The organism is Plantactinospora siamensis (assembly GCF_042434095.1).
Lineage (GTDB): Bacteria > Actinomycetota > Actinomycetes > Mycobacteriales > Micromonosporaceae > KBS50.
In genome coordinates this window covers 172,416-229,148 of the sequence record NZ_JBHLUE010000001.1, presented here as the reverse complement: position 1 = coordinate 229,148, position 56,733 = coordinate 172,416, and the positions used below count along the sequence as shown (strand labels likewise).

The following is a 56,733-nucleotide window of genomic DNA, read 5'->3' as shown; positions in this document are numbered from 1 at the left end:
TGCGCCGCCGGACGATCTCGGCGACCAGGTCCCGCCCGCGGTCGGTGAGGTGCAGCCAGGAGACCCGCCGGTCGTCGGACAGCCGGCGGCGGGCCAGCAGCCCGCGCCGGACCAGCCGGTCGCCGGTCCGGCTCGCGGTCGACGGGTGTACGCCGAGGTCGCCCGCCAGATCCACGGTGCGCCGGGGTCCGGTGGTGGCCAGCAGCACGATCATGCGGTGCTGGGTGAGTGTCAGCTCGACATCCAGCGCCCCCACCGCGACCGCGGTGATGCCGACGACCAGCCGGCTCAGCGCGGAAAGTCCCGCCGTGAGGCGGTCCAGGTCGCCGTCCGGCACGTCCCGGGTCATCGCCGCATCGTCGCATGGCGGCGTCTGTACGGGTGCGGGCGCGGGCCTTGCCAAGAAGTCTTTGCAAGCTTATCTTTGCAAACATGTCTTGGGAAATCGTTCGCCCGGATGCCACCTCGCTGCGCGGGCTGGCGCATCCGTTGCGGGTCAAGATGCTGACGGCGCTCCGTGAGCACGGTCCGGCCACGGCCACCCTGCTGGCCCAGCGGCTCGGCCAGTCCTCTGGAGTGACGAGCTACCACCTGCGACAGCTCGCGCAGCACGGTTTCGTGGTCGAGGATCCCGACCGGGGCGCCGGCCGGGAGCGGTGGTGGAAGGCCGCCCACCGGGGCACCTCGCTGGGCTACGAGGTGAGCCGGGAGGCGCCCGGCGACGTGGAGACCTACCTGCGCGCGGTCGCCGCGCTCTACATCGACCGGATCGACCACTGGCTCAGCGAGTGGCCCGCGTTGCAGGGTGACTGGGACGGCGACTGGGAGGGCACCGGAACACTGAGCGACCAGCGGCTCCGGCTGACCCCGGCCGAGTCGCGTGAGCTCAAGGAGGAGATCCTCGCCCTGGTCGAGCGGTACCGCAAGGACGACCCGGACTCCCCGGCGCCACCCGGCACCGAGCCGGTCATCCTGCAGTGGCAGGTCATGCCGTTCATCCGGGCCGCCGGGCCCGAGGGCGGCGAGCGGGCGGAGGACCGGTCGTGAACCGCCGGGCCGGACTGATCGGGCTGTTCGCGGCCGAGACGGTGTCCCGGATCGGCAGCCGGATGTCGATGGTGGCGCTGCCCTGGTTCGTGCTGGTGCTCACGGGCAGCCCGGCCAAGGCCGGTGTGATGGCCTTCGCCGAGATGCTGCCGTACGTCCTGGGCTGCGCTCTCGGTGGACCGCTGCTGGATCGGGTGGGCGTCCGCCGGGCCAGCATCGCGGCCGACGCCGTCAGCGCGGTGGCGGTGGCCGGCATCCCGCTGCTCTACCGCTCCGGCCACCTGGGCTTCGGCGCCCTGCTGGCGGCCGTGGCGGTGGCCGGGCTGCTGCGGGCCCTCGGCGACACGTCCAAGCAGGCGATCTTCGGTCAGATCGTCCCCGACTCGGGAATGGACCTCACCCGCGCCACCGGGCTGCAGGACGGGCTCAGCCGCCTGTCCGGGATGCTCGGCGCGCCGCTGGCCGGCCTGCTGATCGCGGCCCTGGACGCGCCGACCGTGCTGCTCATCGACGCGGCCACCTTCGCCTTCGGTGCCCTGGTCGTGCTGCTGGCCGTGCCGGCGCGCCGGTCCACATCCGCTCCGGTTGCCGCGCAGGCGTCGGTGGATGGACCGGCGTCGGTGGATGAATCGGCGGCGGCGGGCGGGTCGGCGGGCGCGCCGGCGGAGTCGTACCTCGAGTCGCTGCGGACCGGCTGGCGGTTCATCCGCCGGGAGCGGATCGTGCTGGCCATCAGCATCATGGTGGTGCTGACCAACCTCTTCGACCAGGCTTACTCGGCGGTGCTGGCGCCGGTCTGGGCCCGCGACGTGGTGGGCTCCGCGGCGGCCCTCGGCCTGCTGTTCGGGCTCACCGGCCTGGGCGCCGTGCTCGGCAACCTCGTCTTCGTGGCGATCGCGCCCCGGGTGCCGCGGTGGAGCGTCTTCGCGTTCGGCTTCCTGATCGGCGGGTCGCCGCGGATGTTCGCCACGGCGTTCGCCACCGAGCCCTGGCTCGTCTATCTGGTCACCTTCGCCGGGGGGATCGCCCTGGCCGGGCTCAATCCGATCCTCGGCGCGGTGCTGTACGAGCGGGTGCCGGCGGCGCTGCGGACCCGGGTGCTCGGGATGTCCCAGGCGATGTCCTGGGCCGGCATCCCGCTCGGCGGCCTGCTCGGCGGGGCCCTGGTCACCGCGATCGGACTCCGGGTGAGTCTTGTGGTCTTCGCCGCGGCGTACCTGTTGACCACGCTGTTGCCGTTCGTGGACCGGACCTGGCGCCAGCTCGACGACCGGCCGGCGGCCGGCGGCCTCGGCTCGGCGGAGGGTGATCGGCCGGCGGAGGGCAACCGGCTCGCGGAGGGCGAACCGGCCCACGTTCGATGACCGGGCCTGGGCTGGTGACGGGTCCGCGGAGGCCGACCGGTCCGCGGAGGCCGACCGGTCGGCGAAGGCCGACCGGTCCGCGGAGGGCGACCGGCCGGCGGACGGCCACCGGTCGGCGGACGGCCACCGGTCGGCGGACGGCCACCGGTCGGCGGACGGCCACCGGTCGGCGGACGGCCACCGGCCGGCGCTGCCGGCCGGGAGCGCCCCGCGGGGATGTCCGGGCGTTCCGGTTGACGTATGACTGAGTCACACATAGGTTGAGGGCATGGCCAAGCTGGATACCAAGCTCAAGATCGAGTCCTGGGACGAGCAGCCCTACCGGGAGCTGCCGGACGGCAGCCGGTTCACCCGGGCCGAGGTGACGCTGAGCGGCACCGACGACGCGGTCACGGCGGCCACCTTCGAGGGGCTGATGTTCTATCGGCCGGACGGCACGAGCAGCTACGCGACGCTGATGCGGATCGAGGCCACCCTCGACGGCCGCGCCGGGACGTTCGTGTTGCGCGGCACGGGGACGTACGACGGCACCACGGCCCGCGGCGACTCCGAGGTCGTGCCCGGGTCGGCGACCGGCGACCTGGCCGGGCTCACCGGCGCCGCGACCAGCGCGTCCACCCAGGCCGACTACCCGCACATGCCGCTGACCCTGGAGTACGAGCCGGCGTGACCGAGTTCCCCGACACGCCCGCGGCGGCCGGGGTGGGGAACGTGTTGGGCGCTCTCGCGCTGGTCCTCACCGACCGGACCGCGGCGGCGGCCGCCGAGGCCAGCGACCAGTCGGCCTCGGCGGCCGCGGCGCTCTCCGCGCTGCACCGGTTCCTCGACGGGCCGACCCTGGACCAGCTGCGCCGGGTGCTCGGCCTCACCCCGTCCGGAGCCGTACGGCTGGTCGACCGGCTTGCCGCGGCCGGGCTGGTGACCCGGGGCGCCGGCGGGGACGGGCGGTCCCGGTCGGTCGCGTTGACCGCCGCGGGTCGCGACGCCGCCGAGCGGATCGGGGCGGCCCGCGCCGAGGTGCTGAACGAGGCGCTGGACGGGTTCTCGGCCGCGGATCGGGACCATCTGGGCGCGCTGCTGGGCCGGGTCATGGCCAACGTCGTACGGGCCAAGGACGGCGGGGCGTGGATCTGCCGGCTGTGCGACCTCGCGGCCTGCGGACGGCCCACCGGAGACTGCCCGGCCGCGAACGCGGCGGCCGCCAAGTACGGCCCCCCACCCCGCACGCCCGGATAGCCCGGCCGCTCAGGCGGACAGCGGGGCGGTGGTGGCGTCGGTGAGCCGGATCAGGTCGGCCGGGGCGAGCCGCAGTTGCAGACCCCGCCGGCCGGCCGAGACGTACATCTCCGGCAGGGCCTCGGCGGACGAGTCCAGCACGGTGGGTAGCCGGCGGCGCTGGCCCAGCGGGCTGATGCCGCCGCGGACGTACCCGGTGGTCCGCTCGGCGAGCGCCCGGTCCGCGAGGGCGGCCCGCTTACCGCCGAGGGCGGCCGCCAGCGCCTTGAGGTCCAGTTCGCCGGTCACCGGCACGACCGCGACCGCGAGCGCGCCGTCCACCTCCACCACCAGCGACTTGAAGACCCTGTCCGGCGGTACGCCGAGCGCGGCTGCCACCTCGGCGCCGTAGTGCGGCGTGTCGGCCGGCACGTCGTACGGGTGCACGGTGTGCGGTACGCGTTGCCGGGCCAGCAGCGCGGTCGCCGGCGTTCCCTGTCCCGCCATGGCCACCGACCCTACCGGCCACCGACCCTGCCGGCGCTCGACCCTGCCGGCAGCCCGCCCGGCGCGGGCCGGGCCGGGCGCGACGCCACAGCGGCCCGGCCCGAGCCGCGACGGCGGTGCGACGCGGCAGCGGCCGGGCGCGGCCCGCGACGACGTGGCGCGGATCCGGTTCGACAACGCGCCGGCGCGACGCCACAGCGGCCGGGCGCGGCCCGCGACGACGTGGCGCGGATCCGGTTCGACAACGCGCCGGGGCGACGCCACAGCGGCCCGGCGTGGATCGGTCCGGGCAGCGGGGAGGAACCCGCGCCCGCGCGTGGACGGGCCCGGTCGATCAGGGGCGCGGGTTCACGGGCTGGCCGATCAGCACCGTGGGCGCGCCGGCGACCCGGGTGAGCACCAGGCTGGCGCCCGCCGGCCCGGCCAGCCGCAGGTCCCGGCGGAGCCGCTCGGGGACCAGGGCCGAGCCCCGCTTGAGGATCTCGACCCGGCCGATCCCGCGTTCCCGCAGCAGGGCGCGGAGCCGTTTGAGCGAGAACGGGAGCGTGTCGGTGATCTCCAGGCAGCGGGCGAACGGGGTCGATACGGCGCGGTCGGCGTACACATAGGCGATCTCCGGATCGGCGAGGTTGCCGCCCACGGCCGCCGCGAACTCGGCGACCAGGTGCGCCCGCAGCACCGCGCCGTCGGGGTCGTAAAGGAAGCGGCGGACCGGCCCCACCGGCGCCTCGGCGCCGCCGTCGCCGGTGAGCTGGTAACAGGGGACCCCTGCTATACCGGAGGCGATAACAGGGGGCCCTTCCTTTCCGAGCAGGGTGGCTCGGCGGGGGACCTCGGCGAGCGGGCCGCACCAGAGCGCCGCCTCCACCAGGTCGCCCGCCACGCTCACCCATTCCGCCTCGGCCCCGGTCGGGATCAGCCCGTGGTCGACCCCCGGTGCGACCTTGACCACGGTGCGCGGGATCCGGGCGATCAGGTCGGTGACGAACGTCCACGGCGGCGAGTACGCGTCCGGGTCGAAGATGCGGCCGCCGGTCGAGCGCCGCCGGGCCGGATCGCAGAACGCCGCGTCGAAGCCGGACACGTCGTACCGGAGGGCGTCGCCGTGCTGCACGGTGAACCTGTCGGCCAGCCCGAGCGCGACGGCGTTGGCCGAGGCCACCGCCGCGGTGAGCGGATCGGCCTCCACCCCGTACACCCGGATGCCGTGCCGGGCCGCGGCCAGGCCGTCGGCCCCCAGCCCGCAGCCCAGGTCGACCAGCGTGCGCACCCCGGCCGCGCGCAGCCGGCGGGCGCGCCGGTCCGCCACGACGGCCCGGGTGGCCTGCTCCAACCCGGGCCGGGTGAAGAACATCCGGGCCGCGTCCGGGCCGAACTTGCCGACCGCGCGCCGCCGCAGTTCGGCCTGGGTGAGCGCGGCGGCCGCCAGCCCGGCGGGCACGCCGGCCGAGCGGAGCGCGGCGGCCGCGGCCAGCGGGTCGCCGCCGGCCACCGCGGCCGCCGCCCCGAGCGCCGCCTCCCCCTCGGGAGTACGCAACACCTCGAACTGTTCGTTGTTCACGATCGCATTCTGCTCAGCCACCCCACCGCATCCGAGCGGACCCAGGGGTGCGGGGCGGCCCGCCCACGTCGGGATCAAGCCTGACCGCCCAGAGTGGGCGGGCCGCCCCGCACCCCGCACCCGCCGGATTGGCACTCTCCTTGACGGAGTGCTAGCGGCGGAATAACCTGCGATTAGCACTCTCGCATCGAGGGTGCCAGCTCGCGGGTTCGCCCGCGGGCAACAACGCCAGGCGGACCGGCACCCGCGACGACGGTTCCGCCCGGTGGACATGTGGCAGAGATTGACGCTGGCCGGCTTCCGGTCAGCACAGGAACCTGATACCCCAGGAGGGTATGCCCGTGACTACCGCGACCAAGGTTGCGATCAAGCCGCTCGAGGACCGCATCGTGGTCCAGGCGAACGAGGCTGAGACGACCACGGCGTCGGGCATTGTGATCCCCGACACCGCCAAGGAGAAGCCGCAGGAGGGCACGGTGCTGGCCGTCGGCCCGGGCCGGGTCGACGACCACGGCAACCGGGTGCCGATCGACGTCAAGGTCGGCGACACCGTTCTCTACTCGAAGTACGGCGGCACCGAGGTCAAGTACGCCGGCGAGGAGTACCTGGTGCTCTCCGCCCGCGACGTCCTCGCGGTCATCGAGAAGTAAGCAACCTCATCCAAGTGACCAGCCCCGGACCGGCTCGCCGGGCCGGGGCTGCGTCGCCTTGAAGGGACATCAATGGCGAAGATCCTGAGCTTCTCGGATGACGCCCGGCACCTGCTGGAGCACGGTGTCAACGCTCTCGCTGACACGGTCAAGGTCACCCTCGGCCCGCGGGGGCGCAACGTCGTCCTGGACAAGAAATTCGGTGCGCCCACGATCACCAACGACGGCGTGACCATCGCCAAGGAGATCGAGCTCACCAACCCGTACGAGAACCTGGGCGCGCAGCTGGTCAAGGAGGTGGCGACCAAGACCAACGACGTCGCCGGCGACGGGACCACCACCGCCACCGTGCTGGCCCAGGCCATGGTCCGGGAGGGCCTGCGCAACGTGGCCGCCGGCGCCAACCCGACCGGCCTGAAGCGGGGCATCGACGCGGCGGCCAACAAGGTCTCCGAGGCGCTGCTCGGCAAGGCCGTCGAGGTGGGCGGCAAGGAGTCGGTCGCGCACGTGGCGACGATCTCCGCCCAGGACGCCACCATCGGCGAGATGATCGCCGAGGCCATGGAGAAGGTCGGCCGGGACGGCGTCATCACCGTCGAGGAGGGCTCCACGCTCGCCACCGAGCTGGAGGTCACCGAGGGTCTGCAGTTCGACAAGGGCTTCATCTCGCCGAACTTCGTGACCGACTCCGAGGGTCAGGAGGCGGTGCTCGACGACCCGTACATCCTCATCACCACCCAGAAGATCTCGGCGATCGAGGAGCTGCTGCCGCTGCTGGAGAAGATCCTCTCCGACAGCAAGCCGCTGCTGATCGTCGCCGAGGACGTCGAGGGGCAGGCGCTCGCCACCCTGGTGGTGAACGCGATCCGCAAGACCATCAAGGTCTGCGCGGTGAAGGCGCCCGGCTTCGGTGACCGCCGCAAGGCGATGCTGCAGGACATGGCGATCCTCACCGGCGCCGAGCTGGTGGCGCCCGAGCTGGGCTACAAGCTCGACCAGGTGGGTCTCGAGGTGCTCGGTGGCGCTCGCCGGGTGGTGGTGGACAAGGAAAACACCACCGTCATCGACGGCAAGGGTCAGCGCAGCGAGGTCGCCGACCGGGTCTCGCAGATCCGCAAGGAGATCGAGGCCTCCGACTCCGACTGGGACCGGGAGAAGCTGGCCGAGCGGCTGGCGAAGCTCTCCGGTGGCATCGCGGTCATCAAGGCCGGCGCCGCCACCGAGGTGGAGATGAAGGAGCGCAAGCACCGCATCGAGGACGCCATCTCGGCGACCAAGGCCGCGGTGGAGGAGGGTACGGTGCCCGGCGGTGGCGCCGCGCTCGCGCAGACCGCCACGGTGCTCGACGACGGCCTGGGGCTGACCGGTGACGAGAAGACCGGCGTCTCGATCGTGCGCAAGGCGCTGCTCGAGCCGCTGCGGTGGATCGCGCAGAACGCCGGCCAGGACGGTTACGTCGTGGTGAACAAGGTCGTCGGCGGTGACTGGGGCCACGGCCTCGACGCCGCCAAGGGCGAGTACGTCGACCTGGCGGCCAGCGGCATCATCGACCCGGTCAAGGTCACCCGCAACGCGGTGCTGAACGCGGCCTCGATCGCCGGCCTGCTGCTCACCACCGAGAGCCTGGTCGTGGACAAGCCGGAGGAGCCGGAGGCCGCCGGCGCCGGCGGTCACGGCCACTCGCACGGCCACGGCCACCAGCACGGCCCGGGCTTCTGACCCGGTAGCACACCACCGTTGGGGCGGGGCACCGCCGAGCTGCGCTCGGCAAGTGCCCCGCCCCAACCCATTCCTCCCCCCGGCCACCCGGATGGGTGGGGGAGGGGAGTGGGTGGGTTCTTACCGGGTGGTGACGTGGGTGTCGGGCGGGGCGGGGGTCGGGGAGACTGGGCGGGTGCGTACCCGATCAAGTCTGTCCGCGGCGCTGGCCGGGGTGGCCGCCGCGGCGGTGGCCCTGGGGGTCGCGGAGCTGGTGGCCGTGGCCACCGGGGCCCGCTCGGCGCCGCTGGTCGCGGTGGGTGGCGTGGTGGTGGACACCGTGCCGGCGCCGGTCAAGCAGTTCGCCATCGACGTCTTCGGCGTACATGACAAGCAGGCCCTGCTGGTCGGGACGGGGATCCTGCTGGCGGCGCTCGCGGCGCTCATCGGGCTGGCGGCCCGGCGCCGCTTCCGGTACGGCCTCGCCGGCATCGCGGCGTTCGCCCTGATCGGTGTGGCGGCCGCGGTGACCCGGCCGGGCGCCGGTCCCGCGGCGGCGCTGCCCACGCTGGTCGGCGTGGGCGTCGGAGCGGCCCTGCTCTGGCTCCTGCTCGTCGGCCCGCTGGAGATCCCCGCGCCACCCGCGGACCCGGAATCCGCTCATGACGTGGACGAGTTCCGGGCCGGCCGGCGCCGGTTCCTCACCGGCGCGGGCGTGGCCATCGGCGCGGCGGTGCTCACCGGGTACGCCGGTCGGTGGCTGGCCGCCCGGCGCAGCGTCACCGAGGCGCGCGCGGCGATCCGGCTGCCCGCGCCGGCCAGCCCCGCCCCGCCGCTGCCGGCCGGCGCGGAGCTGTCGCTGCCCGAGCTCAGCCGGTTCACCACCCCGAACTTCGCGTTCTACCGGATCGACACGGCGCTGGCGGTGCCGCAGGTCGATCCGGCGCAGTGGCGGCTGCGGATCACCGGCCGGGTGCGCAACCCCATCACGCTGACCTGGGCGGAGCTGCTGGCCCGGCCGATGATCGAGCGGGACGTCACGCTGGCCTGCGTCTCCAACGAGGTGGGTGGGGACCTGATCGGCAACGCCCGCTGGCTGGGCGTCCGCATCGCGGACCTGCTGGCCGAGGCCGAGCCGCTGGACGGCGCCGACCAGGTGGTCGGGCGGTCGGTGGACGGCTGGACCTGCGGCACGCCGACGGCCGTGCTGCGGGACGGCCGAGACGCGCTGCTCGCGGTCGGCATGAACGGTGAGCCGTTGCCGGTGGAGCATGGGTTCCCGGTCCGGATGGTGGTTCCCGGGCTGTACGGCTACGTCTCGGCCTGCAAGTGGGTCACCGAACTCGAGCTGACCTCGTTCGCGGACTTCGACGCGTACTGGGTGCCGCGGGGCTGGTCGGCGCAGGGGCCGATCAAGACCGAGTCCCGGATCGACACGCCGCGGAAGGGCCGGCTGACCGCCGGCACGATCCCGGTGGCCGGTGTGGCGTGGGCGCAGCACCGCGGCATCCGGGCGGTCGAGGTACGGGTGGACGGCGGCGCCTGGCAGCGGGCCACCCTTGCCGCGGTGCCCTCGGCGGACACCTGGGTGCAGTGGCGGTGGCAGTGGCCGGCCACCCCGGGCGAGCACACCCTCCAGGTGCGGGCCACCGACGCCACCGGCGAGGTGCAGACGGCCGACGAGGCGCCGGTGGCGCCCAACGGCGCCACCGGCTGGCATTCGGTGAAGGTCACCGTGCACTGACCGCGCGTCGGAACCGGACGCGCGTCGGGCCCGGACGCGCGCGTCGGGCGCGACCCCGGGAGCGAGGGTCACGCCCGACGGGCGTTGAAGCGAGGGTCGCTCAGGCGGCGGGCGCCTGGCGCTGCGCGGGGATGGCGGTCTTGTGCGGACGACCGAGGCGCGCCTCCAGCCGGGCCACGTCCACCCGGGCGCGGCGCCGGTCGGCGAGGTCCTCCCAGCCGACCGCGAGCAGGCGGAGCCGCTCCGATTCGCTGAACCCGCCCCACACGCCGTACGGCTCGCGTACGGCAAGGGCGTGCGCCGCGCACTCGGCCCGGACCGGGCAGGTGGCGCAGACGGCCTTGGCGTTCAGCTCACGCCGGTTGCGGGACGACCCGCGTTCCCCGTCCGGATGGAAGAACTGGGCGCTGTCACGGCCGCGGCAGGCACCGAGCCGCTGCCATTCCCACAGGTCGACGATGGGTCCGGGCAATCTGCGTACGTTCGACATCAGCCCCCTCCTCCCGCGCGGCACCGCGTGACCATCCAGCTACGGGTCCGGATCCGGGCGGCGGGCCGCGCAGGCGCTCCGTTTCCGACCTGTGCATCGCGTTACCCGCTGCACGGACGGCTCACACGTCTCTGATCGAAAACCACGTCCCTCGTGTCCCGTCGGTCGCAGGATCGATCCCACGAACCGGACAGAACGAACGGTACGGATCGGCCGATCGGACGGATCCGGGAAGAAACTTCGCCGGTTCTCCCACCGAAACTCGTCATGATCACCCTTTGTCGTGTTCTCCTCACTGAGGAAGGAGGGCTCTCGTGCGTACCGTCCTCGTATGTGTCCGGACCCCGATGGCCGCGCAGAACGTGGCCGCGGCCGCGGCCCGGCTCGGCCTGACCGCCGCGGTCCGGACCGCCGTGTCGGATCCGGAGGTGATGCTGCGGCTCACCGAGCGGCCGGCCGACGTGGTGCTCGCGGACACCGCCCTGACCCGGCCCGACAGCGTGGGCTTCACCCGCCGGGTGCTGGCCCGGTCGCCGGGCGCCGCGGTGGTGCTGTTCGGGACGGAGGAGCCGGGGGTGGCGGCCGCCGCCATCGCCGCCGGCGCGCGCGGGCTGGTCTCCGCCGCGGACCACGACCTGGTCGGGGCCGTGGCCCGGGCCATGCTGCTGCTCAGTGCCCCGGGCCGGCCCGCGCGTCCGGGCGCCGACTCGACGGGCGCCGGCCGGGCCACCCGGGACGCCGGCGGACTGCCCGGCATCGGCCGGCCGGGCCGGGACGAAGCGCCGGAGACGCCGCCCGCGATGCGACCCGGCCCGCCCCCGCCACCCGGCGACGGCCGCCCGGCGGGCGCCGGCTCGCCGGGGGTGGCCCGGCCCGGTGATCCGGTACGGCGGCGCCCGGCCGCGCCCCCGGCGGCGCCGCCAAGCGGCGGGTCCGATCCCACCGGCCCGGCCATGGTCCCGGTCCAGCGGGCCGAGGACGGCGGGGAGGCGCGCGGACCGGACGGCGACGCAGCGGCCGACCCGCGCGGCAACCTGGCGCCGGAGACCCGCTTCGGCGGCAGCCGCCGGGCCGAGACCAACGCCAGCCACTCCCGCGGTACGCCGGCCCGCCGGGTGAGCCTCACCGAGCGGGAGATGCAGGTGCTGCTGGGAATGGCCGACGGCAAGAGCAACGCCGAGATCGGCCGGGAGTTGTTCGTCTCGGAGGACACCGTCAAGACGCACGCCCGGCGGTTGTTCCGCAAGCTCGGCGCGCGGGACCGGGCCCACGCCGTGGCTGCCGGCTTCCGGGCCGGACTGGTCGCCTGACCGCCCGGCCTAGTCCTCCTCGGAGTCGCTGAGCGTGTCGTGCACGCCGTCCGCGTAGCCCCGCGCGTACTCCCAGGTGACGTAGTGGTCCGGATCCGGGTCGTAGGCCGGCTCGTGCACCCGCGGCCGGCCCGAGTCGAGCAGGTGCCGCAGGTTGCCGCGCAGCAGGGCCCAGTCGAAGTAGTGCGGCTCGCGGCAGTCCTCGCACTCGATGACCAACCCGCGTACCCCGTTGGGGGCCAGCAGCGCCTGATAGACCTCGAGATCGGCCAGGTCCTCCAGCACGTCCTGCCGCTCGACCTCGGTCAACGGGCCGAGGTCGCCGTCCTCGACCGGGTCGTCCAGGCCCGCCGAGGGGTCGGCCGGGTCTCCGGTGAAGGGGTCGATGGGCTCGTCGTGCACCCCTCCACCGTAGTCGCATTCACGGCCGCCGCGCTCACCCCATGTCGGCCGGGCAGCCGGGCCTCCTCGTCTGGGTACGATGAGTCAGCGCGACCGGCCGTTTGCCGCGATCCCGTGGTGACCGCCCGGTCGCCAGCCATTCGCGCCCGCGAGTCGGCGACGCGTCCGCGCCGCCGGACGTCTCCGGCGCGGCGGCCCCGCACACCGTCGACCAGCTTCAGGGGACTACTCGTGGACAACTCACCACAGGGCGACGACCACCAGCAGATCGGTGGACAGGTGCCCGAGCTTCCGGCCGGCTCCGCCCGCGTGGTGCCGCTGGGTCTGACGTTCGACGACGTGCTGCTGCAGCCCGGTGAGTCGGACGTGGTGCCGAGCCGGGTCAACACGGTCACCCGGCTCAGCCGCAACGTCGAGCTCACCATCCCGCTGGTGTCCAGCCCCATGGACACCGTCACCGAGGCCCGGATGGCGATCGCCATGGCCCGGCAGGGCGGGATCGGCGTGCTGCACCGGAACCTGTCGGTGGAGGACCAGGCGATCCAGGTGGATCTGGTCAAGCGCTCCGAGTCCGGGATGATCACCAACCCGGTCACCGCGAGCCCGGACGACACGCTGCGCCAGGTCGACGAGCTGTGCGGGAAATACCGCATCTCCGGCGTGCCGGTGGTGGACGGCTCGGGCTCGCTCGTCGGCATCGTGACCAACCGGGACATGCGCTTCGTCAACGACCCGGGCACCCCGGTGCGGGACATCATGACCCGGATGCCGCTGGTCACGGCGGCCGTGGGCGTCGACAAGGACGCAGCGCTGGAGTTGCTGCGCCGGCACAAGGTGGAGAAGCTGCCGATCGTCGACGACGCGGGCCGGCTGCGCGGCCTGATCACCGTGAAGGACTTCACCAAGAGCGAGCAGTACCCGCTTGCCACCAAGGACGGGGCGGGCCGGCTGCGGGTGGCCGCCGCGGTGGGCGTCGGCGACGAGTCGTACAAGCGGGCCCGCGCCCTGGTCGATGCCGGGGTGGACGTGTTGATCGTGGACACCGCGCACGGGCACCAGCGGGCCGTGCTGGACATGGTCCGGGCGCTCAAGCGGGACACCGCGGTCGACGTCATCGGCGGCAACGTGGCCACGTACGCCGGGGCAAAGGCGCTGGTCGACGCGGGCGCCGACGGTGTCAAGGTCGGGGTCGGGCCGGGCGCCATCTGCACCACCCGGGTGGTGGCCGGGGTGGGCGTTCCGCAGATCACCGCGATCATGGAGGCGTCCCGGGCGTGCCGGCCGGCCGGCGTGCCGGTGATCGGCGACGGCGGCATCCAATACTCCGGCGACATCGCCAAGGCCATGGTGGCCGGCGCCGACACGGTGATGCTCGGCAGCCTGCTGGCCGGCTCCGAGGAGAGCCCGGGCGAGCTGATGTTCATCAACGGCAAGCAGTTCAAGGCGTACCGCGGGATGGGCTCGCTGGGTGCCATGCAGTCCCGCGGCCAGGTGAAGTCCTACTCCAAGGACCGCTACTTCCAACAGGACGTGACGAGTGAGGAGAAGCTGGTCCCGGAGGGCGTGGAGGGGCAGGTGCCCTACCGCGGCCCGCTGTCCCGGGTGGCCCACCAGCTCGTCGGCGGCCTGCGGCTGGCCATGGGGTACGCGGGCGCCGAGACCGTGGCCGAGCTGCACTCCCGGGGCCAGCTGATCCGGATCACGGCCGCCGGTCTGAAGGAGAGCCACCCGCACGACATCCAGATGACCGTCGAGGCGCCCAACTACCACAGCCGCTAGCCCCCTGGCCGGGGCTCGACCGGGCGCCCCGGCCCACCCCTTCGATGAGTGGAGTTCCCATGCGTGACGTGGTCGAGATCGGGCTGGGCAAGACCGCGCAGCGCGGCTATCACCTGGACGACATCGCCATCGTGCCGAGCCGGCGTACGCGTGACGTCGACGATGTGAGCACCGCCTGGCAGCTCGACGCGTACGAGTTCGCCATCCCGTGCATCGGCCACCCCTCCGACGCCACCATGAGCCCGTCCTCGGCCGCCGCGCTGAGCCGGCTCGGCGGGCTGGGCGTGCTCAACGTCGAGGGGCTGTGGACCCGGTACGAGGACCCGGCCAAGCTCTTCGAGGAGCTGGGCACGATGGGCGAGGACGCCCGGACCACCCGGCGGCTCCAGGAGATCTACGCCGAGCCCATCCGGCCCGAGCTGATCACCGAGCGGGTACGTGAGCTGCGCGCCGGCGGTGGCACGGTGGCCGTACGCGTCTCCCCGCAGCACACCCTCGCGCTGGCGCCGGTGATCCTGGACGCCGGGGTGGACATCCTGGTCATCCAGGGCACGCTGGTCTCCGCCGAGCACGTCTCCACCACCGACGAGCCGCTGAACCTCAAGGAGTTCATCGCCGACCTGGACCTGCCGGTGGTGGCCGGCGGATGCACCGACTACAAGACCGCCCTGCACCTCATGCGCACCGGCGCGGCCGGGGTGATCGTCGGGGTGGGCGGGGACGAGTGGTCCACCACCGAGTCGGTGCTGGGGATCCGGGTGCCGATGGCCACCGCGATCGCCGACGCCGCGGCCGCCCGGCGCGACTACCTGGACGAGACCGGGGGCCGGTACGTCCACCTGATCGCCGACGGGGACCTGCGCACCTCCGGCGACGTGGCCAAGGCGCTGGGCTGCGGCGCCGACGCGGTCATGCTGGGCGAGCCGCTGTCGCTGGCCGCCGAGGCGCCGGCCGGCGGCGCCTGGTGGCACTCGGCGGCCAGCCACCCGTCGCTGCCGCGGGGCGCCTTCGGCGTCGCCCACGAGCCGGTGGGGGACATGGAGAAGTTGCTCTTCGGCCCGGCCGACCAGCCCGACGGCCGGCTCAACCTGTTCGGCGGACTGCGCCGGGCGATGGCCAAGTGCGGCTACCGCGATCTGAAGGAGTTCCAGCGGGTCGGGCTGGTGCTGGACCGGTGACCTCCGGCGGGCGTACGGGGCGCCGGCCATCGCTCGCCGGACCGGGGCGGCGCCTGACGTCGGTCACGGTGGCGGTCGCCCTGGTGTTGACCGGCTGCACCCACGGGCCGCGGCGGGCCGAGCCCGGCTCGACGCGGCCGGCCGCGGGCTCGGCGTTCCAGCCCGGCGCGGAGGGGATCGGTGATCCCTACTTCCCCTCCTACGGCAACGGCGGATACGACGTGGCCGGCTACGGGCTCAAGGTGCGGTACGACCCGTCCGCCAAGCGGCTGACCGGGGTGGCCACGATCACGGCCACGGCCACCGCGGCGCTGTCCCGGTTCGACCTCGACCTGTCCGGGCTGACCGTCGAGTCGGTGACCGTGAACGGCGCGCCGGCCACCAGCGCCCGGAACGACGACGAGCTGGTGATCACCCCGGCTACCGGGCTGGCCAAGGGCGCGCGGTTCAGCACCGAGGTCCACTACTCCGGGGTGCCGAGGCCGATCAGCAGCCCGGAGCTGGGGGACAACGGCTTCCTCGCCACTCCCGACGGCGCCATCGCGCTCGGCGAGCCGGAGTCGGCCAGCACCTGGTTCCCGGTCAACGACCATCCGCTGGACAAGGCCACGTACGACATCGAGGCCACCGTGCCGAGCGGCCTGGTGGCGCTCAGCAACGGCGTGCCCCGCGGGACCATCCCGGCCGGCGCGGGCTGGACCACCTGGCGGTGGTCGGAGCGCTCGCCGATGGCCAGCTACCTGAGCACCCTGGTGATCGGCAAATACCGGGTCGACCAGGCCACGCACGCCGGCAAGCCGATGATCACGGCCGTGCCGGACAGCCTGCCGGCCGACGGTCCGGCCGCGCGCTCGGTGGCCGCCACGGGCACGGTCATCGACTATCTGGCCACGCAGTTCGGCCCGTACCCGTTCGACTCGTACGGCGGGATAGTGGTCTCCGACGACCGGATCCGGTACGCCCTGGAGACCCAGTCCCGGCCGGTGTACGGCAACACGTTCTTCGCCAACGGCGTCAACGAGGGCGTGGTGGCGCACGAGCTGGCGCACCAGTGGTTCGGCGACAGCGTCTCGCTGGCCCGGTGGGCCGACATCTGGCTCAACGAGGGCTTCGCGAGCTATGCCGAGTGGCTGTGGACGGAGCACACCGGCGGGCAGACCGTGCGGCAGCGCTTCACCGCCGAGTACGCGAAGGCGAAGTGGACCCAGCCGCTGCTCGATCCGGGCAAGGAGGGGATCTTCTCGCCCTACGTCTACCAGCGCGGACCGCTGGCCGTGCAGGCGCTGCGGATGACGGTGGGGGACGAGAAGTTCTTCGCCATCCTGCGCGCCTGGACGGGCGAGCGGCGGAACGGCAACGGCACCACCGCCGACTTCCAGGGCCTCGCCGAGCGGATTTCCGGGCAGCGGCTGGGGAAGTTCTTCACCGACTGGCTCAGCGGCAGCCTGCCCCCGCCGATCCCGCGCTGAGCTGGACCGCCGGGTCCGGCCGGGGTCCGCGGGGCCCCGGCCGGCGGAGCGCCGGAGGTCGCGGCCCGGACGTTTTCGTCGGTGCCGGCCGCTAGGTTGGCCGCCATGACCGACTTCGCCCACGCGGATCTTCGCGGCGCCACGTTCGATTACACCGACCTCACCGGCGCCCGCTTCCGCGAGGCGAACCTGACCGGGGTGGTGATGCGCGGCGTCGAGCTGGTGGACGTCGACATCGACGGTTATCTCGAGAACCTGGTGGTCAACGGGGTCGACGTCGTTCCGCTGGTGAACGCCGAGCTGGACCGGCGCTACCCGGACCGGGCCCGGATGCGCCCCACCGACCCGGCCGGCTTCCGCGAGGCGTGGGACATCGTCGAACGGTTGTGGGACGGGACCGTCGAACGCGCCCGTCGCCTGCCGGCCGAGCGGTTGCACGAGTCGGTCGACGGGGAGTGGTCGTTCATCGAAACCCTGCGGCATCTGGTGAACGCCACCGACTGCTGGGTTCGCCGGGCGGTCGAGGGCGACCCGGCGCCCTGGCACCCGCTGGGCCTGCCCTGGGACGGGATGCCGGACACGCCGGGGATGCCGCGGGACCGGGCCGCCCGACCGTCGCTCGACACGGTGCTCGACATCCGCCGCGACCGGATGGGCACGGTCCGCCGGATCATTGAGGGGCTGACGGACGAGTCGTTGGACCGGCTCACGGAGCCGGTCGAGGGGCCCGGCTGGCCGCCGGCCGACAGCTATCCGGTGCGGAAGTGCCTGTCCGTCGTGCTCAACGAGGAGTGGGAGCACCGGCTGTTCGCCGAGCGGGACCTGGCGGTCCTGGAGTCCCGCTAGGCGGCGCGGCTGGGGTCTGGAAGGGCGAACGGCCCCCCTGCGGTAACAGAGAGGCCGTTCTTGTCCGAGGCACGCACCGACGAAGAACATCCGCGCTTCCTCAGTACGACCAACCAGGAGCGTCGCCAATACGATGCGGGGAGTCGCACAAACGGTGCGATGTAAATAAAAAGTCGGTCGTTGCAGACGGCACCTCACAACCGTCGGGCAGTGGTGCTCGTTGACCTATTGAAACCCATGTCCAGCGTCCCTTTTGGCGGTAACCAGACCGGACGTTTCTGCTGGGCATGGGTTCTGGTTTGTCCGAGCCGCACGAGACCACATGACACATGGTCGACGGAGAACGAGAGGAACACGGGCATGTCAAGACGCCCTATCACGCCGCCCCCCGGCGGAGATGAACCCGAGCCGGATCAGCTCATGTCGCTCCGGGGACTGGTCATCATTGCGATCGCGCTGCCGGTCGGCCTATTGGCTGCAGCGGTGAGCTATGCCAGCACGGCCCCCGGCACCGGTGGCAGTGTTGGTGTTGCAGCAGGTCTCGTCGCAATGACCGTAACGAGTCTAGGCGTGGCCGGATACCTGCACCGGTTGTTGCCCTCAGGCTGGTAGCAGGGAGGGCATGGCCGGGGGTCGCCGATGCGGCGACCCCCGGCCGTTCTCTCATCTCCAGCATGAATTGCTGATCATCCCGGGCCCGCCCTGGAAGTCCATCAGATGCGTCAGCGGCGGCTCACCAGGCTCGGATGGGCGGCCAGGAAGGACTCGACCCGGCCGGCCCGCAGCGCGGCCAGGAACTGTCCGCCCACCGGTTCCAGCGCCTCGCCCCGGTAGCCGGCGCCGCTGCCGACGCCGTGCCCGGGCAGGTCCACCAGCGTGATGGCGCCGGTCGGGAGCCGGCTGAGCGCACCGGCGAAGTCGACGATCCGCCGGCCGCCGTCCACGTACGTGAGGGTCTTGCCGAGCGCCCGCACGACCTGGTCCAGCCGGTCGGGGTCCCGGGCCAGCCCGCCGTCCAGCACCTTTGTGATGATCGCCCGGATGAGCTGCTGCTGGTGCCGCTGCCGGGTGTAGTCCCCGCCGGCCGTGTAGCGCTGCCGCGCGTAGTCCAGCGCCTGCCAGCCCACCAGGTGCCGGCGACCGGGCTGGTAGACCATCTGCGGCCCCACGTACGTCGAGCCGACCCGGGTGCGCATCGTGCCGTCGGGGCGGCGGTGGATGGAGACCACCTTCTGGTCGATGGTGAGGTCGATGCCGCCCAGGGCGTCCACCAGCCGCGTCATCCCGGTGAACGTCAGCACGGCGCCGGCGTCGAACCGCGGGATCCCGGTGTACCGCGACACCGCCTTGGACAGCAGGTCGTAACCCTGGCGGACGTTCGGCGACTTCGGCTTGCCCGGCACCCGGCTGCCATAGCTCATGGCGTGGGTCAGCTTGGTGTGCTGCCCGGCAAAGTCGGCCGGCGCGAACGCCGGGATGTCCACCACCAGGTCGCGGGGGAGCGAGAAGAGGTACGCGTGGTCGAGGCCGCGGGGCAGCCACATGATGAGTACGGCGTCGGAGTGTGGCTGCCACCCCGGCACGCTCACCCGGGTGTCCACCCCGGCCAGCAGGACCGTGAGCGGACCGGTGATGTCGGCGCCCAGCGGCGCGGCCGGGGAACCCGTCGGCCCGGGGGCCGTACTGGGGCTCACCGGCGCCCCGGTCGACGGGCTTGCCGCCGGTCCGCCGTGGTGGCTGCACCCGGTGAGGACCGGCCCGACCAGCGTGATCGCGGCGAGCGTCGCGGTCAGGGTCCGGGTGGACAGCCCGGGACGTGCCTGAGTCAACCGGGTGAGCCGTCGTCTGAATGCCATGCCGACCATCCTCAACGTCGTTCTCGATGTCAGACGCCCCAGCCCCCCGAACGGTTGCCCGCCCCTGTCCGATGGACCCAACCCGACGGAGGGAGCGATCCGGCCGTAGCCAGGAAGCTACTTGTCGGTAATGATGGCTGTCATGCGGTACGACGTGGTCGTCGTGGGGTCGGGCTTCGGGGGCAGCGTGACCGCGCTGCGGCTGGCCGAGAAGGGCTACTCGGTGGCGGTGCTGGAGGCCGGACGCCGGTTCGCCGACGACGAGTTCCCGCGTACCTCCTGGGACACCCGCCGGTTCCTCTGGGCGCCCGCGCTCGGCTGCTTCGGCATCCAGCGGATCACCCTGCTCCGCTCCGCCGGCCGCCGGGGCGGGGCCGGGGTGTTGGTGCTCTCCGGCGCGGGCGTCGGCGGTGGCTCCCTGGTGTACGCGAACACGCTCTACGAGCCGCTGGACGAGTTCTACGCCGATCCGCAGTGGCGGGACATCACCGACTGGCGGTCCGAGCTGGCGCCGCACTACGACCAGGCGAAACGGATGCTCGGGGTGACGACGTACCCGATCATGACGAGCGCGGACCGGGCCATGCGCTCGGTGGCCGACCGGATGGGGGTGGGCGGCACGTTCCACCCGACCCCCGTGGGGGTGCACATCGGGCGGCCCGGCGAGGTGGTGCCGGACCCGTACTTCGGCGGCGCGGGACCGGCCCGGACCGGCTGCCTGCACTGCGGCGCCTGCATGACCGGCTGCCGGCACGGCGCCAAGAACACGCTGGTCAAGAACTACCTGTGGCTGGCCGAACGGCTGGGCGTGCAGGTCCACCCGCGCACCACGGTCACCGCCGTGCGGCCGGCGCCCGACGGCGCGGGCTACGTGGTCCGGACCGTCCGCACGGGGGCCTGGCCGCGCCGGCGGCCCGGCACGATCCACGCGGACCAGGTGGTGTTCGCGGCCGGCGCGCTCGGCACCCAACGGCTGCTGCACGAGATGCGGGCGACCGGCGCGCTGCCCCGGCTGTCGCCGCAGGTAGGAGCGCTGACCCGGACCAACTCGGAGGCCATCCTGGGCGCGGCCGTCCCCCGGCCGGACGCCCGGCGGCGCGGGCTGGACTTCACCGAGGGCGTGGCCATCACCAGCAGCTTCCACCCCGACCCGCACACGCACGTCGAGCCGGTCCGGTATGGCCACGGCTCCAACTTCATGGGCCTGCTCCAGTCGCTGCTGGTGGACGGCGGGCCGCACCGGCTGCGCCGGTGGGTCGGTGAGCTGATCGGCCGGCCCGGGGTGGCGCTGCGGATGCTCTCGGTCCGGGACTGGTCCCGGCGTACGGTGATCGCCCTGGTGATGCAGTCGCTGGACAACTCGCTCACCACGCACTACCAGCGGGGCTGGCTGGGTCGGCGGCGGCTGGCCGCGAGCGGGGGCCACGGGGCGCCCAACCCGACCTGGATCCCGGACGGGCACCGGGCGGTCCGGCTGCTTGCCGACGAGATCGGGGGGATCCCCGGCGGGGCCGTGACCGAGCCGTTCAACATTCCGATGACGGCGCACATCCTGGGTGGCGCGGCCATCGGCGCCGGCCCGGAGACCGGCGTGATCGACCCGTACCACCGGGTGTTCGGGCATCCCGGGCTGCACGTCGTGGACGGCGCCGCGGTGACGGCCAACCTCGGCGTCAATCCGTCGTTGACCATCACCGCGCAGGCCGAGCGGGCCATGTCGTTCTGGCCCAACCGGGGCGAGCCCGACCCGCGGCCGGCGCCCGGCGAACCGTACCGCCGGCTGGACCCGGTCCCGCCGCGCCGCCCGGCCGTCCCGGCGGACGCCCCCGGCGCACTCCGCCGGTAAGGCGGGGCCCGCGTGTCGCATCCTGGGTAGGAAGGCCCGCCGGACGCCCGCGTGCCGGGTTCGGCCGTCACGCTCGGTAGGATCACGCGCATGAGCACCCCGCGCCCGGTCCTGGTGGTGGACTTCGGAGCCCAGTACGCCCAGCTCATCGCCCGGCGGGTGCGGGAGGCGAGGGTCTATTCGGAGATCGTCCCGCACACCATGCCGGTGGCCGAGATGCTCGCCAAGGACCCGGCCGCGATCATCCTCTCCGGCGGACCGGCCAGCGTGTACGCGCCGGGAGCGCCGCGGATCGACGCCGGCATGTTCTCCGCCGACGTGCCGGTCTTCGGCATCTGTTACGGCTTCCAGGCGATGGCCCAGGCGCTCGGCGGGACGGTGGCCCGGACGGGCAACCGGGAGTACGGCGGCACCCCGCTGCGGACCCGCGCCCAGGCCGGGACCCTGCTCCGGGAGCTGCCCGCCGAACTGCCGGTCTGGATGAGCCACGGCGACAGCGTGACGGCGGCGCCGGCCGGGTTCACGGTGACCGCCGAGTCGGCCGGCGCCCCCGTGGCCGCCTTCGAGGACCTGGCGGGCCGGCGGGCCGGCGTGCAGTTCCACCCCGAGGTGGGGCACACCGCGCACGGCCAGGAGATGCTCCGCCGCTTCCTCTACGACATCGCCGGGATCGAGCCCACCTGGACCGCCGAGAACATCATCGAGGAGCAGGTGGCCCGGATCCGGGAGCAGGTCGGCGACAAGGAGGTCATCTGCGGCCTGAGCGGCGGGGTGGACTCGGCCGTGGCCGCCGCGCTGGTGCACGAGGCCGTCGGCGACCAGCTCACCTGCGTGTTCGTCGACCACGGGCTGCTGCGGGCCGGCGAGGCCGAGCAGGTCGAGAAGGACTACGTGGCCGCCACCGGGATCAAGCTCAAGGTCGTCGACGCGGCCGACCGCTTCCTTGGCGCGCTCGCCGGGGTGAGCGACCCGGAGCTCAAGCGCAAGATCATCGGTCGGGAGTTCATCCGCGTCTTCGAGGCCGCGGCCCGGGAGGTGGCCGCGCACGGCGACGTCGAATTCCTGGTCCAGGGCACGCTCTATCCCGACGTGGTGGAGTCCGGCGGCGGCAGCGGCACGGCCAACATCAAGTCGCATCACAACGTCGGCGGGCTGCCGGAGGACCTGCGGTTCGCGCTGGTCGAGCCGCTGCGGACGCTGTTCAAGGACGAGGTACGCACCCTCGGGCTGGCCCTCGGCCTGCCCGAGGCCATGGTCTGGCGGCACCCGTTCCCCGGACCCGGGCTGGCGATCCGGATCATCGGCGCCGTGGACCGGGAGCGGCTGGCCGTGCTGCGCGCCGCCGATCTGATCGCCCGCGAGGAGCTGACCGCCGCCGGGCTCGATCGGGAGGTCTGGCAGTTCCCGGTGGTGCTGCTGGCCGACGTGCGCAGCGTCGGGGTGCAGGGCGACGGCCGGACGTACGGCCACCCCGTGGTGCTGCGGCCGGTTTCCAGCGAGGACGCCATGACGGCCGACTGGTCCCGGCTGCCCTACGACGTGCTGGCCAGGGTCTCCACCCGGATCACCAACGAGGTGCCGGAGGTCAACCGGGTCGTGCTGGACATCACCAGCAAGCCGCCCGGCACCATCGAGTGGGAGTGACGGCCGCGGCCGCGGATCACCAGGACGCGGGCCCCGCCGGCGGCGGCGCGGTGGGCCCGGCCGGCGGGTGCGGCCAGGCGGGGGCGTCCGCCGGCTCCTCCGGCATGAGGAACCACATGATCGGGTACGCGAGCAGCGCGACGCCCGCGGTGAGCAGGCCGGCCACCGCGAAGCACACCCGGACCAGGGTCGGGTCGACGTTGAAGTAGCGACCGAGCCCGCTTGCCACCCCGGCGACGATGCGGTCGGTGGTGGGTCGGCGGAGTTGGCGGTACGGGGCCTGGGGGAGGGACGGGTGGGTCATGCCTCAACGGTTCCGCGCCGGCGACCGGGTCGCCTCGGGAAGGGCCCGGATCAATACCCTGACCCGCCCCTGAGCCGCGAGCCGGCTGTCAGGAATCCGACTCAAATCGTGGCCGACCGGGTCGGTCGGAGGAAAATTCAGACTCGTGACCATCACGCTGGAGCCGCTTCGCAAGATCGCGGCCTACGGAGTCTGCGTCAACGGCGAGGGTCGGGTGCTGTTGGTCCGCGCCTCGCCCCGGTCCGGCACCCCGGGGGTGTGGTCGTTGCCGGGCGGCGCCGTTGATCATGGCGAGGACCCGCATCACACGGTGGTGCGGGAGACGGCCGCCGAGACCGGCCTGTCGGTGAGCGTGGCCGGCCTGCGGGACGTGCTGGCCGACATGCGGTCGATGCCGCACCGCGGCGTCACCATCCACACCGACCGGCTGCTCTACCACGTCTCGGTGCGCGGCGGCAGCCTGTGGGACCGGGAGGGCCAGTCCACCGACCTGGCCCGGTGGGTCACCCTGGACGAGGCCCGCGAGCTGCCGTTGCGGCCCTTCACGGCCCGCGCCCTGGGACTGCAACCCGCGCCGATCGACCTGTGCCCGGACGAGGTGCCGGACTTCCCGTCGTTCTACGCGGTGCCCGGTCCGGACGGCCTGCACCGGGCCCAGCGCTTCGCCGCGTACGCGGTGGCCACCGACCCGGGCGGGCGCATCCTGCTGACCCGGATCGCGGCCGGATATCCGGGCGCGGGCCGCTGGCACCTGCCCGGCGGCGGCACCGACTACGGCGAGCAGCCCGGGTCGGCGCTGCTGCGCGAGCTGCTCGAGGAGACCGGCCAGCAGGGCCGGCTGGTCGAGCTGCTGGGTGTGGCCAGTCACCGGGACGCCGCCTCGCTCGGGCCGGAGGGCTACCCGATCGATTGGCACGGCGTACGGGCCTTCTACCGGGTGCTGATCGACCAGCCGGCGCCCCTGACGGTGCACGACGTCGGCGGATCGACCTGCGACGCCCGCTGGTTCGGCGCGACCGAGCTGGCGGCGCTGCCGGCGGACCTTCTCACCGAGGTGACCGCCGAGGCGGTCCGGGTGGCCGGCCTGCGCTGAGCACCCTCCGGCCGATTCCGCCCGGCCGCCCCGACCCCGCCGCCTCGAAGATCAACACGACGCCGGCGATGTTGGGGGGTCCGCCGGGTGCCGACGCCCCGACATCACCGATGATGTGTTGATCTGGGAGCGCGGACGGGTGGGGTGGGCGCGGGTGGAGCGGCGGCGGCGGATCGGCGCGTACGGGCTGTGCCGGAACGGCGACACGGTGCTGCTGGTCCGCGCGTCCGTTGCGACCGACGTGCCGGGCGTCTGGCAGATCCCCGGCGGCGGGCTGGAGCACGGCGAACGCCCGGACGCTGCGCTGGTTCGGGAGTTCGCCGAGGAGACCGGGCTGACGATCGAGCCGGTCCGGCCGCTGGCCGCCGTGTCGGACATCAGGCTCCGTCCGGACCTCGGGATCGAGTTGCATCTCGACCGGATCGTGTACGAGGTGCGCTCGACCGGCGGTGAGCTGCGCGCCGAGTCGGCCGGGGGGACGGACCAGGTCCGGTGGATCACTCCGGACGAGCTGGTCGGCCTGCCGCTCATGCCGTTCACCGCGGAACTGCTCGGTTGCCCGGTCAGTCCGCTGCCGAGCGCTCCGATGCGTCGGTCCGGGTCGCCGCTGCCGCCCCCGCCACCCGGGAGGGGGCAGCGGTTCGGGGCGTACGGGCTGGTCACCGACCCGGCTGGCCGGGTGCTGCTGACCCGCATCGCCCAGGGCTATCCGGGGGCGGGTCGCTGGCACCTGCCCGGCGGCGGCACCGATCATGGCGAGCAGCCGGTGACCGGGCTGCTGCGCGAGCTGGTGGAGGAGGCGGACCAGCTGGGCCGGGTGACCGGGCTGCTGGCCGTGGACTCCTCGCACAACCCGACCGCGATGGGCCCGGAGGGGTACCCGATGGATTGGCACGTGGTTCGGGTGATCTATCGGGTCGTCGTCGACGTACCAACGGACGTACGGGTGACCGAGGCGACCGGGGGGTCGACGGCGGGGGCCGGCTGGTTCGACCCGGCCGCGCTGCCGGGGCTGCCGCTCACCGGGGTCGCGCGGATGGTAACCACTCAATATCTCCCATAAGGGACCCTTGAACAGACCGCTTTGAATGGCTCCGCTAGACTGACGAGCTGGGTGCCGGGACCGAAGATGTGCCGTTTGGAGCAGACTGGGAAGGTTTGCGGGAATCGCGGCGTTGATGGGAGAAAGCACCACTCACAGCTATCGCCATCGCCCTGGGTTTGTGCGATGGTGTAGGCCGCCCAGATCGGTTGCCGGGTCATTCACCCGGTAGGACACAGCCGGACGGCCGCCCGCGACGGGCGGCGCAGGCGTTCCAGTGATGGAGGAAATGTGCCGAGAGCCCCTTGGCGCCGGCGTCGTACGGCAGACAGCCCGCGCCCCGCGGGACGCCGCTGGACCGGAGGCCTGCGACGCAGCGGGACCCTCGCCAGCCGGGTGCTGCAGGTCCGGGTCGGCCGGCGAGGCCACCAGGCTGGCGGCGCGGCCGGTCTGGTCAGTTCGGAGCACTACCACAGCGACGGGCACCGCGCGGTCGGGCGGTACGCCCGGAGCCGGTACGCCGAGCCGGCCGTCGAGGCGGTTCGGCCGATCAGCCCGGCCGTTGGCCCCTCGACACCGGTGGACGCGTCCGGCGCCGGGATGGCCATCCCGCTGCTGCCCGGCGAGCGCACCGTCGCCCGACGGCTGCGGTTCGCCCTGGTGAACGCGTGCACGCTCGCCAGCCTCATGCTCGGGATCACGGCGATCCTGCTGGCCATGCACGGCGAGGTGCGGATCGCCGCCGGCTGCCTGATCGCCTGCGTGGCCTTCGACGGTCTGGACGGCGCGCTGGCCCGGCGGCTCGGCGTGGCCAGCCCGTTCGGCGCGCAGATGGACTCGCTCGCCGACATGTGCTCGTTCGGCCTCGCCGCGCCGGTCGTGGTCTACGCGTCGCTGGCCGGCGCCGTCTCCACGGCGGCCGCCGGGGTGGCCTGCGCGCTCGTCGCGGCCTGCGCGGCGGTCCGGCTGGCCCGGTTCAACGTCTCACCGAAGGACGGCCGCTTCTTCTGCGGCGTGCCGACCACCATGGCGGCCGCGGTGCTCGCGCTGGCCGTGCTGATCGGGCTGCCGGTGGCGGGCATCTTCCAGGTGGCGGGCGTCGGCGTGCTGGCCTTCGCCATGGTGTCCAGCTTCCCGTACGCGAAGGTGGCCCGGCTGATCAAGCTGCCGCCCTGGGTGTGGCTGGCGCCGGTGGTCGGCGCCCTGATCGACGTCCGGGTGACGTTCGCGCTGCTGGTGCTGGGCTACCTGGTCAGCGGTCCGGTGCTCTGGCTGCACCAGCGCCGCACGGCCTGACCGCGGCCGCGGCGCGGCCCTGACCACCCGGCAACACCGCACGATCCACGAAAGGGGCGTCCCCGGTTCGCCGGGGGCGCCCCTTTCGGCTGTCCCGGCGAGCGCCGCTCAGCGCCAGCGCGCGATGACGCTCGACCCGCCGACCACCTTGTCACCCGGGCCGACCAACGGCTCGGCCAGATCCGCCGGCAGGTACACGTCGGTGCGCGAGCCGAACCGGATCAACCCGAACCGCTCGCCGCGGGCCAGCAGGGTGCCGACCGGCGCGCGCTGCACGATCCGGCGGGCGATCAGCCCGGTCCGCTGGGCCACCACCACCGTCCCCCGGTCGGTGTCCAGCACCGTGTACGCGGCCACGTTGTGCTCGGCATCCGGCCGCATGGCGGCCGCGAAACCGCCGTCGGCCACGAAGTAGTCGACCACCTTCCCGGCCACCGGGGACCGGTTCACGTGTACGTCGAGCACCGAGAGGAAGACCGCGACCCGGAGGAACTCGCCGGCGCCGAAGCGCTCGTCGGTGAGCCGCTGGACCGACAGGACCTGCCCGTCGGCCGCGGCCACCACCGCGTCCGGGTCCTCCGGCACGTCCCGCTGCGGGTCCCGGAAGAAGGCCGCCAGCACGGGCGCGGCGAGGGCCGGCACCAGCCACAGCCGGGACTTCGGCCGGGTGAGCCGGGCGAGGCCGGCCAGTCCTAGGGCCAGGCCGCCGGCCGCCACCCCGTTGGAGTCGATGTGCATGGTCCGGGTCAGCGGCACGCTGGAGGTCCGGTACGCGGGCGCCAGCCGGGCCGCCGTGCCCACGGCCGCCGGCGTGTAGCGCAGCCGGTGCACCCGGAGCGGCGGCCGGTTGCGCAGCACCAGGTCGCTGCCGACGCCGAACAGCATCGACTGGCGGTCGAACTCCGCCGCGGCGCCGGCCGTACCGCCCGGCTGGGCCGGCACGGCGGCGCTCAGCACGGCCCCCTCGGCCAGGTGCTTCGCCAACCCGTCGAGCGCGGACCGGGCGTCCTCGGCGCCTCCGGTGTACGCCTGGGCCACCATCACCGCGTCGGCCGGCTCGGCCTCGACCAGCGAGTCGACCACCCGGATGCGCTCCTCGACCCACTGACCCTGCGCGGTGACGTGGGCGCGGAGGTCCGCGGCCCCGGCCGGATCGTGCGGCACGAGGGTGAGCGAGTCCCCGGGCAGCAGCCCGTCGATCGCCGCGGCCAGCACGGCCGAGCCCGCCGCCGCCCCGACCACCAGGCCGGTCTTCGGGCCCTGGTGCCGAGCGAACTCGGCGGTGAGGGCGCGGGCGGCGCGTTCGCCGATGGGTACCTCGCCGGCGCCGACAGCGGGTACGGCCGGGGACTGGGCCATGTCTGGTGAACTCCTTGGGTTGTTCGTGCCGGCAGCTCTCCGGGCGGCGTGCCGGGACCGCGGCAGTGGGCGGGGTGCCAGGACGGCCCGCGGTGGGAACCGCCACCGGCCAGCATAGGCGGCGGCCGGCCGTGCAGACATCGACCGCGGCGTCAGGCCGATTCGTCCCCGCCCCGCTCGCCGGCGCGGCCCGGTCGGGGCTCGGCCGGTCCGGTGCCCGGATGGCTCGGCTCGACCGGGTCCGCCAGATCCGCCGGATCCGGCGCGCTCGGCCGGCCGCCGGGCTCGTCGCTGGTCGGATACGCCGCCGGGCCGCCGCTGGTCGAACCGCCGGCCTCGCCGCTGATCGGGTACGCCGCGGGTCCGCCGCTGGTCGGGCCGCCGCTGGACGGGTACGCGGCGGGTCCGCCGCTGGTCGGGCCGCCGCTGGACGGGTACCCGGTGGGGCCGCCGCTGGTCGGGTACCAACCGCCCGGGTCGCCCGGCGGGAACGGCCCCGCCGCCGGTGCCCCGAAGGGCGCGTTGCTGCTCGGCGTCCCGAAGGGCGCGTTGCTGCTCGGCGTCCCGAAGGGCGCGTCGCCGCTCGGCGTCCCGAAGGGCGCGTTGCCGCTCGGCGTGCCGACCGGCGCGCCGCTGCCGGGGTGCGGCTGGGTGGCCGGTTCGGTCCGGCCGCTGCCGGCGCGGAGCGCGCCGAGCAGGCCCAGCACCCCGATCACGATGAGCCCACCGGCCACGAACCAGCCGACGGCGGGCAGCGCCAGATCGAGGAGCTGGCCGACCAGCCACCAGACGGCGACGGTCAGGAAGAGGACGGCGAAGGTCAACGACAGACCGTCGGTGCGGTGCGCCTTCATCGGGATACCTCCACATGGCCGGTGCCGACCCGCAGGTTCAACTGGAGCTTGCCGCCGCCGGGGCCGTCCGGGCCGAGGTCGGTGGTCTCCCGGCTGCCGCCGTGGATGCCGCTCCACCCGCTGTCGAACACCCGCGCGTCACCCGCGCCGAGATCGACGGATGTCGTCACGTCCACGTTCGGCGGCACGATCACCCGCAGCGCTCCGACCTGTACCCGCACCGCGACGGTGGCGTCCCGGCCGGTGAAGTCGACCTGCCGCAGGTCAAGGTTGGAGTCCCCGAACGAGTTCTCGTACGTCTCGGCCAGCTGGTCGTAGCTGACCGGTCGCCAGTCCACCCGGCCATTGTTGTCGTCGACGGACGACTCGGCCAGGGTCGAGATGCCCAGCGCGGCCGTGGCTGCCAGCCCGAGGGCGATCAGCCAGCGGGCCCGACCGAACCAGGCGCCCACCAGCAGGCCGAGCCCGATCGTCACGAGCGCCGCAGCGAAGTAGCCGGATGTGGTGACCGGCACCGCGTTGGTGAGGTCGAGCACGGTCACCACACCGATGGCCACGAAGATCAATGAGAACGTGGCCGCGCCGAGCGGCGACCGCTCCTTGGGCGGTTTCGGTGGCCGCGGCGGGCTCGCCGGTGGGTACGGCGCCGCCGGGGCGGTCGCGTACGGCCCACGCGGTGCGAACGCCGGACGGTACCCCCGGTCCAGGGTCGGGCCCAGCGGGGTGGCCGCCGGAAACTCGCTCGTGGCCGGGTACCCGGCGCTCGGCGGGGCGGGCGGGCTCAGCCAGGACGGGACCGGACCGCTCGGGGCCGGCGGGGCGGCCGGTTGCCCGTACCCGATTCCCGTCCCGAGGAGGCTCGGCGCCGGACCGGCGGTCCCGATGCCGGAGGTGGCCGGTTCGGGCGGCCGCGCGCCGGCCGCCGGCGCGATCCCGCCGGGTTGGTCCAGGCCGCCGGGTGCGCCGCCCCACCCGCCCGGGCCACCGGTGCGGCCGAAACCGCCGGCCTGACCCTCCGCCGGCTGGCCGGGCCCCCCCAGACCCGGCCAGCCGGCCCCGGGCTGCCCGCCCGGGGGAAGCGGCGGCGCGCCGGCGGGTTGCCCCAGCCGGCCGCCGCCGTTGCGGTTCAGCAGGAGCGCGCCCCCGATGACGATCGCCGCGCCGAGCAGGACCGCGCGGAACTTGTCCGTCACGATCAGCCCGAACATCACCGCAACCAGGACGCCGAGCACGATGACCATGATCGGCGACATGCTGGACCGGCCCCGGCCCAGCATGGATTCGACCGGTGAGGCGGTGTCGCCCTCTGCCGGGATGACCAGCCAGGCGGCCAGGTAGATCAGGATCCCGATCCCGCCGAAGAAGCCGAGCACCGCCAGCAGCACCCGCCAGAGCACCGGGTCGGTGTTGGTGGCCCGGCCGATGGCCGCGCAGACCCCCGCGAGGTAGCGGCCCTGGCGGGGGCGGACCAGCCCGTACCGCGAGGTGAAGCCGGCGCCCCCGGGCGGCGGCCCGGGCGGGGGCCAGCCCCCGGCACCGCCCGGCGGCAGGCCGTCGGCGCCCCCCGGCGGCGGGATGTCCGCGCCCCCCGGCGGACCCCCGGCGTCACCCGACGGTGGAACGTCGGCGCCGGCGGTCGGCGGTGGAACGTCGGCGCCGGTCGTCTCCGTGCCGAACTCGCGGGTCGGCGTCGTGCCGAACTCGCGGGTCGGCGTCGTGCCGAACTCGCGCGTCGGGTCCGCGCCGAGGTCCCGGGTCGGCTCGTCGGCGGCGCCGGCGGGGTCCGCGGCCGTCGTCGGGGCGTACGGCTCGCGCGGTGGCTCGGCACTGTCGGAGGGGCCCGCCGGCGCGTCGACGTGGGGCGTCGGCGGGGCGGGCGACGGCGGTGGCGGCGCGGATGCGGCGCCGTCCGGCGTCCGCGCCCCGCGCGGCTCGGCGGGTTGTTCGGTCATGCCCCGATCCTGGCGCGCGGCCCGCCCACCTGCCTCAGGAGCCGACCCTGACGCCACCCTGAGATTGTCCGACCGGCAAAGTCGGGGACGTCCCCGTGGTCAGCGGCCGCGCGGCGTGTGACGATCGGACTACCCGGCGGCGCACCGGCGTCCCACCGCGCCAGGCTGCCGCCGCCGGGCCCGCGCCAGACCATGGCGCCGGGCCCGCGCCGCGACCACGGCGCCCGGCCCGGCGGCACGACCAGGGAGCCACCCATCAGCATCGCCACCGAACCGCCCCGCCTCTACCGGGTACGCGACCACCGCATGGTGGCCGGCGTGGCCACGGGCATCGCGGAACACCTGGGCATTTCGGTCATGCGGGTCCGGGTCGCGTTCGTGGTGCTGCTCGGGTTCAGCGGCCTCGGCGTGCTGCTCTACGCGGCCTTCTGGGCGGTGGTGCCGCTGCGGCCGGGAGCGGCCGAGCCGGCGCCCCGGCGCGACCTGGTCCAACTGCTGCCGTTCGTGGCCATCGGGCTCGGCATGATCATGGTGCAGGTGCTGCTCTTCGACTCGGTCGGGGTGGCCAGCACGGCCGGCTGGCTGGTGGCGATCATCGCCGTCGGCGCCGGGGTCATCTGGCACCAGTCCGCCCCGGAACGGCGCCGGCAGTGGAGCGGCAGCGTGCCGTGGCTGGGCGCGGTCGTCGAGGAGAGCGACCGGCGCGCGTTCGTGCTGCGCTTCATCGGCGGCGGGGTGCTGGTGGCGGTGGGCATCATCGGCATCGCGGCCGTGTACTCGCCGCAGGAGAACTTCAACGCCGTCCTGTACGGCGTGATCTTCGCGCTCGTCGGCCTGGCCGGGGTCGGGGTGGTCGCCGCCCCGGTGCTCTGGCGGACCTACAACCAGCTGCGGGCCGAGCGCGAGGGCCGGATCCGGGAGCAGGAGCGGGCCGAGCTCGCGGCGATGGTGCACGACCAGGTGCTGCACACCCTCGCCCTGATCCTGCGCAACGCGGGCGATGTGAAGACGGTCCAGCGGCTGGCCCGGGGCCAGGAACGTTCGCTGCGTAACTGGCTGTACAAGCCCACGGCCTCGCCGAACGAGCGGCTCGCCGCGGCGCTGGAGCAGGCGGCCGCCGAGGTCGAGGACACGTACGCGATCAGCGTCGAGGCGGTGGTGGTGGGCGACCGGGAGACCGACGAGCGGGTCGACGCCCTGGTGGCGGCCGTCCGGGAGGCGCTGGTGAACGCCGCGCGGCATGCCAAGGTGCAGACGGTCTCGCTGTATGCCGAGGTGGAGCCGGAGCAGATCAGCGTGTTCGTCCGCGACCGGGGCGCCGGCTTCGACCCTGCGAGCGTGCAGGATCACCGGCACGGAGTACGTGGTTCGATCATCGGACGGATGGACCGGCACGGCGGTCGGGCGGAGATCCGCAGTGAGCCGGGCTCGGGCACCGAGGTGCGGCTGACGTTGCCGACTCCCGGCGACCGGGCCGCGACAGGAAGGGACAGGTAGTCATGGATGAAGATCGGCCGCTGGAGGAGACCGGTGGGGAGCACACCCCGTCACGGCCGCTCCGGGTGTTCCTCGTCGACGACCACGCCATGTTCCGGGCAGGTGTCCGCGCCGAACTCGGCGTGCACGTCGAGGTGATCGGTGAGGCCAGCACGGTGGCGGAGGCGGTGGCGCGGATCGGCGCCAGCAACCCGGACGTGGTGCTGCTCGACGTACACATGCCGGATGGTGGCGGGCGGGCGGTGCTGGATGCCGTACGGCGGACCCATCCGCAGGTGAAGTTCCTGGCGCTGAGCGTCTCGGACGCGGCGGAGGACGTGATCGGGCTGATCCGGGCCGGCGCCCGCGGCTACGTCACCAAGACCATCTCGCCGGACGAGTTGGCCGCGGCCATCCGCCGGGTGGCCGACGGTGACGCGGTGTTCAGCCCGCGGCTGGCCGGCTTCGTGCTGGACGCGTTCGCGGCCCGGCCGGACGCGCCGGTCGCCGACCCGGAGCTGGACCAGCTCACCAACCGGGAGCGGGAGGTGCTGCGGCTGCTGGCGCGCGGCTACGCCTACAAGGAGATCGCCAAGGAGCTGTTCATCTCCATCAAGACGGTGGAGACCCACGTGTCGAACGTGCTCCGGAAGCTGCAGATGTCCAACCGGTACGAGCTGTCCCGCTGGGCCGCGGACCGCCGATTGGTGTGAGATTTGCCCCCGATGGGTGTTACCAATGGTACAGATGTGACTGATGTGGCGGCTGCCTGCTGACAAACGTCGCTGCTTGTGCTGAAATCCCCTTCGCGTCGTGAACGGCGGCTCAGGCCCGGATTCGACTTCGCTGTCCGGTAAAAGCCCCGCGACGACTTCGTCGTACCGCCTCCGCCCGCCCAGCGGGCGGGGCGACCCCCTGGGGAGAGGTAGTCATCCTGATGTTCGGAAGAACAGGTGCGCGTTGGGGCCGTACGGCCCTGGCCGCGATCGCCGGTGCCGCGCTGACCTTCGGCGTCGCGGGCCCGGCCGCCGCCGAGCCGGCCACCGAGGGCAGGCCGGTGGGCCTCGCGAACAGCAGCGTCACCCTGATGCTGAACGAGAAGCCCCGGCAGACCTCGGGGTTCCAGCTGCAGATCGGCGACAAGGCCGTCATCGCATACTGCATCGACTTCAACACCAACATCGCGATGAACGAGGCATACAAGGAGGGCACCTGGGACGCCTCCGAGGTGCAGGACCTCGGCAAGGTGCAGTGGGTGCTCACGCACGGCTACCCGAACGTGACCGAGGACAAGCTGCTCGCCGCGGCCGGCGCACGGATGCCGGGTGGGCTCAACGCCGACGCCCAGCGCAAGCTGCTCTACTTCGGCACCCAGACCGCCGTCTGGCAGTTCAGTGACGGCGTCAAGCTGGGCGGCTTCGAGGCCGGCAAGGGCCTGCTGGACGAGGACCAGTACGCGGTGGTCCAGAAGATCTACACCTACCTGACCGAGAACGCGACCGCCGTTCCGGAGCCCAAGCCGAGCCTGAGCATCAAGCCGGGCAAGGCGGCCGACGTTCCGGTCGGCTCGAAGGCCGGTCCGTTCACCGTCGCCGGCCCCGGCGGCGAGATCAAGCTGGACGTCCAGGGCGGCCAGGCGGTCGACGCCGACGGCAAGCAAGTCACCACCACCGCGAACGGCGAGAAGTTCTGGCTGACCGCCGAGGGCGCCGGCACCGTCTCGGTGACCGCGACCGGCTCCGGCTCGGTCTCCACCGGTCGGGTCTTCCTGCACGTCGGTGGCAAGGCGCAGAAGCTGATCCTCGGCGGCGCCGTGGGCGAGCAGGTGAAGGCGCAGGCCTCGGCCAACTTTGTGACCGGTCCGGCCAGCCCGACGGCCGCCCCGAGCGCCAGCCCGAGCGGCCCGTCCGGGCCGGCGCTGCCGGTGACCGGCTCGTCCACCGGCCTCATGGTGGGCGCCGGCCTGCTGCTGCTGGTGGCCGGCGGGGTGGCCGTGGCCATCGTCCGTCGTCGCCGGGTGCGGTTCACCGTCTGATCCCGCGACACCCGTCTCCGGTGCCCCCGACGCCACGGCGTCGGGGGCACCGCCCTTATTCGGTACGCAGCACGGTGAACGCCTCGGCCAGCCGGCCCGACGGCAGTCCGGCGTCCCGGGCGGCGGCGGTCATCCGGTCCCGGAGCCACTCGGCCGGGTCGAAGTGCGCGGTCTGCGAGGCGTGCGCGCGCAGCGCCGCGAGCTTCCGGTCGAACTGGTCCGTCACGTCCACCACGTGGTCCGGGCTCGGGCCGCCGGCGTACCAGACCTCCCGCACGACCCACGGCTTGAGGCCCTGGTCGAGCAGCTCGGGGAAGGCGAACGGGTTTCGGGCGTCCGGGTAGATCGCGCAGGTGGTGGCCTCGCCGGTGGCCAGGTGGTCGGGGTGGCTGGGGCCGGACAGCCGTTCCCAGCGGCGCAGCGGCGAGCTGGTGAGGATGCGGTCCGGCCGGTGCCGGCGGATGGCCGCGGTGATGTCCCGGCGCAGGTCGAGGCTCGGCGTGAGGGTGCCGTCGGCGTACCCGTCGAGGAACTCGACCCGCGCGACGCCGAGGGCCGCGGCGGCGGCCCGCTGCTCCCGTTCGCGGATGTCGGGCATCTCGTGCCGGGGGGTGTCGTCGAAGCCGCCGGCGTCGCCGCGGGTCACCAGCAGGTACGTCACCTCGATGCCGGCCGCCACCCAACCGGCCACCGTGCCGGACGAGCCGAAGTCGATGTCGTCCGGATGCGCGAACACCGCGAGTACGCGCTCGATGTCGGTCAGTGCCGGGGCGGATGGTGGGTACGTCATGGTGACCGATATTACGTTTTTCTGAAAACCGCCGTACGACGGGCAAAACTCGCTGGTCAGGGCCGATGCGATGGGGTATGTCGGGCCTGCCCGCAATCTCGGGCCGGCGACGGGCGACTAACGGCTTGATAACGCGGCTTTGTGTTGCCGGCGCCCCGGTGCCAGAGTTGCAGCGCTTGGTCCACCCCGCGCGTGAGTCGCCTTCGCCGTCCCAGACCGCTGCGGCTAGTGTTTGCCGGTCAGCGCAGGTCCGGGCAGCATGGCGCCGGCCGCGCGGTGGACGAGCCGACGGATCGCCGGTGCGTGTCGGTGCCGGCTCCTTCCGTAACAGTTCCGTAGCGGCTGCGAACCCCTCGTGGCCGCCAGCACGTCATGTCCACGTGCAGGAGCACGACCGTGGTAGCAGGATCTTTGAGGAGGCTTCGGAGAATGAGGGTCTCGAAGCGAGTGGGTGCGGTCGCGCTTGGCGCGGCGCTTGCACTCGTCGCGACAGGCTGTGGCAGCGGGGGCGGCAGCAATAGCTCTGGCGACACCGCGAACGGCTCCATCACGATCGACGGCGTCCAGCCGGAGTCTCCGCTGGTGCCGGTGAACACGAACGAGACCGGTGGTGGCAACATCATCGACAACCTGTGGACCGGCCTGGTGCGGTACCCGAACGACGGCAGCGCGCCGAAGAACGCGGTCGCCCAGTCGATCGAGACGGGTGACTCGAAGGTCTACACCATCAAGATCAAGCAGGGCCTGAAGTTCCACGACGGAACCGAGGTTCAGGCGCACAACTTCGTGGACGCCTGGAACTGGGGCGCGTACGGGCCGAACGGTGCCAAGAACTCCTCGTTCTTCAGCGACATCGACGGCTTCACCGACGTGAACCCGCCGGCGCCGGAGGGCGGCGGCAAGGCGCCCGCGCCGAAGGCCAAGACCATGAAGGGCCTGCAGGTCGTCGACAACTACACCTTCAAGGTGACGTTGTCCGCACCCTTCTCGATCTTCCCGACCAAGCTGGGCTACAGCGCCTTCTACCCGATGCCGGATGCCTTCCTCAAGGGTGGCAACCCGGACGAGTTCGGCAAGCGCCCGATCGGCAACGGGCCGCTGAAGTTCGTCTCCTGGGAGCCGAACGTGGCGGTCAAGCTGACCCGGTTCGACGACTACGCGCTCGACAACAAGGTCACGCTCAAGGACGTCACGGTCAAGCTGTACCAGGACGCCAACGCCGCCTACCAGGACCTGGTCTCCGGCAACCTGGACTTCATGCAGACCATCCCGGTCTCGGCGCTCGCCGGCGACAAGTGGAAGGCCGACCTGAGCGACCGCACCATCAACGTGCCGGTGCCGACCTCCGCGAAGATCGACTTCCCGTTCTACGACTCGAAGTTCCGGGACGTCAACCTGCGCAAGGCCGTCTCGCTGGCCATCGACCGGCAGGAGATCACCGACAAGATCTTCTCCGGCTCGAAGAAGCCGGCCAACAGCTGGGCCAACCCGCTGACCCCGGGTGCCAAGGACGGCAACTGCACCGTCTGCACCTTCGACCCGGCCAAGGCCCGGCAGCTGCTCCAGCAGGCCGGCGGCTTCTCCGGGACGATGAAGTTCTACTACAACGGTGACGCCAGCCACAAGGAGTGGATGGAGGCCGTCGCCAACCAGGTCGCCAAGAACCTGAACATCCAGGCGCAGGCCGTGGCCGTGCCGCTGAACGCGCAGTTCCGGGCGAAGATCAACGCGCACCAGTTGGACGGTCCCTACCGCGCCGCGTGGCAGCAGGACTACCCGGACGTCGAGAACTGGCTGGGTCCGCTGTTCGTCACCGGCGGCAGCTCCAACAACGGCCTGTTCAGCGACAAGGAGGTGGACAAGCTCTACCGCGAGGGCACCGCCGCGCCCAGCGTCGACGCCGCGCACGAGAAGTTCGCCCAGGCCGTGGCGAAGGTGGACCAGGACGTTCCGTCGATCCCGGTCTACTTCTACAACCAGCAGTCGGGCTACTCCGAGAAGATCAAGAAGGTCGAGACCAACAGCAAGGGTCCGATCGACCTCTCGACGGTCGAGCTCGCCGGCTAAGGCGACCACAGTCCCGGGTCGGTCCCTCTCTCGGGGGCCGGCCCGGGCGGTCCCCGCTGCCGAGGGCGCGCGATCCGCGTCCTCGGCACGTGTTTCGCCACCCGTGTCGGGCGTCCGACGCGAACCCCTTGGAGGACGACCCATGGGCCGTTACCTGTTGAGACGGCTTCTCCACCTGGTCCCGGTCTTCATCGTGACCACGTTTTTGATCTATGTGCTGGTCTGGGTGCTGCCCGGTGATCCGTTCGCCGGCAAGTGCGGCGAGCGCCCGTGCCCGCCGAACTACGTCCAGATGATGACCGAGAAGTACCACCTGGACCAGAGCGTCTTCGTGCAGTACGGCAGCTACATGAAGGCACTGCTGTTCCAGGGCGACTTCGGCACCACGTACAACGGGCAGTCGGTCAACGACATCATCGCCCAGTCGTACCCGAACACGGTCAAGCTGGCGCTGGTGGCGGTGGCCATCACGGCGCTGATCGGGCTGACCGCCGGCGTGCTCACCGGCCTGCGCCGCAACGGCTTCGCCGACAACCTCGTGCTGGTGTCGACGCTCTTCCTGATCGCGCTGCCGACCTTCGTCACCGGCTTCGTGCTGCAGTGGCTGTTCGGCGTGCAGTTGGGGCTCGTGCGGCCCACGGTCAGCAGCGAGGCGCCGCTCAACGAGCTGATCATCCCCGGCTTCGTCCTCGGCAGCGTCTCGATGGCCTACGTGTCCCGGCTGGCCCGGACCAGCATCGCGGAGAACCGGCGGGCCGACTACGTCCGGACGGCGATCGCCAAGGGCCTGCCGATGCGCCGGGTCGTCGGGGTGCACCTGCTGCGCAACTCGCTGATCCCCGTGCTCACCTTCATCGGCACGGACATCGGCAGCCTGATGGGCGGCTCGATCGTCACCGAGGGCATTTTCAACATCAACGGCATCGGCCGGCAGGTCTACCGCGCGATCCTCACGAAGGACAGCGCGACCGTGGTCTCCATCGTCGTCCTCCTGGTGATCGTCTTCCTGTTGGCGAACCTGGTGATCGACCTGCTGTACGCCGCCCTGGACCCGAGGATCCGTTATGAGTGACCCGACGCTCGGCTCGATGGTGACCACCCCGTCCCCCGACCAGCCCGCCGTGGTGGAGGGCGGCACCGCCGGCGACGGCGGCCGGTCGGGTCGGCGCGACAAGCCGCGCGGCCTGCTCAGCGACGCCTGGCGGGACCTGCGCCGCAAGCCGCTGTTCTGGATCTCCGCGGTGTTCATCCTGTTCTTCCTGGTGCTGGCGGCCTTCCCGTCGCTGTTCACCTCGGTCAGCCCGACCGCGGCCGACCTGTCGCGCAGCCGGGTGGAGCCGAGCGGCAGCGCCCTCTTCGGGTACGACCTGCAGGGCCGGGACGAGTTCGCCCGGACCATCTACGGCGCCCGCGCCTCCATCGTGGTCTCGGTGCTCTCCACGATCGGCACGGTGCTGATCGGCGGGGCGATCGGCATCTTCGCCGGGTTCCGCGGCGGCTGGGTGGACGCGCTGCTGTCCCGGGTCGCCGAGGTGTTCTTCGGGCTGCCGTTCGTGCTCGGCGCGATCGTCATCCTGACCACCCTCAACGGCCCGAGCGCCAACAACGGGACGTTCACCATCATGGGTCTGGTGATCCTCTCGATGGTGGTGTTGAGCTGGCCGGTCTCCATGCGGATCATGCGCTCGGCGGTGCTCGCCAACAAGCAGGCCGACTACATCCTCGCGGCCCGCGCCCTGGGCGCGAGCAACCGCCGGATCATCCTCAAGCACCTGCTGCCGAACTGCCTGGCGCCGGTGCTGGTCTATGCCACGATCCTGATCGGCACGTTCATCGGCGCCGAGGCGACGCTGTCGTTCCTGGGTGTGGGCCTGCAGTCGCCGGTGGTCTCCTGGGGCGTCATGATCAGTGAGTCCCGGGACTGGATCCGGGTGTCGCCGCACCTGCTGTTCTTCCCCGCCGCCTTCCTCGTTGTCGCGGTGCTCAGCTTCGTCATGCTCGGCGAGGCGGTCCGCGAGGCGCTCGACCCCAAGCTCCGGTAGGAGAAATCGCGTTGTCCGAGATAACTGTGTCCCAGCGGTCCCGGCCCGGTGCCGAGGGCCCCGGGGGTCCGTCCGGCCGGCTGCTGGAGGTCGAGGACCTCCGGGTGGAGTTCCGGACCCGGGACGGCGTCGCCAAGGTCATCAACGGGGTCACGTACCACGTCGACGCGGGGGAGACCCTCGCCGTGCTCGGCGAGTCAGGCTCCGGCAAGAGCGTGACCGCCCAGACCATCATGGGCATCCTCGACACCCCGCCGGGGTTCGTGACCGGGGGCGCGATCCGCTTCCACGGCCGCGACATGCTCAGGATGTCCGGCGAGCAGCGGCGCCGGATCCGCGGCGAGGGCATCGCCATGGTGTTCCAGGACTCGCTTTCCGCGCTGAACCCGGTCTTCACGGTCGGGTTCCAGATCGCCGAGCAGTTCCGGATCCGCCGGGGAATGAGCCGGCAGGAGGCCAAGAAGCGCGCCGTCGAGATGCTCGACCTGGTCAAGATGCCGAACGCCCGGCAGCGGGTGAACGAGTATCCGCACCAGTTCTCCGGCGGTATGCGGCAGCGCGTCATGATTGCCATGTCGCTGGCGCTCGACCCGGAGGTGCTGATCGCCGACGAGCCGACCACCGCGCTGGACGTCACCGTGCAGGCCCAGATCATGGACCTGTTGGCCGAGCTGCAGCGCGAACGGCGGATGGGCCTCATCCTCATCACCCACGACCTGGGTGTGGTGGCCGACGTGGCGGACCGGATCGCGGTGATGTACGCGGGCCGGGTCGTCGAGGAGGCCGACGTCCACGAGCTGTACGCCCGGCCGGCGCACCCGTACACGGTGGGCCTGCTCGAGTCGATCCCGCGGGTCGACCAGAAGGGCCAGCAGCTGCGGACCATCAAGGGTCTGCCGCCCAACCTCATGCGGATCCCCACCGGATGCCCGTTCCACCCGCGCTGCCCGATGGCCCAGCCGGTGTGCCGGGAGAGGGTGCCCCCGCTGCTGACGCTCAGCCCCACCCGGGCCAGCGCCTGCCACTTCGCCGAGGAGCTGATTAACCGTGGCTGAGAAGATCCTCGAGGTCCGCGACCTGGTCAAGCACTATCCCGTCACCCGCGGAGTGGTCTTCAAGAAGACCATCGGCCAGGTACGCGCGGTCGACGGCGTCTCCTTCGACCTGCACCGCGGGGAGACCCTGGGCGTGGTGGGCGAGTCGGGCTGCGGCAAGTCGACGCTGTCCCGGGTCCTGATGAGCCTCGAACCGCCGACCGGTGGCCAGGTGCTCTACAAGGGCCGCAACGTGGCCACGTTGAAGGGCGGCGAGCTGCGCCGGCTGCGCCGGCAGATCCAGCTGGTGATGCAGGACCCGTACACGTCGCTGAACCCCCGGATGACGGTGGGCGACCTGGTCGGGGAGCCGTTCGAGATCCACACCGAGGTGGCGCCGCGCGGCAGCCGGCGCCGGCGGGTGCAGGAGCTGCTCGACCTGGTCGGGCTGAACCCGGAGCACATCAACCGGTACCCGCACCAGTTCTCCGGCGGCCAGCGGCAGCGCATCGGCATCGCCCGGGCGCTGGCCCTGCGTCCCGAGATCATCGTCTGCGACGAGCCGGTGAGCGCCCTGGACGTCTCGATCCAGGCTCAGGTGATGAACCTGCTGGAACAGCTGCAGCGGGATCTCGGCCTGTCGTACGTCTTCATCGCGCACGACCTGTCGGTGGTGCGCCACCTGTCGGACCGGGTGGCGGTGATGTACCTCGGCAAGATCGCGGAGATCGGCACCGAGGAGGAGATCTACGAGCGGCCGACCCACCCGTACACCCAGGCCCTGCTGTCCGCGGTGCCGGTTCCGGACCCGACGAGCCGGAGCCAGAAGGCGATCATCCGGCTGACCGGCGATGTGCCGTCGCCGGCCAACCCGCCCTCGGGCTGCCGGTTCCGGACCCGGTGCTGGAAGGCGCAGGACGTCTGCGCCCGGGAGGAGCCGGCGCTGGTGCAGCGGCGTGGCACCGACCACCCGAGTGCCTGCCACTTCGCCGAGGTACGGGAGATCGTCGCCACCCACGAGGCCTGATCCGCCTCGCGCCCCTGCCCGCGTCCGCGCGTTGATCTGGGGCATATGGCCGCAATCTGGGATCAACCAGCGACCATGTGCCCTGGATCGGCGGCGGGGGCGGGTGGGTCAGAGGGGGCCGCGGCCGGCGCGGAGCAGCAGCAGGGCCAGCTGGGTTCCGTCGGCGCCGAGGGTGTCCCGGAAGCGGTCCAGGATCTGCCGTTCGCGGGCGAGGACCAGCCGGGTGCCGCCGGACGCCACCCGGGTGGCGCCGACCTGCCGGGACAGCTCGGCCCGCTCCTGCCAGAGCGAGATCAGGGCGTTGTCGATCTCGTCGATCCGCTCCCGCAGCACGGAGATCTCCTCGGCCGCCAGCGCCGACGGGCTGCCCGTGTCGGCCGCCGCAGTCCCGCCCGGGGTTGCCGCCTTTTCGTCCCGGGCGGCCGCCGGCCCGCCGGGGGTCGCGAGGGGCCGTCCCGCGGCCGCGGTTGGCCGCCCCGCGGTTGCGGCGGAGGGTGCCGGCCGCCCGTCCGGGGCCGGCGAGGCGGAATTGGACTGCTGGGCTGCTAGGTGCGTCGGCATGGCTGCTCCCTGAGGCGGTCGGGCCGCCGGAGTTCCCGAGATCCCGCAGCGAAAAGCCCCGGGCTCGGGGAGCCCGGGGCTTTTCGTAGGTCTGTGATCAGGCGCGACCTACGGCTGCCGGACTCCCGGTGCCGTAGTAAAAAAAGCTGCGCGCCTGCTTGGTCACGCGTCGAGTATGCCCACCCCGACCAGCCCGGCGCAACCCGTTCCACCAGGTAGGACGCCGAACCCGTCGGCCGGCCGCCGGGAGCGCCCGTCCGGAGCCCGGGAATGCTGGTCCAGCGGCCGGGAGTCCCGGTCCGGAAGCCGGCCGCGGTTCGAGCCGCGGCCGGCCTCCGGGTGGGGCTCAGCCGATCTTGGTGATCCGGTCCGCCGGGCCCGGCGCCACCGGGGCGTTCGCGCCCAGGTAGCTGACCAGGGCATCCACGTCGAAACCGGGCGCGGTGGTCCGGCCGGTGCCGCCGGTCAGCGCGGTGAAGCCGTCGCCACCGTTGGCCAGGAAGTCGTTCGTGGTGACCCGGTAGCTGGCCGCCGGGTCGATCGGCGTGCCGTTCAGCGCCAGGTTGCTGATCCGGTCGCCGCCCGCGCGGGTGCTGTCGTACGTGTACGTGAAGCCCGCCGAGACCTGCAGGATCTTCTCGGTCGTCTGCCCCTGGTACCCCACGAACTGCTGCTCGAGCACGGTCTTGAGCTGGGCGCCGGTGAGGGTCTGGGTGACCACCAGGTTGTTGAACGGCTGGACGGTGAACGCCTCGCCGTAGGTGATCTCGCCGGGCGCCTCGCCGCCGGCCGAGGTCCCGTACGGCAGGGAGGCCCGGATGCCGCCCGGGTTCATCAGCGCGATCTGCGCGCCGTCGCCCGTCGTCCGGGCAAGCTGGGCGTCGGCGATGACGTCACCGAGGGGGCTCTCCCCGTTGGCCAGCGGGTCCCGGTTGATGTCCGCGGTGATCCGCCCGACCACCCGGTTGGCGATCGGTGCCACGGCCGTGCGGTACTTGTCGGCCAGCTGCTTGGCGGCCGGGTCGACCAGGGCCGGGTTCCGGACGTACGTCTTGTCCGGGTTCTGCTGCCAGCTGCCGTCCGCGTTGCGTACGCCGTTCTCGACGATCACGTTGTGCGCGGCGATGTCGGTGAACCGGCCGGTCCGCTTGTCCAGCGTGTAGTCGATGTCCGTGATCAGCTGCCCGTTGGTGCCGGCGCTGGTCACCACGCTCTGCGCGCCCGAGGAGTTCGGCAGCGTGCAGGAGTACCACTTGTGGGTGTGGCCGGACACCACCAGGCCGAACTCGGGGTTCAGCCCCTTGACGATGTCGACGATCGGGCCGGAGAAGTTGTTGCAGTCCGAGATGCCGATCGGGTTGGGCGGCGCGGCCTGCGAGCCGCCCTGGTGCACGAGCAGCACCTGCGCCCTGACCCCGAACAGCCGCAGCAGCGCGCCCCACCTGTTGGCGGTCTCCACCTCGTTCGTGAACCGCACGTTGGTGATCCCGGCCGGGTTGACGATGCCCGCGGTGCCCTCCAGGGTCACCCCGACGAAGCCCACCGGAACGCCGTCGATGAACTTGATGTCGATGGGCGGCAGGATCGGCAGGCCGGTCCGCTTGTCGATGGTGTTGGCGGCCAGGTAGTGGAACTTGGCGCCGGCGAAGCCGTCGCCGTCCTGGCAGCCGTCCACCGGGTGGCAGCCGCCGCGCTGCATCCGCAGCAGCTCGGTGACGCCCTCGTCGAACTCGTGGTTGCCCACCGAGCTGACCTGCAGGCCGACCTGGTTCATCAGCTCGATGGTCGGCTCGTCGTGGAAGGCCGCGCTCACCAGCGGGCTGGCGCCGATCAGGTCGCCGGCGCCCACCGTGGTGGTGGTCCGGCCCTCGGCCGCGCCTTCGGCGCGCAGCCGCTTGAGCCAGGTGGCCAGGTATTCCACGCCGCCGGCCGGGGTGCCGTTGACGGTGCTGTTCGGCGGGTCGATGGCGCCGTGGAAGTCGTTGTAGCTGAGGAACTGGCCCTTGACCGCCTGGCCCAGCGGGCTGCCGTACGAGACGGAGACCGGGGCGGGGGTGCCGGAGGCCGTCGCGGGGGTCTGCCCGGTGGCCAGCGGCGCGACGCCGAGCATGGCCAGCGCCAGGGCGGGCGCCGCGAGGTGACGCGGCGAGAAACGGCCGCGCGTGCGCGGTGAACGCATGAGTGGGGTCCAATCGGGTCCGGGGGCATGGGGGGTTTCGCCCCGGACATCGTTCTTGACGAGGTACGGACCGCACCAGCCCCCACCGGTGACGAGTTGATGTCCGATCGGCCGGTCCGGGCGGTGCGGCCCGCGCCAGGGCGGCCCGCCGGGAGGGTGGATACGGACGACTCGTACACCCGTGCGGGGCGGCGCGGGCGGCGGTGTCCGACCGCCGGCATAGACTCGCGGGTGCGATGCATGCTCTTTTCGAACCGCCGCCCGCCGGTTCCCGGCCGCCCGGCGCACCCCACTCGCCCGGACACCGCCGGGATTCCGCCCGCCTCGACGTGGCCGCCCTGCTGGCCGGGCTCAACGGCCCGCAGCGGGACGCGGTGACCCATTCGGGCAGCCCGCTGCTCATCGTGGCCGGCGCCGGGTCGGGCAAGACCCGCGTGCTGACGCACCGCATCGCCTACCTGCTGGCCGCCCGGGACGTGCACCCGGGCGAGATCATCGCCATCACCTTCACCAACAAGGCCGCCGGTGAGATGAAGGAGCGGGTGGCCGCCCTGGTGGGGCCGCGGGCCCGGCTCATGTGGGTGTCGACGTTCCACAGCGCCTGCGTCCGCATCCTGCGGGCCGAGCACGAGCACGCCGGCCTGAAGTCGACCTTCTCGATCTACGACGCCGACGACTCGCGCCGGCTGATGCAGCTGGTGGCCCGGGAGCTCGACCTCGACCCCAAGCGCTACCCGGCCCGGATGCTGGCCGGCCAGGTCTCCAACCTCAAGAACGAGCTGATCGACCCGGAGGAGTTCGCCGGCCGGGCCAAGGGCCCGAACGAGCGAGCCGTGGCCGAGGCGTACACGCTCTATCAGCGGCGGTTGGTCGAGGCGCACGCGCTCGACTTCGACGATCTGATCATGACCACCGTGCACCTGCTGCGGTCCCACCCGCACGTGGCGGAGAGCTACCGTCGCCGCTTCCGGCACGTGCTCGTGGACGAATACCAGGACACCAACCACGCCCAGTACGCGCTGGTGAAGGAGCTGGTGGGCAGCGCGGCCGACGCGAGCGGGCTGCCGCCGGGCGAGCTGTGCGTGGTGGGCGACGCCGACCAGTCCATCTACGCGTTCCGCGGCGCCACCATCCGCAACATTCTGGAGTTCGAGCGGGACTTCACGGACGCCCGGACGATCCTGCTCGAGCAGAATTACCGCTCCACCCAGACCATCCTCAACGCGGCCAACGCGGTGATCGACAACAACTCCTCGCGCAAGCCAAAGCGGCTGTGGAGCGAGGAGGGCGAGGGCGAGCAGCTCGTCGGGTACGTGGCCGACACCGAGCACGCCGAGGCGGACTGGGTGGCCCGGGAGATCGACCGGCTGGTGGACGCCGACGAGACCAGGCCGGGCGACGTGGCGGTCTTCTACCGCACCAACGCCCAGTCCCGGGTGTTCGAGGAGGTGTTCATCCGGGTCGGCCTGCCCTACAAGGTGGTCGGCGGCGTGCGGTTCTACGAGCGCAAGGAGGTCCGCGACGCGCTGGCCTACCTGCGCGCGGTGGTGAACGACGACGACACCGTGAGCATCCGGCGGATCCTCAACACCCCCCGCCGGGGCATCGGCGACCGCGCCGAGGCGTGTGTCGAGGCCCTGTCGAGCCGGGACCGGATCTCCTTCGGCGCCGCGCTGCGCCGCGCCGGCGACGCCCCGGGCATCTCGACCCGGGCCGCCAACGGGATCGGCGACTTCGTGGCCCTGCTCGACGAGGTGCGCGAGCTGGCCGCCACGGCCCCGCCGGAGGAGGTGCTGGAGGCCCTGCTGACCCGCTCGGGCTACCTGACCGAGCTGGAGGAGAGCCTCGACCCGCAGGACGCGGGCCGGGTGGAAAACCTGCAGGAGCTGGTGAGCGTGGCCCGGGAATACACCGAGCGCGCCGAGGCGCAGGCCGAGGAGGGCGGCCCGGGCGCCACCGTGGCCGGCTTCCTCGAACAGGTGGCGCTGGTGGCCGACGCCGACCAGGTGCCGGCGGACGACCCCGACCATCAGGGCGTCGTGACCCTGATGACCCTGCACACCGCCAAGGGCCTGGAGTTCCCGGTGGTTTTCCTCACCGGCCTCGAGGACGGCGTGTTCCCGCACCTGCGCTCGCTGGGCGACACCAAGGAGCTGGAGGAGGAGCGCCGGCTGGCGTACGTCGGCATCACCCGCGCCCGGCAGCGGCTCTACCTGTCCCGCTCGGTCACCCGGTCGGCCTGGGGCCAGCCGTCCTACAATCCGCCGTCGCGGTTCCTTGAGGAACTGCCGCCCGACCTGGTCCGCTGGGAGCGGGTCGAGGCCGCGTACACCTCCTGGTCGGGGACGGGCGGCGGCGTGGGCGGCCGGTCGGGCGCCGCGGGTCGCGGCGCGGTCGGTCGCGGCGGCGGCTTCACCGGCGGTACGCCGAAGGCGGCGCAGCTCGCCCAGCGGTTGGGGGTGGACGCCAGCCGGCTCAGCACGGCGAGCGAGTTGCCCCAGGCGCCCAAGGTGGCGGCCGGGGACCGGGTCAACCACCAGCGGTACGGCCTGGGCCGGGTGCTGGCCGTGGAGGGCCACGGGCCGAGCACCCGGGCGCAGATCGATTTCGGTGACCAGACCATGTGGCTCGTGCTGCGGCACGCGCCCATCGAAAAGCTCTGACGCCCGACGCCCGACGCCCGACGCCCGACGCTGCGGCGACCGCCGTGCGCCGGGGATCGGCCGCGGCGGTGTTTCCGGGCGGTCGCGGCGGTCGCGTCAGCGCAGGAACGTGAACAGCCGACGGCCCCCGGCCGGCGGCTCCGGCTCGGCCACGAGGCGGTGCACGCCCACCCCGTACCGATGCTCGGCGCCGGACAGGAACTCGCGGGCGAACCCGGCCGCCGCGAACCAGCCGTCGATGGTCGGCACGAGATCGGGCGCACTGCGGTGGCGGGTCCAGATCACCCGCCCACCCGGCGCCAGGAGCGAGGGCGTGGCGCGGACGGTCCCGGCCACGTCGCCGTCGCTGATGTTGCCAAAGATGCCGCAGAGGAGCACCAGGTCGGCCGGTACGGCGCCGAGGTGATTGTCGGTCAGCGCGGCGTCGCCCACCAGGAAGTCGAGACCCGGCCAGAGCGCCGACCGGCCCGCGTCGGCCAGGCCCGGGTCCAGCTCGACCAGCAGGCCCCGTACGTCCGCCCGGCGCCGGTGGTCGGCGAGCGCGCCGGTGAGATCCCGCCCGTCACCCGCGCAGAGGCTCAGCACCCGGATCGGGCCGGGCGGCGCCGCGTCGACGGCGAGCCGTATCCGTTCCCGCACCACGGCCAACCGCAGCGACATGGTGGATCGCGGATCGTCGTACTTGCGATGCCAGTCGTGCCAGTCCCGCCGCGGTGCGTCCGTACCCTGGGCCACCCGCCCACCGTACTGAATGGATCCGGCCACGGCCGTCCCGCGTCGGCCGGGCCGGTCCACGGGCGGCGCCCCGGCTCTGCGGTGCCGTAGCCTCGGCGCCATGATCGAAGCGGTTCGGGTCGCCGTGGCGGGGGTCGGGAACAACACGTCGGCGTTGGTGCAGGGGATCGCCTACTACCGGCAGTCGGGCGCCCTGGTCGGGCTGTCGCGGCCGGTGATCGACGGCGTCGGGGTCGGCGATGTCGAGTTCGTCGCGGCCTTCGCGACCTCGCCCGGCAAGATCGGCAAGGACCTGACCGAGGCGATCTTCCTGGCGCCGAACAACTTTCCGCGCCTCGACTGCGAGTTGCCCCCGGCCGGCGTGCCGGTGACCGAGGGACTGCGCGACGGGGACGGGATCGACCGGGTGGCCGCGAAGCTCGCCGGCGCCGACGTCCTGCTCTACTCGGCGCCCAGCGGCCGGCCGGCGACCGCGCTGGCCTACGCCGAGGCGGCCCGCCGGGCGGGGGTGGCCTTCGTCAACACCACCAGCGACGCGGTCGCTCGGGATCCGGAATGCCTGGCGCGGTTCACCGCGGCCGGGGTGCCGCTGCTGGGCGACGACCTGGCCAGCCAGTTCGGCACGTCGGTGCTGCACGACGCGCTGCTGCGGCTGCTCGCCGAGCGCGGGCTCTCGCTGGTCAGCTCGTACCAGGTCCTTTGGGCGGCACCGCAGCCGCCACCGCCCGGCGGGCCGGTCTCGGCGGCTATGTCGCCGAGGCCACCCCGCTGCTCAAGTCGCCGCCGGGCGCGGCGGTCTGAGGCGCGGGGCGGGCGGGAATGGGCCAGACTGCGACGATGAAGTACGTCGGCCGGGTGCCCGCGCCACCGCTGGACCGGTTCGTCGACGACGTGTACTGCCTCACCGGGGTGCCGCGCCATCCTCGGATGAACGTCCCGCCGATGCCGTCCGCGCACCTGTTCGTCAACCTCGGTGGACCCGTACGGCTGCGCGATTCCGACCCGTCGGTGCCACCGGCGGTGCTCACGGACGGCTGGTTCATGGGGGTGTGGACCCGGCGCTTCGTCGTCGAGTACTCGACGCCGGTCCGGCTGGTGGGAGTCCACTTCAAGCCCTGGGGAATGGCGCCGTTCGCCGACCTGCCGGCCACCGAGCTGCGGGACCGGTGGGCGCCGGTCGACGCCGTCTGGCGGCGGTCGCTGGACCGGATCCGCAACCGGCTCGGCGAGCTCGCGCCGGCCGACGAGGCCCTGCGGGTCATCGAGGAGGAGCTGCGGTCCCGACTGGCCGCGGCGCCGGCGCGGGGTCTCGACCTGGTGGGACACGCGGCGGGCCGGTTGGCCACGACCCACGGCACGCTCCCGATCGGCGCGCTCACCGAGGCCGCCGGGGTGAGCGGAAACCACCTGGCCACCCTCTTCAAGTCGTACGTCGGGATCACGCCGAAGCGGGTGGCGCGGATCTACCGCTTCGCGCGGCTGATCCTGTCGGTGGACGCCCTGCGCCCGGTCGACTGGGCGGACGTGGCGCAGACGGCCGGCTACTTCGACCAGGCCCACTTCGGGCGGGAGTTCAAGGAGTTCACCGGTCACACGCCGACGGAGTACCTGGCCCTGCGCCGCCGGTTCCCCGCCGAGCCGGGGTTCCCGCCGGACAGCGGTCCGATGCCGGCCGAGTGATTTTTTACAAGCCCGGTCGCCACGCCGGGCGACAAGATCGGGGGCGTACCCGTGAGGAAAGCCGAGGAGGACCCGTGGGAAGCGTGATCATGCACAGCGTGGCGTCGGTGGACGGCTTCATCGCCGACGACAACGACGACGTCGGTCCGCTGCACGAGTGGTACTTCAACGGCGACGTCCCCATCCGCGAGCGCGACCAGGGGTACGACCATTCCGGCGCCGGAAGCCGGTTCAGGGTCTCACCCGCATCGGCGGAGTACGTCCGGACGATGTGGAACCGCATCGGCACGATCGTCATGGGACGGCGACTGTTCGATCTGGTGAACGGCTGGGAGGGTCAGCCGCCGACCGGCGACCACGTGGTCGTGGTGTCCCACCGGCCCAAGCCGGCCGGCTGGCACCCCGAGGCGTCGTACCACTTCGTCGGCGACGTGGCGGCCGCCGTGGATCGGGCCCGGGAGCTGGCCGGGGATCGGGACGTGGCCGTGAACGCCGGCGACGTCGGCGGCCAGATCCTCGCGGCCGGCCTCGTCGACGAGGTGGCCATGGACGTGGTGCCGGTGGTGTTCGGGTCGGGCCGGCGCTACTTCGGCCGCACCGACGGGCGGTATCCGCTGGCGGGTCCGCACGTGGTCGTCCACGGCGACGGGGTGCTGCACCTGCGGTTCAAGGCGCGGCCATGACGCCGGTCGAGCTGGCCGCGCACGCGCGGACGCTGCTGGACACGAACGCCTTCCTGACCCTTGGCACGGTCGGCCCGGACGGCCGGCCGTGGACCTCGCCGGTCTACTTCGCCGCGGCCGGCCTGCGCGAGTTCTACTGGTGCTCCGAGGCCGACGCCGTGCACTCGCGGAACCTCGCCGAGCGCCCGCCGGTGAGCATCGTCGTCTTCGACTCCCGCGTCCGTCCGTACCACGGCCGTGCCCTGTACGCGGCCGGGACGGCGGTCGAGCTGGACGACGCCGACCTCGACCGCGGGCTGCGGGTGTATCCCGGACCCAGCGACCGGGGCGGCACCGCCCTGACCCTGGACGACGTCACCGGATCGTCCCCGTACCGGCTCTATCGGGCGACGGCCACCGACGTGTGGGTGCTGTGCCCGCGCGAGCCGGGGCAGCCGTGCCCGCTGCACGGGCTCGGCAAGGACCACCGGGTCCGCGTCGAGCGGGACGCCTGACCGCCGGACCCCGCCGGCGAGCACCGGCCGCCGGACCCCGCCGGCGCGCAGCCGGAGCCGGGGTGTGGCGGAGGCGAGCACCGGCCGCCGGACCCCGCCGCCGGGCTCAGCAGCCGAGGTTGACGCCGCGCTGGCGCATGAACGGCGCCGGGTCGATCTGGTTCCACAGCTCGCCCTTGTGCACCTCGAAGTGCAGGTGCGGGCCGGTGGCATCGCCCGTGGCGCCCTCGTAGCCGATGACCTGACCCGCCTTCACCTTCTGACCCACGCTGACCGCGACCCGGCTCTGGTGGGCGTAGTGGGTGAGGTAGCCGTTGCCGTGGTCGATGACCACGGAGTTGCCGTACCCGGAGAAGTCCGCGCCGGCGTTGACGACGATACCGGCGCCGGCCGCGTGGATGGGCGTGCCCTCCGGCTCGGCCAGGTCGATGCCGGCGTGCAGCACGCCGCCCCGGTCCCCGAAGCAGGAGGTGACCTCGGCGCCCGGCATCGGACTCACCCAGGCGGGCCTGGGCTTCGGCTTCGGCTTGGGCTTCGACCTGGTGGTGTGCTTGGGCGCCGGCTTGCGGCTCGGCGTCGCGGTCGGCGTCGGGCTCGCGGTGGCGGAGACGCTCGCGCTGGGCGAGGGGGTGCTGGGCGCGGTGAGCGGGTCCCGGCGGGACCGGTCGGCCCGGTCCAGGGACTGCGCCCGGCTGTCGATCTGCCCGTTCACGCCGGGGTCGGTCCCGGGCGTTCCGCCGGCGTACAGCGCCACGCCGCCGCCCGCGACGACGGCCAGGGCGGCGAGGACCAGCAGCGCCCGCACCCACGAGCGGGGGCGGTCGGGGCTGCGGTGTCGGCCGTCGTCGGCCGTACGCGCCTCGTCGGTGGGCTCGGGGGTGGGATTGCCAGAATGCACAGAGGGACCTTCTGTCGATGGATAACGGGCCGCCGAACATGGTGGTTGACCAGGCCCTACTTCATTACCAGCGGGTCCGATAGCGTCGAAGGACGTCAATTTAAAGGGCACTGCTATGCCCGATTTCCTGCCCGGCTGGCCGGTCCGCCCGCCGGCCGCGATGTGAGGGCCGGCACATCGACGGGTGTGACCAGCGCAACCCCGGCGGCTTCCGGGCAACGAAAAACCGCCCAGACACGAGGTCTGGGCGGTTCCGGCGTACGGGAGGTGGCGCGCTACTGCGCGAACAGGCTCTCGGTCTTGAGCTTGAGGTCGACACCGCGGTCGTCCAGGAACGGCACCGGGTCGGTGGGCTGGCCGTTCACGTGCACCTCGAAGTGCAGGTGCGAGCCGTACGAGTGACCGGTGTTGCCGACCAGGCCGAGCTGGTCGCCGGCCTTGACCTTCTGTCCCTCCTGGACCAGGAGCTTGGACGAGTGGCCGTAGATGGCCTCGGTGCCGTCGTCATGCTGGACGATGACCGTGTAGCCGTACCCGCCGTACCAGCCGGCCTTGGTGACCACACCGGCGTGCGCCGACAGGTAGGGCGTGCCCTCCGGGGCGGCCAGGTCCACGCCGGCGTGCATCTCGCCCCACCGCTCGCCGTACGGGGCGATGAGGTCGTAGTCGCTGAGCGGGAGCTTCCAGCTCTCCTGCGCGCTGGTGTCGGCCAGGGCGCCGCGGTCGTTGGCCCGGGAGGCCCGGGAGGCGTCATCGGCGCGGGTCGTGAGGTCGCCCTGGGCGGCCGCGGCCTGCTTCAGTCCGGCGAGGACCGTCGGGTCGGCGCTCTTGGCGTCGGGCATGGCGCCCGCGCCGAGCGCGACGATGCCGGCGCCGACGAAGGCGCCGGTGACAACCGCCGCGTAGCGGGCGCGCGGTGGAGTGGGCACGCGACGACGGCCGCGATATCGATCGGGCTCAGACGACAGGCGCTGACGCACGCACACCCTCCGTATCGGACGTTGCGGTCTGGGCCGGCTTCGGTGTTCGCCGTCCTGTTAGCCGGTTGACCGGGCCGCCGGTCCGGTCCGGAAACCAGATGACGACCGCAGACACGGTAGCCAACCCCTAGGCGACTCACAAGTTGCACCGCTGAATTCCTGACACGGTGTGCGGCATTCGGGGCTGAATTGACACCTAACATAACCATTTGAGGATGGGGTCGTTAGTGGCGCAGAGTAACCTCAGGTCGGACGGGGGGTCATCCGAATGGCCCCCTCGGCCACCCCTCCCGGACAGGTCTGCGGGGCGGCCCCTAGGGGTATGACCCGGGCGGCCGGCCGCGGAGTGACTTCGGTCGTCCCGGCTTACCGCGTAGCCGTGGCGCGGGTTACCGTTCGTTCAGGTAGCCGTGGATGTCCTGGAAGGTGTCGTTGATGAGCTCTCGGATCCGGGTAGTCGTCGCCAAGCCGGGCCTGGACGGGCACGACCGCGGCGCGAAGGTGGTGGCGCGCGCCCTCCGGGACGCCGGCATGGAGGTGATCTACACCGGCCTGCACCAGACGCCGGAGCAGATCGTCGAGGCGGCGATCCAGGAGGACGCCGACGCGGTGGGCCTGTCCGTGCTCTCCGGCGCCCACATGACCCTCTTCAAGCGGGTGATCGAGCTGCTGACCGAACGGGACGCGGCCGACATGGTCGTCTTCGGCGGCGGCATCATCCCGGAGGCCGACATTCCGGAGCTGGAGCGGCTCGGGGTCGCTAAGATCTTTACGCCGGGCGCCACCACGCAGTCCATCGTGGAGTGGGTGCGGGCGAACGTCGGGCAGCCGGTCGGCTGAGCGTCGGCCGGCCCGTCGGCTGCGGTCTCGCGCCGCCCGAAGCGCGATCCGGGGGCGCCGCGAAGGCAGATCCGGCCGTACGCGGGCAGGGGGAGAGGCCGGACGCACCCCTCACACGTCCGGCCTCTCTATGCACGATGCCCCGCCGCCACCCCTCGACCGACAGGGCATCGGCCGCTCCCGCCGTCGCGCTCGATCAGCGCTCCGACACCTGAATCAACGATGGCCCGAGGTGGGGGTTACGGGCCCCCGGCCGCCTGCCCCGGGGCCGCCGGCCGCCGCTGTGCATTACGGCACAGGACGTACCCGCTCGGTTGCCGGCGCCGGCCACCTCGCTAGGCTGCGCCCAATGGCCTGTTTATCGCGGTAACAGGCGGCAAATTGTTTTCTCAACGCTGGTGGCGGCGCGACGGCGCGCCGCGGAGACGGGACGGGACGCGCAATCGTGGACCTGTACGAGTACCAGGGGCGGGACCTGTTCGAGCGGCACGGCTTGCCCGTGCTCGCGGGCGGCGTCGCCACGACCCCGGAGGAGGCCCGCGCCATCGCCGAACGCCTCGGCGGCCGGGTGGTCGTCAAGGCACAGGTGAAGGTCGGCGGCCGGGGCAAGGCCGGTGGCGTGAAGCTGGCCGACGGCCCGGACGAGGCGGTGGCCCGGTCCACCGACATCCTCGGAATGGACATCAAGGGCCACACGGTGCACAAGGTGATGATCACCGTCACCGCCGACATCGCCGACGAGTACTACTTCTCATACCTGCTGGACCGGGCGAACCGCACCTTCCTGTGCATCGCCAGCGTGGCCGGCGGGATGGACATCGAGCAGGTGGCCGCCGAGACCCCGGACAAGGTCGTCAAGACCCCGATCGACGCCAACAAGGGCGTGGACGAGGCCACGGCCCGGCAGATCGTCACCGCGGCCGGCTTCCCGGCCGAGGTGGCCGACCAGGTGGTCGAAGTCGCGGTCGGCCTCTGGCAGGCGTTCGTGGCCGAGGACGCCACCCTGGTCGAGGTGAACCCGCTGGCCAAGACGGCGGACGGCAAGGTCCTGCTGCTGGACGCCAAGATCACCCTGGACGCCAACGCGGCCTTCCGGCACCCGGACCACGAGGCGCTGGTCGACCAGGCCTCGGTGGATCCGCTGGAGCAGAAGGCCAAGGAGAAGGACCTCAACTACGTCAAGCTCGACGGCGAGGTCGGCATCATCGGCAACGGCGCCGGGCTGGTCATGTCGACCCTCGACGTGGTGGCGTACGCGGGCGAGGGGCACGGCGGCGTCAAGCCGGCCAACTTCCTCGACATCGGCGGCGGCGCGAGCGCCGCGGTGATGGCCAACGGCCTGGAGATCGTCCTGTCCGACCCGTCGGTGCGGAGCGTCTTCGTCAACGTCTTCGGCGGCATCACCGCCTGCGACGAGGTCGCCAACGGCATCATTCAGGCCCTCGCCCTGCTGGAGCAGCGCGGCGAGAAGGTCACCAAGCCGCTGGTGGTCCGGCTGGACGGCAACAACGCCGAGGCCGGCCGGGCGATCCTGGAGAAGGCCAACAACCCGCTCGTGCAGCGGGTGGACACCATGGATGGAGCGGCCGAGCGGGCCGCCGAGCTCGCGGCTGCGGGGGTCTGAGATGGCAATCTGGCTGACCAAGGACTCGAAGGTCATCGTGCAGGGGATGACCGGCTCCGAGGGCATGAAGCACACCCGCCGGATGCTGGCCGCCGGCACCACGGTGGTCGGTGGCGTCAACCCGCGTAAGGCGGGCCAGAACGTCGACTTCGACGGCACCGAGCTGCCGGTCTTCGCGGGCGTCGCCGACGCCATGGCGGCCACCGGCGCCGACGTCACGGTGATCTTCGTACCGCCGCAGTTCACCAAGGCCGCGGTGGTCGAGGCCATCGACGCGGGCATCGGCCTGGCAGTGGTGATCACCGAGGGCGTGCCGGTGCACGACACCGCCGCCTTCTGGGCGTACAACCAGGCCCAGGGCGAGCGCACCCGGATCATCGGCCCGAACTGCCCGGGCATCGCCTCCCCGGCCGCGTCGAACGCGGGCATCATCCCGGCCGACATCACCGGCGCCGGCCGGATCGGCCTGGTCAGCAAGAGCGGCACGCTGACCTACCAGATGATGTACGAGCTGCGCGACATCGGCTTCTCCACCTGCGTGGGCATCGGCGGTGACCCGATCATCGGCACCACCCACATCGACGCGCTGCGGGCCTTCCAGGAGGACCCGGAGACCGACGCCATCGTGATGATCGGCGAGATCGGCGGGGACGCCGAGGAGCGGGCGGCCGAGTTCATCAAGGCCAACGTGACCAAGCCGGTGGTGGGCTACATCGCCGGCTTCACGGCCCCGCCCGGAAAGACGATGGGGCATGCCGGCGCCATCATCTCCGGCTCGGCCGGCACCGCGGACGCCAAGAAGGCGGCCCTGGAGGCCGTGGGCGTCAAGGTGGGCAAGACCCCCACCGAGACGGCGAAGCTGATGCGGGAGATCATGTCCGGCAGCTGAGCCGGGAGCGCAAACGCGAACAGCGGGGGCAGGCGAATCGCCTGCCCCCGCTCACCGTTTGTGTCCTCGCGGCCGGTGTCCGTGCGGCCGGCGTTCTGGCGCCTGGTGTTCCGGCGCCGTGGACCGGCTGTCGCTCGGCCGCCGGCCGTGGACGGCTCGGTTCGTCAGGAGGACATGCCCGGGTAGTGACCCGTGGCCCGCAGGATCCCGCTGACCACGATGTTCACCACGCCCAGCGCGATGGCGACGTAGCCGAGCACGGGGGACTTGCCGAACTTCTTGGCGTCGCGGATCGACAGCCAGCCGAAGACGATGCCGAGAAGTCCGCAGCAGATGAGACCGAGGACGATGCCGAGCACGCCCCACAGGGTCGTGCGGTCGTTTCCGGCGGGGGTGCTCTGCGGCGGCGGGTATGGATCCGTCATCTATATCTCCTGGTTGAAGCAAGCGATGCATGATCGCAGGTAGGCCAGAGGCTAGCGTGCGGGGAGCGTAATCGCTGCCCCGTTTCCAACCAACGCGCAGGTGGTGGTGGTGTCGCTCCTGCGTCGGCGGTCGGGCATGCCACAGTAGATCGTGATGTCACCCGCCCGCCCCGACCAACCCGACCGCGTCGACGCCGGCCCGAGCCGGCCGTCCGGCGCGCCGGACGCTGGGCGCCGAGCCGAGCGGGACCGGGAGTCGGGCCGCCGCGGCGGGTCGCCGGAGCGGCGGGCCGACCGGGAGCGGGACCTGGGCCGCCGCGGCGCACGCCCGCGGGTGCCTCGGCAGCGGTCGCTGTCCGCCCGCCGGGCGCCGCTGCCGGTGGCGGCCGCGGTGGCGGCGGGCTGGGCGGCGCTCGTCTCGTACCTCCCGGTGGCCGCGGCCATGTCGCTCGGCCGGTTCGGCGGACCGGTCACCACGCCGGACGGCGCGTTGCGGGCCGGGCTGGCGGCCTGGCTGCTCGGCCACGGCGTACCGCTGCCCACCTCGGCCGGCCCGGTCGGGCTGGTGCCGCTGGCGGTCAGCGTGCTGGCCGGTTGGCGGCTGCTCCGGGCCGGCGTACACGTCACGCGGGCCATCGGCGCGCGGCATCGCGGCACCGTCCGGCAGGCGCTCGCCGTCGGACCAGCGGTCGGCATCGGGTACGGGGTGCTGGGCGCGCTCGCCGCGCTCGGTCTGGGACAGGCCGGGCCCGCCGTGTCGCCGGTCCGGGCCGGGCTGACCCTGGCGGTCTTCGGGACGGTGGCGGCCCTGCTGGGCGCGCTTCCCGCCACCGGGGTGCTGGGCGGCTGGCTGCCCCGGACGCCGCCGGTGTTGCGCGACGGTCTGCGTACCGGCGCGGTGGCGGCGCTGCTGCTGCTCGGCGCCGGCGCGGGCGCCGCGGGGCTCGCGGTGGCCACCGGCGGCGGCGAGGCCGGCGACATGATCGGCGCCTACCGGACGGGGGTGGCCGGGCAGGCCGGCATCACCCTGCTCAGCCTCGCGTACGCCCCGAACGCGTCGGTGTGGGCGGCGAGCTATCTGCTCGGCCCGGGCTTCGCGGTGGGC

50 protein-coding genes and 1 pseudogene (2 of these 51 running past the window's edge) are annotated in these 56,733 nt (G+C 72.8%); 34 read left to right on the top strand and 17 right to left on the bottom strand.

Features of this window, described 5'->3' with window-relative positions; genetic code table 11:
* A protein-coding gene (locus ACFFHU_RS00955; protein ID WP_377334655.1) for a MarR family winged helix-turn-helix transcriptional regulator crosses the window boundary here: on the bottom strand, positions 1-349 show its 5' portion. The gene continues 173 nt to the left of window position 1, outside the view; the window shows 349 of its 522 coding nt (coding positions 1-349); the start codon lies at positions 347-349; the stop codon falls past the left edge of the window.
* Between the two features lie 83 nt (positions 350-432).
* Between ACFFHU_RS00955 and ACFFHU_RS00950 the strand changes: the two genes are divergently transcribed.
* The 4 genes from ACFFHU_RS00950 to ACFFHU_RS00935 all read left to right on the top strand — a co-directional run bounded on the left by ACFFHU_RS00950 (position 433) and on the right by ACFFHU_RS00935 (position 3,647).
* A complete protein-coding gene (locus ACFFHU_RS00950) occupies positions 433-1,047 on the top strand; it encodes a helix-turn-helix domain-containing protein (protein WP_377334654.1) in 615 nt (204 codons plus the stop codon).
* A complete protein-coding gene (locus ACFFHU_RS00945) occupies positions 1,044-2,411 on the top strand; it encodes an MFS transporter (protein ID WP_377334653.1) in 1,368 nt (455 codons plus the stop codon). Before ACFFHU_RS00950 ends, ACFFHU_RS00945 begins: the two co-directional genes overlap by 4 nt.
* 268 nt (positions 2,412-2,679) lie before the next feature.
* On the top strand, positions 2,680-3,081 hold the full coding sequence (locus ACFFHU_RS00940) for a DUF3224 domain-containing protein (protein WP_377334652.1): 402 nt from the start codon (positions 2,680-2,682) through the stop codon (positions 3,079-3,081).
* On the top strand, positions 3,078-3,647 hold the full coding sequence (locus ACFFHU_RS00935) for a MarR family winged helix-turn-helix transcriptional regulator (protein ID WP_377334651.1): 570 nt from the start codon (positions 3,078-3,080) through the stop codon (positions 3,645-3,647). The genes ACFFHU_RS00940 and ACFFHU_RS00935 overlap by 4 nt, the downstream gene beginning before the upstream one ends.
* A gap of 9 nt (positions 3,648-3,656) precedes the next feature.
* Here the strand turns inward: ACFFHU_RS00935 and ybaK are convergent, their stop codons facing one another.
* The gene (gene ybaK, locus ACFFHU_RS00930) at positions 3,657-4,133 is read right to left on the bottom strand and encodes a Cys-tRNA(Pro) deacylase (protein ID WP_377334650.1); all 477 of its coding nucleotides are present in this window, start codon (positions 4,131-4,133) and stop codon (positions 3,657-3,659) included.
* A 334-nt stretch (positions 4,134-4,467) separates the two neighbouring features.
* On the bottom strand, positions 4,468-5,694 hold the full coding sequence (locus ACFFHU_RS00925) for a class I SAM-dependent methyltransferase (protein WP_377334649.1): 1,227 nt from the start codon (positions 5,692-5,694) through the stop codon (positions 4,468-4,470).
* 341 nt (positions 5,695-6,035) lie between these two features.
* Between ACFFHU_RS00925 and groES the strand changes: the two genes are divergently transcribed.
* The 3 genes from groES to ACFFHU_RS00910 all read left to right on the top strand — a co-directional run bounded on the left by groES (position 6,036) and on the right by ACFFHU_RS00910 (position 9,786).
* Positions 6,036-6,344, top strand: coding sequence for a co-chaperone GroES (gene groES / locus ACFFHU_RS00920; RefSeq protein WP_512699508.1), 309 nt, complete (start codon positions 6,036-6,038; stop codon positions 6,342-6,344).
* Positions 6,345-6,416: 72 nt separating this feature from the next.
* The gene (groL, locus tag ACFFHU_RS00915) at positions 6,417-8,063 is read left to right on the top strand and encodes a chaperonin GroEL (RefSeq protein WP_377334647.1); all 1,647 of its coding nucleotides are present in this window, start codon (positions 6,417-6,419) and stop codon (positions 8,061-8,063) included.
* 175 nt (positions 8,064-8,238) lie between these two features.
* Complete coding sequence (locus ACFFHU_RS00910; RefSeq protein ID WP_377334646.1) at positions 8,239-9,786, top strand: sulfite oxidase; 1,548 nt, start codon at positions 8,239-8,241, stop codon at positions 9,784-9,786.
* Between the two features lie 100 nt (positions 9,787-9,886).
* Here the strand turns inward: ACFFHU_RS00910 and ACFFHU_RS00905 are convergent, their stop codons facing one another.
* The gene (locus ACFFHU_RS00905; protein WP_377334645.1) at positions 9,887-10,276 is read right to left on the bottom strand and encodes a WhiB family transcriptional regulator; all 390 of its coding nucleotides are present in this window, start codon (positions 10,274-10,276) and stop codon (positions 9,887-9,889) included.
* 314 nt (positions 10,277-10,590) lie between these two features.
* On the opposite strand from ACFFHU_RS00905, the gene ACFFHU_RS00900 reads away from it, so the two are divergent.
* Positions 10,591-11,586, top strand: coding sequence for a response regulator transcription factor (locus ACFFHU_RS00900; protein ID WP_377334644.1), 996 nt, complete (start codon positions 10,591-10,593; stop codon positions 11,584-11,586).
* A gap of 9 nt (positions 11,587-11,595) precedes the next feature.
* Here the strand turns inward: ACFFHU_RS00900 and ACFFHU_RS00895 are convergent, their stop codons facing one another.
* Positions 11,596-11,988 carry a DUF5319 domain-containing protein gene (locus tag ACFFHU_RS00895; protein ID WP_377334643.1) on the bottom strand — a complete coding sequence of 131 codons (393 nt, stop codon included), beginning with the start codon at positions 11,986-11,988 and terminating at the stop codon, positions 11,596-11,598.
* Between the two features lie 231 nt (positions 11,989-12,219).
* Between ACFFHU_RS00895 and guaB the strand changes: the two genes are divergently transcribed.
* The 4 genes from guaB (at position 12,220) to ACFFHU_RS00875 (ending at position 17,260) form a co-directional block, all read left to right on the top strand.
* Positions 12,220-13,767 (top strand): IMP dehydrogenase, encoded by a 1,548-nt coding sequence (gene guaB / locus ACFFHU_RS00890; RefSeq protein WP_377334641.1) that lies wholly within the window; start codon positions 12,220-12,222, stop codon positions 13,765-13,767.
* 59 nt (positions 13,768-13,826) lie between these two features.
* Positions 13,827-14,945, top strand: coding sequence for a GuaB3 family IMP dehydrogenase-related protein (locus ACFFHU_RS00885; RefSeq protein ID WP_377334639.1), 1,119 nt, complete (start codon positions 13,827-13,829; stop codon positions 14,943-14,945).
* Positions 14,946-15,013: 68 nt separating this feature from the next.
* Complete coding sequence (locus ACFFHU_RS00880; protein WP_377334637.1) at positions 15,014-16,414, top strand: M1 family metallopeptidase; 1,401 nt, start codon at positions 15,014-15,016, stop codon at positions 16,412-16,414.
* 105 nt (positions 16,415-16,519) lie between these two features.
* Complete coding sequence (locus ACFFHU_RS00875) at positions 16,520-17,260, top strand: DinB family protein (RefSeq protein ID WP_377334635.1); 741 nt, start codon at positions 16,520-16,522, stop codon at positions 17,258-17,260.
* 722 nt (positions 17,261-17,982) lie between these two features.
* Here the strand turns inward: ACFFHU_RS00875 and ACFFHU_RS00870 are convergent.
* Positions 17,983-19,116 (bottom strand): LCP family protein, encoded by a 1,134-nt coding sequence (locus ACFFHU_RS00870; protein ID WP_377334633.1) that lies wholly within the window; start codon positions 19,114-19,116, stop codon positions 17,983-17,985.
* 142 nt (positions 19,117-19,258) lie between these two features.
* Here ACFFHU_RS00870 and ACFFHU_RS00865 point away from each other — a divergent pair, with 142 nt between their 5' ends.
* Both ACFFHU_RS00865 and guaA read left to right on the top strand, forming a co-directional pair.
* Positions 19,259-20,962 (top strand): FAD-dependent oxidoreductase, encoded by a 1,704-nt coding sequence (locus ACFFHU_RS00865; RefSeq protein WP_377334631.1) that lies wholly within the window; start codon positions 19,259-19,261, stop codon positions 20,960-20,962.
* Between the two features lie 90 nt (positions 20,963-21,052).
* Positions 21,053-22,606, top strand: coding sequence for a glutamine-hydrolyzing GMP synthase (guaA, locus tag ACFFHU_RS00860; protein ID WP_377334629.1), 1,554 nt, complete (start codon positions 21,053-21,055; stop codon positions 22,604-22,606).
* A 16-nt stretch (positions 22,607-22,622) separates the two neighbouring features.
* On the opposite strand, the gene ACFFHU_RS00855 is transcribed toward guaA, so the two are convergent.
* On the bottom strand, positions 22,623-22,910 hold the full coding sequence (locus tag ACFFHU_RS00855) for a PspC domain-containing protein (RefSeq protein ID WP_377334627.1): 288 nt from the start codon (positions 22,908-22,910) through the stop codon (positions 22,623-22,625).
* Between the two features lie 145 nt (positions 22,911-23,055).
* Between ACFFHU_RS00855 and ACFFHU_RS00850 the strand changes: the two genes are divergently transcribed.
* The 3 genes from ACFFHU_RS00850 (at position 23,056) to ACFFHU_RS00840 (ending at position 26,341) form a co-directional block, all read left to right on the top strand.
* A complete protein-coding gene (locus ACFFHU_RS00850; RefSeq protein WP_377334625.1) occupies positions 23,056-24,003 on the top strand; it encodes an NUDIX hydrolase in 948 nt (315 codons plus the stop codon).
* 154 nt (positions 24,004-24,157) lie between these two features.
* Positions 24,158-25,066 carry an NUDIX hydrolase gene (locus tag ACFFHU_RS00845; protein WP_377334869.1) on the top strand — a complete coding sequence of 303 codons (909 nt, stop codon included), beginning with the start codon at positions 24,158-24,160 and terminating at the stop codon, positions 25,064-25,066.
* A gap of 345 nt (positions 25,067-25,411) precedes the next feature.
* Entirely contained in the window at positions 25,412-26,341 is a 930-nt protein-coding gene (locus ACFFHU_RS00840) for a CDP-alcohol phosphatidyltransferase family protein (RefSeq protein ID WP_377334867.1), read from the top strand.
* A gap of 108 nt (positions 26,342-26,449) precedes the next feature.
* Here the strand turns inward: ACFFHU_RS00840 and ACFFHU_RS00835 are convergent, their stop codons facing one another.
* From ACFFHU_RS00835 to ACFFHU_RS00825, 3 genes are all read right to left on the bottom strand, one after another.
* Positions 26,450-27,700, bottom strand: coding sequence for a phosphatidylserine decarboxylase (locus ACFFHU_RS00835; RefSeq protein WP_377334623.1), 1,251 nt, complete (start codon positions 27,698-27,700; stop codon positions 26,450-26,452).
* Positions 27,701-27,852: 152 nt separating this feature from the next.
* Positions 27,853-28,554, bottom strand: coding sequence for a phage holin family protein (locus ACFFHU_RS00830; RefSeq protein WP_377334621.1), 702 nt, complete (start codon positions 28,552-28,554; stop codon positions 27,853-27,855).
* Positions 28,551-30,506 carry a PspC domain-containing protein gene (locus ACFFHU_RS00825; RefSeq protein ID WP_377334619.1) on the bottom strand — a complete coding sequence of 652 codons (1,956 nt, stop codon included), beginning with the start codon at positions 30,504-30,506 and terminating at the stop codon, positions 28,551-28,553. The genes ACFFHU_RS00830 and ACFFHU_RS00825 overlap by 4 nt, the downstream gene beginning before the upstream one ends.
* 192 nt (positions 30,507-30,698) lie before the next feature.
* Here ACFFHU_RS00825 and ACFFHU_RS00820 point away from each other — a divergent pair, with 192 nt between their 5' ends.
* The 3 genes from ACFFHU_RS00820 to ACFFHU_RS00810 all read left to right on the top strand — a co-directional run bounded on the left by ACFFHU_RS00820 (position 30,699) and on the right by ACFFHU_RS00810 (position 34,017).
* Positions 30,699-32,003 carry an ATP-binding protein gene (locus tag ACFFHU_RS00820; protein WP_377334865.1) on the top strand — a complete coding sequence of 435 codons (1,305 nt, stop codon included), beginning with the start codon at positions 30,699-30,701 and terminating at the stop codon, positions 32,001-32,003.
* A gap of 2 nt (positions 32,004-32,005) precedes the next feature.
* Positions 32,006-32,695: a response regulator gene (locus tag ACFFHU_RS00815; protein WP_377334617.1), complete on the top strand. Its 690-nt coding sequence runs from the start codon at positions 32,006-32,008 to the stop codon at positions 32,693-32,695.
* A gap of 224 nt (positions 32,696-32,919) precedes the next feature.
* The gene (locus tag ACFFHU_RS00810; RefSeq protein WP_377334615.1) at positions 32,920-34,017 is read left to right on the top strand and encodes a thioester domain-containing protein; all 1,098 of its coding nucleotides are present in this window, start codon (positions 32,920-32,922) and stop codon (positions 34,015-34,017) included.
* 55 nt (positions 34,018-34,072) lie between these two features.
* Here the strand turns inward: ACFFHU_RS00810 and ACFFHU_RS00805 are convergent, their stop codons facing one another.
* The gene (locus ACFFHU_RS00805) at positions 34,073-34,807 is read right to left on the bottom strand and encodes a PIG-L deacetylase family protein (protein WP_377334613.1); all 735 of its coding nucleotides are present in this window, start codon (positions 34,805-34,807) and stop codon (positions 34,073-34,075) included.
* A 588-nt stretch (positions 34,808-35,395) separates the two neighbouring features.
* On the opposite strand from ACFFHU_RS00805, the gene ACFFHU_RS00800 reads away from it, so the two are divergent.
* From ACFFHU_RS00800 to ACFFHU_RS00780, 5 genes are all read left to right on the top strand, one after another.
* On the top strand, positions 35,396-36,874 hold the full coding sequence (locus ACFFHU_RS00800) for a peptide ABC transporter substrate-binding protein (protein WP_377334611.1): 1,479 nt from the start codon (positions 35,396-35,398) through the stop codon (positions 36,872-36,874).
* 142 nt (positions 36,875-37,016) lie between these two features.
* A complete protein-coding gene (locus ACFFHU_RS00795; RefSeq protein ID WP_377334609.1) occupies positions 37,017-37,946 on the top strand; it encodes an ABC transporter permease in 930 nt (309 codons plus the stop codon).
* The gene (locus ACFFHU_RS00790) at positions 37,939-38,916 is read left to right on the top strand and encodes an ABC transporter permease (protein ID WP_377334607.1); all 978 of its coding nucleotides are present in this window, start codon (positions 37,939-37,941) and stop codon (positions 38,914-38,916) included. Before ACFFHU_RS00795 ends, ACFFHU_RS00790 begins: the two co-directional genes overlap by 8 nt.
* 26 nt (positions 38,917-38,942) lie before the next feature.
* Entirely contained in the window at positions 38,943-39,971 is a 1,029-nt protein-coding gene (locus tag ACFFHU_RS00785) for an ABC transporter ATP-binding protein (RefSeq protein WP_377334863.1), read from the top strand.
* On the top strand, positions 39,964-40,977 hold the full coding sequence (locus ACFFHU_RS00780; RefSeq protein ID WP_377334605.1) for an ABC transporter ATP-binding protein: 1,014 nt from the start codon (positions 39,964-39,966) through the stop codon (positions 40,975-40,977). Before ACFFHU_RS00785 ends, ACFFHU_RS00780 begins: the two co-directional genes overlap by 8 nt.
* Positions 40,978-41,085: 108 nt before the next feature.
* On the opposite strand, the pseudogene ACFFHU_RS00775 reads toward ACFFHU_RS00780, so the two are convergent.
* Positions 41,086-41,361 (bottom strand): annotated as a pseudogene (locus ACFFHU_RS00775) (chorismate mutase); the annotation flags it as partial.
* A gap of 523 nt (positions 41,362-41,884) precedes the next feature.
* Positions 41,885-43,717: a bifunctional metallophosphatase/5'-nucleotidase gene (locus tag ACFFHU_RS00770; RefSeq protein WP_377334603.1), complete on the bottom strand. Its 1,833-nt coding sequence runs from the start codon at positions 43,715-43,717 to the stop codon at positions 41,885-41,887.
* A gap of 236 nt (positions 43,718-43,953) precedes the next feature.
* On the opposite strand from ACFFHU_RS00770, the gene pcrA reads away from it, so the two are divergent.
* Positions 43,954-46,380 carry a DNA helicase PcrA gene (gene pcrA / locus ACFFHU_RS00765; protein ID WP_377334601.1) on the top strand — a complete coding sequence of 809 codons (2,427 nt, stop codon included), beginning with the start codon at positions 43,954-43,956 and terminating at the stop codon, positions 46,378-46,380.
* A 96-nt stretch (positions 46,381-46,476) separates the two neighbouring features.
* Here the strand turns inward: pcrA and ACFFHU_RS00760 are convergent, their stop codons facing one another.
* Positions 46,477-47,115, bottom strand: a complete 639-nt coding sequence (locus ACFFHU_RS00760) for a class I SAM-dependent methyltransferase (protein WP_377334599.1) — start codon at positions 47,113-47,115, stop codon at positions 46,477-46,479.
* Between the two features lie 100 nt (positions 47,116-47,215).
* Here ACFFHU_RS00760 and ACFFHU_RS00755 point away from each other — a divergent pair, with 100 nt between their 5' ends.
* The 4 genes from ACFFHU_RS00755 (at position 47,216) to ACFFHU_RS00740 (ending at position 49,972) form a co-directional block, all read left to right on the top strand.
* The gene (locus ACFFHU_RS00755; protein ID WP_377334597.1) at positions 47,216-47,956 is read left to right on the top strand and encodes a hypothetical protein; all 741 of its coding nucleotides are present in this window, start codon (positions 47,216-47,218) and stop codon (positions 47,954-47,956) included.
* On the top strand, positions 47,953-48,795 hold the full coding sequence (locus ACFFHU_RS00750; RefSeq protein ID WP_377334595.1) for a helix-turn-helix domain-containing protein: 843 nt from the start codon (positions 47,953-47,955) through the stop codon (positions 48,793-48,795). The genes ACFFHU_RS00755 and ACFFHU_RS00750 overlap by 4 nt, the downstream gene beginning before the upstream one ends.
* Before the next feature lie 74 nt (positions 48,796-48,869).
* A complete protein-coding gene (locus ACFFHU_RS00745) occupies positions 48,870-49,478 on the top strand; it encodes a dihydrofolate reductase family protein (RefSeq protein WP_377334593.1) in 609 nt (202 codons plus the stop codon).
* A complete protein-coding gene (locus tag ACFFHU_RS00740; RefSeq protein WP_377334591.1) occupies positions 49,475-49,972 on the top strand; it encodes a pyridoxamine 5'-phosphate oxidase family protein in 498 nt (165 codons plus the stop codon). The genes ACFFHU_RS00745 and ACFFHU_RS00740 overlap by 4 nt, the downstream gene beginning before the upstream one ends.
* Before the next feature lie 106 nt (positions 49,973-50,078).
* Here ACFFHU_RS00740 and ACFFHU_RS00735 read toward each other — a convergent pair whose 3' ends face one another.
* Both ACFFHU_RS00735 and ACFFHU_RS00730 read right to left on the bottom strand, forming a co-directional pair.
* Positions 50,079-50,870, bottom strand: coding sequence for a M23 family metallopeptidase (locus ACFFHU_RS00735; protein ID WP_377334589.1), 792 nt, complete (start codon positions 50,868-50,870; stop codon positions 50,079-50,081).
* Between the two features lie 275 nt (positions 50,871-51,145).
* A complete protein-coding gene (locus ACFFHU_RS00730; protein WP_377334587.1) occupies positions 51,146-51,850 on the bottom strand; it encodes a M23 family metallopeptidase in 705 nt (234 codons plus the stop codon).
* 435 nt (positions 51,851-52,285) lie between these two features.
* Between ACFFHU_RS00730 and icmB the strand changes: the two genes are divergently transcribed.
* The 3 genes from icmB to sucD all read left to right on the top strand — a co-directional run bounded on the left by icmB (position 52,286) and on the right by sucD (position 55,203).
* Positions 52,286-52,690 (top strand): coenzyme B12-dependent isobutyryl CoA mutase small subunit, encoded by a 405-nt coding sequence (gene icmB, locus ACFFHU_RS00725; protein WP_377334585.1) that lies wholly within the window; start codon positions 52,286-52,288, stop codon positions 52,688-52,690.
* A 445-nt stretch (positions 52,691-53,135) separates the two neighbouring features.
* Positions 53,136-54,314, top strand: coding sequence for an ADP-forming succinate--CoA ligase subunit beta (gene sucC / locus ACFFHU_RS00720; protein ID WP_377334583.1), 1,179 nt, complete (start codon positions 53,136-53,138; stop codon positions 54,312-54,314).
* Position 54,315: 1 nt separating this feature from the next.
* Positions 54,316-55,203: a succinate--CoA ligase subunit alpha gene (sucD, locus tag ACFFHU_RS00715; protein WP_377334581.1), complete on the top strand. Its 888-nt coding sequence runs from the start codon at positions 54,316-54,318 to the stop codon at positions 55,201-55,203.
* Positions 55,204-55,367: 164 nt separating this feature from the next.
* Here the strand turns inward: sucD and ACFFHU_RS00710 are convergent, their stop codons facing one another.
* The gene (locus tag ACFFHU_RS00710) at positions 55,368-55,628 is read right to left on the bottom strand and encodes a DUF4190 domain-containing protein (RefSeq protein ID WP_377334579.1); all 261 of its coding nucleotides are present in this window, start codon (positions 55,626-55,628) and stop codon (positions 55,368-55,370) included.
* A gap of 154 nt (positions 55,629-55,782) precedes the next feature.
* Between ACFFHU_RS00710 and ACFFHU_RS00705 the strand changes: the two genes are divergently transcribed.
* Positions 55,783-56,733: the 5' portion of a cell division protein PerM gene (locus ACFFHU_RS00705; protein WP_377334577.1), read on the top strand. The gene runs 438 nt beyond the window's last position; only the first 951 of its 1,389 coding nucleotides appear in the window; its start codon is at positions 55,783-55,785; the stop codon falls past the right edge of the window.

Bases quoted from the DNA above. Each gene is read 5' to 3' on its own strand.
- ACFFHU_RS00950 (WP_377334654.1), top strand. From the start codon at position 433: ATGTCTTGGGAAATCGTTCGCCCGGATGCCACCTCGCTGCGCGGGCTG.
- ACFFHU_RS00940 (WP_377334652.1), top strand. From the start codon at position 2,680: ATGGCCAAGCTGGATACCAAGCTCAAGATCGAGTCCTGGGACGAGCAG.
- ybaK (WP_377334650.1), bottom strand. From the start codon at position 4,133: ATGGCGGGACAGGGAACGCCGGCGACCGCGCTGCTGGCCCGGCAACGC.
- groL (WP_377334647.1), top strand. From the start codon at position 6,417: ATGGCGAAGATCCTGAGCTTCTCGGATGACGCCCGGCACCTGCTGGAG.
- ACFFHU_RS00905 (WP_377334645.1), bottom strand. From the start codon at position 10,276: ATGTCGAACGTACGCAGATTGCCCGGACCCATCGTCGACCTGTGGGAA.
- ACFFHU_RS00885 (WP_377334639.1), top strand. From the start codon at position 13,827: ATGCGTGACGTGGTCGAGATCGGGCTGGGCAAGACCGCGCAGCGCGGC.
- ACFFHU_RS00875 (WP_377334635.1), top strand. From the start codon at position 16,520: ATGACCGACTTCGCCCACGCGGATCTTCGCGGCGCCACGTTCGATTAC.
- ACFFHU_RS00870 (WP_377334633.1), bottom strand. From the start codon at position 19,116: ATGGCATTCAGACGACGGCTCACCCGGTTGACTCAGGCACGTCCCGGG.
- ACFFHU_RS00865 (WP_377334631.1), top strand. From the start codon at position 19,259: ATGCGGTACGACGTGGTCGTCGTGGGGTCGGGCTTCGGGGGCAGCGTG.
- guaA (WP_377334629.1), top strand. From the start codon at position 21,053: ATGAGCACCCCGCGCCCGGTCCTGGTGGTGGACTTCGGAGCCCAGTAC.
- ACFFHU_RS00855 (WP_377334627.1), bottom strand. From the start codon at position 22,910: ATGACCCACCCGTCCCTCCCCCAGGCCCCGTACCGCCAACTCCGCCGA.
- ACFFHU_RS00835 (WP_377334623.1), bottom strand. From the start codon at position 27,700: ATGGCCCAGTCCCCGGCCGTACCCGCTGTCGGCGCCGGCGAGGTACCC.
- ACFFHU_RS00830 (WP_377334621.1), bottom strand. From the start codon at position 28,554: ATGAAGGCGCACCGCACCGACGGTCTGTCGTTGACCTTCGCCGTCCTC.
- ACFFHU_RS00825 (WP_377334619.1), bottom strand. From the start codon at position 30,506: ATGACCGAACAACCCGCCGAGCCGCGCGGGGCGCGGACGCCGGACGGC.
- ACFFHU_RS00820 (WP_377334865.1), top strand. From the start codon at position 30,699: ATGGCGCCGGGCCCGCGCCGCGACCACGGCGCCCGGCCCGGCGGCACG.
- ACFFHU_RS00815 (WP_377334617.1), top strand. From the start codon at position 32,006: ATGGATGAAGATCGGCCGCTGGAGGAGACCGGTGGGGAGCACACCCCG.
- ACFFHU_RS00810 (WP_377334615.1), top strand. From the start codon at position 32,920: ATGTTCGGAAGAACAGGTGCGCGTTGGGGCCGTACGGCCCTGGCCGCG.
- ACFFHU_RS00805 (WP_377334613.1), bottom strand. From the start codon at position 34,807: ATGACGTACCCACCATCCGCCCCGGCACTGACCGACATCGAGCGCGTA.
- ACFFHU_RS00795 (WP_377334609.1), top strand. From the start codon at position 37,017: ATGGGCCGTTACCTGTTGAGACGGCTTCTCCACCTGGTCCCGGTCTTC.
- ACFFHU_RS00790 (WP_377334607.1), top strand. From the start codon at position 37,939: ATGAGTGACCCGACGCTCGGCTCGATGGTGACCACCCCGTCCCCCGAC.
- ACFFHU_RS00770 (WP_377334603.1), bottom strand. From the start codon at position 43,717: ATGCGTTCACCGCGCACGCGCGGCCGTTTCTCGCCGCGTCACCTCGCG.
- pcrA (WP_377334601.1), top strand. From the start codon at position 43,954: ATGCATGCTCTTTTCGAACCGCCGCCCGCCGGTTCCCGGCCGCCCGGC.
- ACFFHU_RS00755 (WP_377334597.1), top strand. From the start codon at position 47,216: ATGATCGAAGCGGTTCGGGTCGCCGTGGCGGGGGTCGGGAACAACACG.
- ACFFHU_RS00750 (WP_377334595.1), top strand. From the start codon at position 47,953: ATGAAGTACGTCGGCCGGGTGCCCGCGCCACCGCTGGACCGGTTCGTC.
- ACFFHU_RS00740 (WP_377334591.1), top strand. From the start codon at position 49,475: ATGACGCCGGTCGAGCTGGCCGCGCACGCGCGGACGCTGCTGGACACG.
- icmB (WP_377334585.1), top strand. From the start codon at position 52,286: ATGAGCTCTCGGATCCGGGTAGTCGTCGCCAAGCCGGGCCTGGACGGG.
- sucD (WP_377334581.1), top strand. From the start codon at position 54,316: ATGGCAATCTGGCTGACCAAGGACTCGAAGGTCATCGTGCAGGGGATG.
- ACFFHU_RS00710 (WP_377334579.1), bottom strand. From the start codon at position 55,628: ATGACGGATCCATACCCGCCGCCGCAGAGCACCCCCGCCGGAAACGAC.